At 49.4% G+C, this 56,469-nt stretch carries 59 protein-coding genes and 2 pseudogenes; 26 read left to right on the forward strand and 35 right to left on the reverse strand.

Going from position 1 to position 56,469, the window contains the following annotated elements; genetic code table 11:
* From BLQ16_RS06635 to BLQ16_RS06655, 5 genes are all read right to left on the reverse strand, one after another.
* Positions 1-1,670 (reverse strand): Cna B-type domain-containing protein (locus tag BLQ16_RS06635; protein ID WP_144019672.1); only part of this gene is annotated, 1,670 nt, incomplete at its 3' end.
* 130 nt (positions 1,671-1,800) lie between these two features.
* Positions 1,801-2,394, reverse strand: coding sequence for a sortase (locus BLQ16_RS06640; RefSeq protein WP_091791964.1), 594 nt, complete (start codon positions 2,392-2,394; stop codon positions 1,801-1,803).
* Positions 2,391-3,398 carry a Cna B-type domain-containing protein gene (locus BLQ16_RS06645; RefSeq protein WP_159428021.1) on the reverse strand — a complete coding sequence of 336 codons (1,008 nt, stop codon included), beginning with the start codon at positions 3,396-3,398 and terminating at the stop codon, positions 2,391-2,393. The genes BLQ16_RS06640 and BLQ16_RS06645 overlap by 4 nt, the downstream gene beginning before the upstream one ends.
* Positions 3,382-4,257: a class C sortase gene (locus BLQ16_RS06650; RefSeq protein ID WP_091791966.1), complete on the reverse strand. Its 876-nt coding sequence runs from the start codon at positions 4,255-4,257 to the stop codon at positions 3,382-3,384. The genes BLQ16_RS06645 and BLQ16_RS06650 overlap by 17 nt, the downstream gene beginning before the upstream one ends.
* A 55-nt stretch (positions 4,258-4,312) precedes the next feature.
* Entirely contained in the window at positions 4,313-5,761 is a 1,449-nt protein-coding gene (locus BLQ16_RS06655) for a SpaH/EbpB family LPXTG-anchored major pilin (RefSeq protein ID WP_091791967.1), read from the reverse strand.
* A gap of 403 nt (positions 5,762-6,164) precedes the next feature.
* Here BLQ16_RS06655 and BLQ16_RS06660 point away from each other — a divergent pair, with 403 nt between their 5' ends.
* From BLQ16_RS06660 to serS, 5 genes and pseudogenes are all read left to right on the forward strand, one after another.
* On the forward strand, positions 6,165-6,392 hold the full coding sequence (locus BLQ16_RS06660; RefSeq protein WP_091791968.1) for a helix-turn-helix domain-containing protein: 228 nt from the start codon (positions 6,165-6,167) through the stop codon (positions 6,390-6,392).
* Positions 6,353-6,577: pseudogene (locus BLQ16_RS09930) on the forward strand (hypothetical protein); the annotation flags it as partial. The gene BLQ16_RS06660 and the pseudogene BLQ16_RS09930, both read left to right, overlap by 40 nt.
* A 354-nt stretch (positions 6,578-6,931) precedes the next feature.
* Positions 6,932-7,735: a hypothetical protein gene (locus tag BLQ16_RS09805; protein WP_242868969.1), complete on the forward strand. Its 804-nt coding sequence runs from the start codon at positions 6,932-6,934 to the stop codon at positions 7,733-7,735.
* 173 nt (positions 7,736-7,908) lie between these two features.
* Positions 7,909-9,606: an NAD(P)-dependent oxidoreductase gene (locus BLQ16_RS06670; RefSeq protein WP_091791970.1), complete on the forward strand. Its 1,698-nt coding sequence runs from the start codon at positions 7,909-7,911 to the stop codon at positions 9,604-9,606.
* Positions 9,607-9,624: 18 nt separating this feature from the next.
* On the forward strand, positions 9,625-10,890 hold the full coding sequence (gene serS, locus BLQ16_RS06675) for a serine--tRNA ligase (protein ID WP_091791971.1): 1,266 nt from the start codon (positions 9,625-9,627) through the stop codon (positions 10,888-10,890).
* A gap of 92 nt (positions 10,891-10,982) precedes the next feature.
* On the opposite strand, the gene BLQ16_RS06680 is transcribed toward serS, so the two are convergent.
* Both BLQ16_RS06680 and BLQ16_RS06685 read right to left on the reverse strand, forming a co-directional pair.
* Complete coding sequence (locus BLQ16_RS06680) at positions 10,983-11,531, reverse strand: 2-thiouracil desulfurase family protein (protein ID WP_242868970.1); 549 nt, start codon at positions 11,529-11,531, stop codon at positions 10,983-10,985.
* The gene (locus BLQ16_RS06685) at positions 11,518-12,102 is read right to left on the reverse strand and encodes a GDSL-type esterase/lipase family protein (protein ID WP_091791972.1); all 585 of its coding nucleotides are present in this window, start codon (positions 12,100-12,102) and stop codon (positions 11,518-11,520) included. Before BLQ16_RS06685 ends, BLQ16_RS06680 begins: the two co-directional genes overlap by 14 nt.
* Before the next feature lie 301 nt (positions 12,103-12,403).
* Here BLQ16_RS06685 and BLQ16_RS06690 point away from each other — a divergent pair, with 301 nt between their 5' ends.
* From BLQ16_RS06690 to BLQ16_RS06705, 4 genes are all read left to right on the forward strand, one after another.
* Positions 12,404-13,291, forward strand: a complete 888-nt coding sequence (locus tag BLQ16_RS06690) for a patatin-like phospholipase family protein (RefSeq protein ID WP_091791973.1) — start codon at positions 12,404-12,406, stop codon at positions 13,289-13,291.
* Positions 13,279-13,893 (forward strand): hypothetical protein, encoded by a 615-nt coding sequence (locus BLQ16_RS06695; RefSeq protein ID WP_091791974.1) that lies wholly within the window; start codon positions 13,279-13,281, stop codon positions 13,891-13,893. Before BLQ16_RS06690 ends, BLQ16_RS06695 begins: the two co-directional genes overlap by 13 nt.
* 24 nt (positions 13,894-13,917) lie before the next feature.
* Positions 13,918-14,538 (forward strand): LbetaH domain-containing protein, encoded by a 621-nt coding sequence (locus BLQ16_RS06700; RefSeq protein WP_091791975.1) that lies wholly within the window; start codon positions 13,918-13,920, stop codon positions 14,536-14,538.
* An 80-nt stretch (positions 14,539-14,618) separates the two neighbouring features.
* Positions 14,619-14,972, forward strand: a complete 354-nt coding sequence (locus BLQ16_RS06705; protein ID WP_091791976.1) for a hypothetical protein — start codon at positions 14,619-14,621, stop codon at positions 14,970-14,972.
* Between the two features lie 139 nt (positions 14,973-15,111).
* On the opposite strand, the gene hcp is transcribed toward BLQ16_RS06705, so the two are convergent.
* Entirely contained in the window at positions 15,112-16,692 is a 1,581-nt protein-coding gene (gene hcp, locus BLQ16_RS06710) for a hydroxylamine reductase (RefSeq protein ID WP_091791977.1), read from the reverse strand.
* Positions 16,693-16,812: 120 nt separating this feature from the next.
* Between hcp and BLQ16_RS06715 the strand changes: the two genes are divergently transcribed.
* The 3 genes from BLQ16_RS06715 to BLQ16_RS06725 are packed head-to-tail and all read left to right on the forward strand — an operon-like array spanning position 16,813 to position 18,550.
* Entirely contained in the window at positions 16,813-17,502 is a 690-nt protein-coding gene (locus tag BLQ16_RS06715; protein WP_091791978.1) for a Crp/Fnr family transcriptional regulator, read from the forward strand.
* Positions 17,502-18,077, forward strand: a complete 576-nt coding sequence (locus BLQ16_RS06720; protein ID WP_091791979.1) for a hypothetical protein — start codon at positions 17,502-17,504, stop codon at positions 18,075-18,077. The genes BLQ16_RS06715 and BLQ16_RS06720 overlap by 1 nt, the downstream gene beginning before the upstream one ends.
* Positions 18,078-18,115: 38 nt before the next feature.
* Entirely contained in the window at positions 18,116-18,550 is a 435-nt protein-coding gene (locus BLQ16_RS06725) for a hypothetical protein (protein ID WP_091791980.1), read from the forward strand.
* 79 nt (positions 18,551-18,629) lie between these two features.
* Here the strand turns inward: BLQ16_RS06725 and BLQ16_RS06730 are convergent, their stop codons facing one another.
* The 4 genes from BLQ16_RS06730 to BLQ16_RS06745 are packed head-to-tail and all read right to left on the reverse strand — an operon-like array spanning position 18,630 to position 21,122.
* The gene (locus BLQ16_RS06730) at positions 18,630-19,226 is read right to left on the reverse strand and encodes a TIGR01440 family protein (RefSeq protein WP_091791981.1); all 597 of its coding nucleotides are present in this window, start codon (positions 19,224-19,226) and stop codon (positions 18,630-18,632) included.
* A complete protein-coding gene (gene rpiB / locus BLQ16_RS06735; RefSeq protein WP_091791982.1) occupies positions 19,226-19,672 on the reverse strand; it encodes a ribose 5-phosphate isomerase B in 447 nt (148 codons plus the stop codon). Before rpiB ends, BLQ16_RS06730 begins: the two co-directional genes overlap by 1 nt.
* A complete protein-coding gene (locus BLQ16_RS06740; RefSeq protein WP_091791983.1) occupies positions 19,669-20,118 on the reverse strand; it encodes an arsenate reductase/protein-tyrosine-phosphatase family protein in 450 nt (149 codons plus the stop codon). Before BLQ16_RS06740 ends, rpiB begins: the two co-directional genes overlap by 4 nt.
* On the reverse strand, positions 20,115-21,122 hold the full coding sequence (locus BLQ16_RS06745) for an L-threonylcarbamoyladenylate synthase (RefSeq protein ID WP_091791984.1): 1,008 nt from the start codon (positions 21,120-21,122) through the stop codon (positions 20,115-20,117). Before BLQ16_RS06745 ends, BLQ16_RS06740 begins: the two co-directional genes overlap by 4 nt.
* A 208-nt stretch (positions 21,123-21,330) precedes the next feature.
* On the opposite strand from BLQ16_RS06745, the gene BLQ16_RS06750 reads away from it, so the two are divergent.
* Positions 21,331-21,882, forward strand: coding sequence for a DUF3793 family protein (locus BLQ16_RS06750; RefSeq protein WP_091791985.1), 552 nt, complete (start codon positions 21,331-21,333; stop codon positions 21,880-21,882).
* Between the two features lie 15 nt (positions 21,883-21,897).
* Positions 21,898-22,332 (forward strand): flavodoxin, encoded by a 435-nt coding sequence (locus tag BLQ16_RS06755; protein WP_091791986.1) that lies wholly within the window; start codon positions 21,898-21,900, stop codon positions 22,330-22,332.
* Positions 22,333-22,508: 176 nt separating this feature from the next.
* On the opposite strand, the gene BLQ16_RS06760 is transcribed toward BLQ16_RS06755, so the two are convergent.
* Together BLQ16_RS06760 and BLQ16_RS06765 are read right to left on the reverse strand one after the other, a co-directional pair.
* Positions 22,509-22,832: a hypothetical protein gene (locus BLQ16_RS06760; protein ID WP_091791987.1), complete on the reverse strand. Its 324-nt coding sequence runs from the start codon at positions 22,830-22,832 to the stop codon at positions 22,509-22,511.
* Positions 22,833-22,852: 20 nt separating this feature from the next.
* The gene (locus BLQ16_RS06765) at positions 22,853-23,230 is read right to left on the reverse strand and encodes a hypothetical protein (RefSeq protein ID WP_091791988.1); all 378 of its coding nucleotides are present in this window, start codon (positions 23,228-23,230) and stop codon (positions 22,853-22,855) included.
* Between the two features lie 142 nt (positions 23,231-23,372).
* Here BLQ16_RS06765 and BLQ16_RS06770 point away from each other — a divergent pair, with 142 nt between their 5' ends.
* From BLQ16_RS06770 to BLQ16_RS06785, 4 genes are all read left to right on the forward strand, one after another.
* The gene (locus tag BLQ16_RS06770; protein ID WP_091791989.1) at positions 23,373-23,654 is read left to right on the forward strand and encodes a GNAT family N-acetyltransferase; all 282 of its coding nucleotides are present in this window, start codon (positions 23,373-23,375) and stop codon (positions 23,652-23,654) included.
* Positions 23,655-23,778: 124 nt separating this feature from the next.
* Positions 23,779-24,435 (forward strand): GTP pyrophosphokinase, encoded by a 657-nt coding sequence (locus BLQ16_RS06775; RefSeq protein WP_091791990.1) that lies wholly within the window; start codon positions 23,779-23,781, stop codon positions 24,433-24,435.
* Positions 24,413-25,081 (forward strand): response regulator transcription factor, encoded by a 669-nt coding sequence (locus tag BLQ16_RS06780; RefSeq protein ID WP_091791991.1) that lies wholly within the window; start codon positions 24,413-24,415, stop codon positions 25,079-25,081. The genes BLQ16_RS06775 and BLQ16_RS06780 overlap by 23 nt, the downstream gene beginning before the upstream one ends.
* The gene (locus BLQ16_RS06785; RefSeq protein ID WP_091791992.1) at positions 25,078-26,310 is read left to right on the forward strand and encodes a sensor histidine kinase; all 1,233 of its coding nucleotides are present in this window, start codon (positions 25,078-25,080) and stop codon (positions 26,308-26,310) included. Before BLQ16_RS06780 ends, BLQ16_RS06785 begins: the two co-directional genes overlap by 4 nt.
* 80 nt (positions 26,311-26,390) lie before the next feature.
* Here the strand turns inward: BLQ16_RS06785 and BLQ16_RS06790 are convergent, their stop codons facing one another.
* On the reverse strand, positions 26,391-27,155 hold the full coding sequence (locus tag BLQ16_RS06790) for a hypothetical protein (RefSeq protein ID WP_091791993.1): 765 nt from the start codon (positions 27,153-27,155) through the stop codon (positions 26,391-26,393).
* 160 nt (positions 27,156-27,315) lie between these two features.
* On the opposite strand from BLQ16_RS06790, the gene BLQ16_RS06795 reads away from it, so the two are divergent.
* The gene (locus BLQ16_RS06795; protein WP_091791994.1) at positions 27,316-28,773 is read left to right on the forward strand and encodes a bactofilin family protein; all 1,458 of its coding nucleotides are present in this window, start codon (positions 27,316-27,318) and stop codon (positions 28,771-28,773) included.
* 144 nt (positions 28,774-28,917) lie between these two features.
* Here BLQ16_RS06795 and BLQ16_RS09935 read toward each other — a convergent pair whose 3' ends face one another.
* The 16 genes and pseudogenes from BLQ16_RS09935 to BLQ16_RS06870 all read right to left on the reverse strand — a co-directional run bounded on the left by BLQ16_RS09935 (position 28,918) and on the right by BLQ16_RS06870 (position 43,274).
* A complete protein-coding gene (locus BLQ16_RS09935) occupies positions 28,918-29,115 on the reverse strand; it encodes an IS3 family transposase (RefSeq protein WP_091792032.1) in 198 nt (65 codons plus the stop codon).
* Between the two features lie 67 nt (positions 29,116-29,182).
* Entirely contained in the window at positions 29,183-29,509 is a 327-nt protein-coding gene (locus BLQ16_RS06805; RefSeq protein WP_091791995.1) for an IS3 family transposase, read from the reverse strand.
* A gap of 90 nt (positions 29,510-29,599) precedes the next feature.
* Positions 29,600-29,713, reverse strand: a complete 114-nt coding sequence (locus BLQ16_RS09940; RefSeq protein ID WP_091791996.1) for a hypothetical protein — start codon at positions 29,711-29,713, stop codon at positions 29,600-29,602.
* 160 nt (positions 29,714-29,873) lie between these two features.
* On the reverse strand, positions 29,874-30,932 hold the full coding sequence (locus BLQ16_RS06815; RefSeq protein WP_091791997.1) for a PDDEXK nuclease domain-containing protein: 1,059 nt from the start codon (positions 30,930-30,932) through the stop codon (positions 29,874-29,876).
* A gap of 313 nt (positions 30,933-31,245) precedes the next feature.
* Entirely contained in the window at positions 31,246-31,596 is a 351-nt protein-coding gene (locus tag BLQ16_RS06820; protein ID WP_091791998.1) for a hypothetical protein, read from the reverse strand.
* A gap of 129 nt (positions 31,597-31,725) precedes the next feature.
* Positions 31,726-32,100, reverse strand: coding sequence for a sigma-70 family RNA polymerase sigma factor (locus tag BLQ16_RS06825; protein ID WP_479724471.1), 375 nt, complete (start codon positions 32,098-32,100; stop codon positions 31,726-31,728).
* 279 nt (positions 32,101-32,379) lie between these two features.
* On the reverse strand, positions 32,380-33,741 hold the full coding sequence (locus BLQ16_RS06830) for an MATE family efflux transporter (RefSeq protein ID WP_091791999.1): 1,362 nt from the start codon (positions 33,739-33,741) through the stop codon (positions 32,380-32,382).
* A gap of 24 nt (positions 33,742-33,765) precedes the next feature.
* A complete protein-coding gene (locus tag BLQ16_RS06835) occupies positions 33,766-35,160 on the reverse strand; it encodes an ATP-binding cassette domain-containing protein (protein WP_091792000.1) in 1,395 nt (464 codons plus the stop codon).
* Complete coding sequence (locus BLQ16_RS06840) at positions 35,153-35,854, reverse strand: energy-coupling factor transporter transmembrane component T (protein WP_009525613.1); 702 nt, start codon at positions 35,852-35,854, stop codon at positions 35,153-35,155. The genes BLQ16_RS06835 and BLQ16_RS06840 overlap by 8 nt, the downstream gene beginning before the upstream one ends.
* Before the next feature lie 19 nt (positions 35,855-35,873).
* A complete protein-coding gene (locus BLQ16_RS06845) occupies positions 35,874-36,461 on the reverse strand; it encodes an MptD family putative ECF transporter S component (protein WP_091792001.1) in 588 nt (195 codons plus the stop codon).
* 19 nt (positions 36,462-36,480) lie between these two features.
* On the reverse strand, positions 36,481-37,074 hold the full coding sequence (locus tag BLQ16_RS06850; RefSeq protein ID WP_009529548.1) for a TetR/AcrR family transcriptional regulator: 594 nt from the start codon (positions 37,072-37,074) through the stop codon (positions 36,481-36,483).
* Positions 37,075-37,173: 99 nt separating this feature from the next.
* Positions 37,174-39,021 (reverse strand): annotated as a pseudogene (locus BLQ16_RS06855) (DUF4368 domain-containing protein).
* 56 nt (positions 39,022-39,077) lie between these two features.
* The gene (locus tag BLQ16_RS09555; protein ID WP_144019673.1) at positions 39,078-39,239 is read right to left on the reverse strand and encodes a transposase; all 162 of its coding nucleotides are present in this window, start codon (positions 39,237-39,239) and stop codon (positions 39,078-39,080) included.
* A 103-nt stretch (positions 39,240-39,342) separates the two neighbouring features.
* On the reverse strand, positions 39,343-40,785 hold the full coding sequence (locus tag BLQ16_RS06860) for a copper amine oxidase N-terminal domain-containing protein (protein ID WP_091792002.1): 1,443 nt from the start codon (positions 40,783-40,785) through the stop codon (positions 39,343-39,345).
* Between the two features lie 69 nt (positions 40,786-40,854).
* On the reverse strand, positions 40,855-42,051 hold the full coding sequence (locus BLQ16_RS06865) for an NADP-dependent isocitrate dehydrogenase (RefSeq protein WP_091792003.1): 1,197 nt from the start codon (positions 42,049-42,051) through the stop codon (positions 40,855-40,857).
* A 32-nt stretch (positions 42,052-42,083) separates the two neighbouring features.
* On the reverse strand, positions 42,084-43,274 hold the full coding sequence (locus tag BLQ16_RS06870) for a D-alanyl-D-alanine carboxypeptidase family protein (protein WP_091792004.1): 1,191 nt from the start codon (positions 43,272-43,274) through the stop codon (positions 42,084-42,086).
* 136 nt (positions 43,275-43,410) lie between these two features.
* Between BLQ16_RS06870 and BLQ16_RS06875 the strand changes: the two genes are divergently transcribed.
* Positions 43,411-43,608 carry a ferredoxin gene (locus BLQ16_RS06875; RefSeq protein WP_091792005.1) on the forward strand — a complete coding sequence of 66 codons (198 nt, stop codon included), beginning with the start codon at positions 43,411-43,413 and terminating at the stop codon, positions 43,606-43,608.
* A gap of 73 nt (positions 43,609-43,681) precedes the next feature.
* A complete protein-coding gene (locus BLQ16_RS06880; protein ID WP_159428023.1) occupies positions 43,682-44,971 on the forward strand; it encodes a stalk domain-containing protein in 1,290 nt (429 codons plus the stop codon).
* Between the two features lie 78 nt (positions 44,972-45,049).
* On the opposite strand, the gene BLQ16_RS06885 is transcribed toward BLQ16_RS06880, so the two are convergent.
* Together BLQ16_RS06885 and BLQ16_RS06890 are read right to left on the reverse strand one after the other, a co-directional pair.
* Positions 45,050-46,291 (reverse strand): hypothetical protein, encoded by a 1,242-nt coding sequence (locus tag BLQ16_RS06885; protein WP_144019674.1) that lies wholly within the window; start codon positions 46,289-46,291, stop codon positions 45,050-45,052.
* A gap of 108 nt (positions 46,292-46,399) precedes the next feature.
* Positions 46,400-47,284 (reverse strand): LysR family transcriptional regulator, encoded by an 885-nt coding sequence (locus BLQ16_RS06890; protein ID WP_091792008.1) that lies wholly within the window; start codon positions 47,282-47,284, stop codon positions 46,400-46,402.
* A 216-nt stretch (positions 47,285-47,500) separates the two neighbouring features.
* Between BLQ16_RS06890 and BLQ16_RS06895 the strand changes: the two genes are divergently transcribed.
* The 5 genes from BLQ16_RS06895 (at position 47,501) to BLQ16_RS06915 (ending at position 53,420) form a co-directional block, all read left to right on the forward strand.
* Positions 47,501-48,931, forward strand: coding sequence for an SLC13 family permease (locus BLQ16_RS06895; protein WP_091792009.1), 1,431 nt, complete (start codon positions 47,501-47,503; stop codon positions 48,929-48,931).
* 128 nt (positions 48,932-49,059) lie between these two features.
* The gene (locus BLQ16_RS06900; RefSeq protein ID WP_091792010.1) at positions 49,060-49,500 is read left to right on the forward strand and encodes a hypothetical protein; all 441 of its coding nucleotides are present in this window, start codon (positions 49,060-49,062) and stop codon (positions 49,498-49,500) included.
* The gene (locus BLQ16_RS06905) at positions 49,490-50,257 is read left to right on the forward strand and encodes an ABC transporter ATP-binding protein (RefSeq protein WP_159428024.1); all 768 of its coding nucleotides are present in this window, start codon (positions 49,490-49,492) and stop codon (positions 50,255-50,257) included. Before BLQ16_RS06900 ends, BLQ16_RS06905 begins: the two co-directional genes overlap by 11 nt.
* A 34-nt stretch (positions 50,258-50,291) precedes the next feature.
* Positions 50,292-51,233 carry a hypothetical protein gene (locus BLQ16_RS06910; protein ID WP_091792012.1) on the forward strand — a complete coding sequence of 314 codons (942 nt, stop codon included), beginning with the start codon at positions 50,292-50,294 and terminating at the stop codon, positions 51,231-51,233.
* Positions 51,234-51,374: 141 nt separating this feature from the next.
* Positions 51,375-53,420 carry an alkaline phosphatase family protein gene (locus BLQ16_RS06915; RefSeq protein WP_091792013.1) on the forward strand — a complete coding sequence of 682 codons (2,046 nt, stop codon included), beginning with the start codon at positions 51,375-51,377 and terminating at the stop codon, positions 53,418-53,420.
* A 96-nt stretch (positions 53,421-53,516) separates the two neighbouring features.
* Here BLQ16_RS06915 and BLQ16_RS06920 read toward each other — a convergent pair whose 3' ends face one another.
* Both BLQ16_RS06920 and BLQ16_RS06925 read right to left on the reverse strand, forming a co-directional pair.
* Entirely contained in the window at positions 53,517-54,692 is a 1,176-nt protein-coding gene (locus BLQ16_RS06920; RefSeq protein ID WP_091792014.1) for a CapA family protein, read from the reverse strand.
* Between the two features lie 365 nt (positions 54,693-55,057).
* Positions 55,058-56,437, reverse strand: coding sequence for a sodium/glutamate symporter family protein (locus BLQ16_RS06925; RefSeq protein ID WP_091792015.1), 1,380 nt, complete (start codon positions 56,435-56,437; stop codon positions 55,058-55,060).
* Positions 56,438-56,469 lie beyond the last annotated feature (32 nt).

Raw genomic sequence — 56,469 nt, forward strand, 5'->3', positions numbered from 1 at the left:
TCTCGGCCTGTAATCTTGCTGTAATAGTCTCTAGTGGTCATAGAGGCCGTGGTATCGACGGCAATGAGGAAGTCATAGCCGGGTTCTTCTTTTTGCTTGGGTTCTTGACCGGTAAACTCCAAGTACTGACGGTAATCTTCTTTACCGGCTACCTTGGTATCTGGGTTTGCTGCCCCATCTCCCAGGTAGTCAATCATTTTTTTAATATCTTTAACCTGAGTGCCTTGGGCCGGTGGGTTTGGTTCAGGCTCTGGCTGAGGCGGTGGCTCCGGTTCCGTCTTGGTGTTGGTGATGGTGAAGCCATAACGAGTTTCTGAAATAGTAGACGTATAGCCCGCCACCGGCACTTCTTCAAGACGATAGGAAAGACTGGATACTTCTTTAATTTTTTTCACATAGCCAATATAGTCTTCTACGAGCCTCACATAATTGTCTTTGATGTCTTCTTCATTAGGAAGTTCTTTTTGCCACCCGTTCCTAGACGATAAAGTAATCTGCGTTAAATACTTATCTTTAATCCTTCCAGAACCCTTTTTCCCTTTAATATAACAAGAAAAATACACCTTTACCGTTACCGATTCGCCGTAGTGTTTCTCATTCCCGTCTTTCCAAACTTTCTCTACACGCTGTCTTCGGCCATAGTCCCCGTATGAATAATCATCGTGTTCATGACTTGACCGAAAAAGGACAGAGTTTTCCCCTTCGGTGGGGGTAATGAGGTCGGAGAGGTCTTTTGCCGGATTGATTTCTTTAGCAGGCCTTTCTGCTTCAGCAGACATGGCCGGATCAGCCGGGTCTTGGTCAGCATCTGCGGCTTGGGACTGGTTTTTGTCAGCTGAAGATGCGTCTTCAAGGCTGAGGGCATAGGTCTTGCCTGCCCGGTCAATCTGTAGGTTGACCGGCGGGTTCTCCACCGGGGCCTTGGCGTAAAAAAGCAGGCGGGCGCTTTCCAAGTCTGCTTTTTCCGGGCTGAGAGCATAACTTTTTAACCCGTCTTTGCCCTCTTCGGCTGACTCTTTATCCAGTGCCAGCCCCTCTTCTTCCAGAGCGTAGTCGGGGGTTATTGCCTTGGCTTTATCCACATCTTCCTGGGCTTCTGAACTGTCGCTCAATATGTCGCTGTCCAAATGGTCCAGGAGGGCGGTCAGCTCGGCTTGTTTTTCTTTGCCGTAGTAGCTGGTCACCAGCTCAATGGACGGGTCAAGCTGCAGGCGAATCTGATCAGTTTTTTCCAGTTTCAGGTCCTTTAGGTCTAAGGCAAAGTAGCCCTTGTCCCCCTGGATGATTTTTACTTTTCCGGTCGGGCCCTTAGGGGATTTGGCCTTTAAGGAAAGACCGGAAAAGTAAGCGTCTCCGTCTCCGTCAAAGGTCCGGTCGGCTTCTTCCTTGAGGGCCTTTTGCAGCCGGAGCAGGGTGGCCCGGTCTTTTGTTCCTGCTTTTTTGTCAGAAGCGGTGGCCGGTTCTTCCGGTCTGCCCTCTTTTGCAGGTGCTTTTGCGGGTGCAGCCGCCGGATCTTTTATCTCTTGCTTGCTCAAGGCCAGAGGAATGGGATCACCTGTCACTCCTGTATCCTTGCCGAAGGTCGGCCCCTCCGGCAGGTAGGCCAGCAAGAGGCCAATGATAATCAGTAAGGAAAGGGATTTTTTAGCCCCTGCCTTTATTTTTTTCATAAAATATCACCTTCTTTTGCAGCAAAATCCGAGCTTGCCAGCTTTTCTCTTTTCTTTATCCGACGCTTCAAAAAATAAGACAGCGCCTTCCGCAAGGGGGGGGGCGCTGTCTGCCTGGCGTGATAAAACCCTAGTCCTTGCTGCGGCTGATTTCCTGACACCTAAGGACGCAGCGGGTATAGCCGCTCATGGTGCAGGTCACCAGGCTAAGTTGGTCTTCAGTATCCTTTAAAAGCCCCTGCAAATCATTACCGGCCAGCGTTTCTTTCCGGTTCACCCGGTAGTTGTACAGGCGGCCCCGGCTGTCGATAAAATCAATCCGGCTGCCCGGGCCCAAGCTGAGCAGTGGGCCGAAATGGCTGTTATAGTTATGCCCTACGATAACCATATGGTCATCCGGGCTTTTGCCGGAATACAGGCAGGGGGCCATGCGCAGCTTTTCTGAGTCATAGTCGGCCATGACCGGGAGGTGCATGCCATAGGCTTCAATGACCAGTTCGCCAATATAAGGCAGGCCGTCTACCGTGACGGTGTCTGATTTTTCTCCGCCTGCTGCCGGTTTTTCTTCTGCCTGTGTGGTTCTGATGGCTGTATGGAGTTTTTCCAGTTGCAAGGCCGCTTCTGTGCCGGCGGTCTGAGCCTGGTGGCAATTATAGGCGGTTAGGCCCAAGGCGGCCAGGAGACAGAGGGCGGCCAAGAGGGTATATCTACCGGCGCCCCTCATGAACGGTCCCGTTTGCCTTGCCGGCTAAGCCGGTAGCCTTTTAAGGAAAAGCCTACAGCCAAAATGGCCAAAAGCCCCACCGGCCACCAGAGCTGACCGGTTTGAGGAATTTTCCCACCGCTTGGAGGCAACTTGGGCAAGGGCTTTTCCGGCGGCTTATCTACCGGCGGTTTGTCATTACCCGGAGGCTTATCCCCAGGCGGTTCCTTGGGGACCGGTTTTTGGGGTGGGGCCTCTTTGCTATTGGTCAAAGTAAAGCTATTGCCCTCCCGATTGATGGATAGGGTATAGCCTTCCGGAACGGTTTTTTCTACCACATGGTAGTTATAACCACTGGCCAAACCATACCAGTCTTTTTTCCAATTGTTGTCTGCATTTAGGGTAACGGTGTCTATGACCGTCTTATCTTTAAGCAATTGTACTTGTACGCTGGCGGGCCTTTGGTCTGAATTCTGATCCTGCCAGACTTTTTTCACGTGGACGGCCAGGTTATCGCTTTTACCGGAAGACTGGGGAATCTCATATTTGGGCCTTATCGGCGATGAAGGACTTTCTTTGGCAGGCCATTCAATGATGATGGGTACGGGCTTACGCCCGGCACTGTCACTGCTGCCATCGCCGGTAATCAAGTATAGGCCGTCAGCTGTTTTTCCGAAAGAGAGGGTGCCGTTGGCATCTGAAACAAGGGTTTGCAAGGGCTTGACACCATCTCTGCGGATGTAGCCCACCAGGGCCTCGACCAGTTCCCTTTTGCCTTCATCGTCCGTTAGGGAAAAGTTAAGCTTATAGGCTTGAAAAGGCTGGCAGGCTCTCCAGTTGCCGGTATGGTCTTTTTCGGCAACCTGATAAAGCTGAAAGGTCATATTCTTAAAAGAACCGGCAATTTCAGGACCTTTATCAGGAAGTGCACCAAGGGCAGGCAGGCTAATGGTTAAGCTCAAGAGCAGGCTTAGAATTAGCAAGATGCCCAGGGAATGCGACAAAAGCTTATTCTGTTTTTTCACCGCAGCCTCCTTTCCCATGTTGCAGCCCACCTCTTTTTTGCCCATGCAAGAGGTAGACCTGCTTGATGATTAAAATAATATTGGCTGCCAAAGCCGCAAAGGCGGCACCCAACTTCAAATAGCCGGTCAGCCAGGGCGGCCACTCCAGGCCGGCCTTCTTATCCTTTACGCCAGCGGCCTGGTCGGGCAACCGTTCTCCGGTGACCAAAAGCCGATGGGTATTGATCCCGTAAGGGGTGCAGGTAAAGAGGGTACAGTAGTCTTTACCGGGCTGGCAACGCAAGCTTTCCGAATGCTTGGGGGTGACCTTTTGGATTTGAATCACCCGGTAAGTAAGTTTTTTGTCCAAGACATGAAGGCAGAAGTCATCGCCTTTTTTTAGCTTGGGCAGGTCGGTAAAGAGGCGTGCCGTTGGCAGACCGCTATGGGCGGAAATCACCGTATGGTTGCCCAGCCCCCCGGTGGGCAAAGCTGAGCCCGCCAGGTGGCCTGCCCCAATTTGCAAAACAGGCGCGCTGGTCCCATGGTAGATAGGCAGCTTGAGCCGCAACTTTGGGATGTCAACATAGCCCATAATGCCCGTTTTTTCCGGGTCCAGGCAGTCTTTATAGCCGGGAATCAGGTTTGGTTCGTCAAAGGCAGCCGGATTTTGGCGGAGGGCGGCATTGTAATTTTCCGCCGCTTGCCAAAGAGCAGCCTTTTCTGTGGCAGTCAATTCATCTACCCGGCCGCAATAGTTGACAATCGCCCGGGTCTGGGTGAAGCCATTGATAAAGGACCCGATGGTCGGATAGCACAAAATCAAGAGCCCCACCAGCATTAAAAGTAAGGACAACAGTGCCGTTCGTTCTCTTTGCATAAGCCGGACGCCGCCGAAGGTCCTTCAGCGGCGTACTTCCTTTCCTATTAACCGATTACCGGTTACCGGCATTCATTTTACGGCTGCGACGATACATACCGGCTGCCAAAAGGCCAATACCGCCACCAATAACGATGAAGAGCTTAGCCCCCATACCACCGGTACCGGGAAGTTCCTTACCGGTATTGTTCTCCACTTGAGCTTTGACAAAAGCCTCAGCGTTTTGGTTGGCATAATCAACCTCCACTTTAACTTTATCGGTTGACATATTATAGCCTTCCGGCGCCTTGGTTTCTTCCAGATAATAGGTCCCGTTTTTCAAACCTTTAAAGTCAGCACGACCCTTTTCATTTGTGGTCACCTTAGTTGCATCGCTTAAATTATCTACCCAAGTTACTTTATCATCTTTTAGACAATAGTATTTTGCCGTAGTATCTGCGCCATCTCGCAGAACAAATTCAGCGCCGGCCAACTTTTTCTTATCTTTTCCGTCATACTTATCAATGGTAATGGCTGCCGTATACACTTTCTTCTCATCAGTAGTGGTGTCGGTTTCCTTGCCGTTTTTCGGGTTATTGCTGTATTGAAGGGTTACTTTGTTGGAGTTCCCCTCTTGACCGATAACAGCATCCTTGTTGATGGCAGCGTGATAAGTAACTTTAATGGTCTTTCCTTTTAAGTCCTGCAAGTTCAACATCTTAAAATCAATTACCAGCTCGCCATTGGCTACATCCGGGCTGCAAGTAATGTTCGAATCGTTCGTCATATTTTTACCATCAATTTCCACTGTAACGCTATCCGGTTTTAAGGTTAACCCCTTACTCAAGGCATCCGTCATTTTAAAGGTATATTCAGAGTAACCGGTGGTATCAGGCACCTTACTGATTAAGGTATAAGTCGCTTCCTGACCGTAATCAAAGCTTTCCTCATCCACCTTTTTCTCAACCGTTGGGTAGGTGGATTTGACATTAACCGTGCCATCCGGCTTAGCAGAGGTAATGGAAGAGATTGACGCAACACCATCTTTTAAAAGGGACGCCCCTTGAGGATAAACCAGGTAGTAGCCCAAGCTCAAGCCCGTAAATTTATAGCTCTCTCCGCTTGCCGTTGCCGACGCGGTCGGCTCCTTGCTGCCGGCAAAAGCCAGCGCATCTTGGGCAAATCCAGCTACATTGTCATCGGTAATATTGATATACTTGACAACCCCCTTAACAATAATAGGGTTAAGGCTATTGCCGGTATTGGTGTCACTAATATACTTTGCACCGGCTCCTTTAAAGAAATCCTCCCACTCAGAGGCAATCGTATAAGACACCTTATCCCCGGAATAGGTCAAGTCAAAGACCTTATAAATATTATAGACTTTATCTTTCACCGTATTGTTTACGGTAATAGAACCTTTTTCCTGGTCTGCAGCAAAGGCACCCATGGCGGGCACGAGATTAACCGCCAAGAAGGCAGCCACCAAAAGAGCGGCGCCGATTTTTTTAAATGTTTTCTTCATCTTTTTCTCCTCATCTTTTATTTTGTCCCTAGGCAGCGGGGCAGTGAGACTGATACGGACGGGGGGCCGTATCAGCCGACCCGGCAGACTTCTGTTTTCCGACCGGATCCTCTACCCCTTGCTTTTTCCTAAGAGAGGAAGGCAATCTTCCGCGGAAAAAGCCGGCAAACATTTTAAGCTTTGTTTCTTATGTCAAACAGAACGCCCCCTCTTTCTGTTACCTATAGCTAATCATTAATTTCAAACATGAATGAAGCTTGAAATCTAATCTACCTTGTTATATATTAACCATAGCTAACTCCTACTGCAATTCTATACTTTACTTTTTTTCTTTTTAATTTAAGACTCTTTTTGAAACATATTTTATTTTTTTCTCACTTAATAACCGGGGAGGCGCTAGCTCTTGTTATTCCTCCAGCAAGAACAAAAAATGATGGATCTGATGATGATCCTGTACCGCCATGAAAATGAATGGATGACCTATGGCGAATTGGCGAAAATATTACAGTGCTCTAAAAAAACGCTTGCCTCTTACCTTGCAGCCCTTAAAAACTGTTTTCAGCGTCTGTCTCTTTTAAAAATATCGGCTCTATGGTTTGTGTTACCTTCTGTCCAAATTTCAGTGTCTTGACTTTACAACGGCAATTTTTATGCCACACCTTAGTGGCGAAAATTTTGTGGTCTTGTTTTTTGACGCCAAATAAAGATAAGCTTGATTTGACTTTAGAAATGCACTCCAGCGAATCATCTATTTACAGGAATGTCCAGTGTCTGAATAAGGCCCTCTCACCATGCTACAAGCTACATTTTTCTTATAAAGAAATGGCTTTTTCTGGTCAGGAAGAGGAAATTCGGGCATTTTACACCAATTTTTTTATTGAAATGTCACATGCGACAAGCCGTTGGCCCTTTAGCGGCTTGGTTGAGGAAGAAGATGTCCACCACCTGATATGTTGTCTGGCACAGGATATAAGGCTTGCGCCTTTCCCAAACCATTTTAATTTTTTGAAATACGTCTCGGCTGTCGCTCTAATCCGTTTCCAGCAAGGGAAAGAAATTCCAGGTCTTCACCCCCAGCCCTTCCTGCATGATCTTTTTAAAAAAATGGCCGGAAGGCCGGTCGTCCAAGAGATCCTGGAAAAATATTTGCCATTAACAGCAGGGAAGCCTGTGGATGCCTTGTATCAAATTTTTGGCAGTTTCATTGCCAACGGCTACCTGCCTTTTTTGACAGACCCAAAGGGCAGAGATTGGGCCCGGGAAAATTACAAGGTGCACTACTTGTTCTTCAAAGATCTCATCGCTGACCTGACTGAAAAATATAACCTTACCATTGATGACCCGGATGAGCTCTACTACAAGCTCTTTATTTACATGCGCTTTAAAGCGCAAAATATTGATGCTGCAAGATTTTTTATTGATTATACGATAAATATGGCCTCTCGTATTCAGCCCTATAATCCTGCCCTTTACAAGGATTTGTACACACGCCTGGATAAGCATTTGACCCGGTATGCTCCTACTTTTCATAATAAGTTGCCCTATTTGATCTACAATATTTACATGCTTTGGCCAAAGCTCTTGTCTCAATTGCTCGTGAGTAGGCCGCCTTGCCGGGCCTTGGTCATCAGCCAATATGATAAAAACTATTCGGAGAGCTTAACGGACCTGTTAAACACCCTCAACCCCAACCTGCTACAAGTGGATACCTATGACGCTTACCTGGTGGATCTGGAGGCCATAAAGGCTTCATCATATGAGCTCTTCATCACAGACTTTCCCTTAGATGATCTAGCCCCTGACAAAATGGTGCTCAGTTTTGAACAATTGCCGCTGCCCCACCAGCTCCAGCAATTACTGTTAACGGTCACCAATAGCATTTTAAAGAAGCGACAGGGAGCCGCTTTCCGGATAGACCACAAGCCGGAAGCGGTCGCGCTTTCTGCTGACAGGCCGGAAAATCCACTTCTGTGATTGACAAATTGGTCGTTTCTTTCTACAATGAACCTATTACTAGAGATTGATACGCAGTGATGAGACTATGACTTAACTTCCCTCTCAGAGAGCCGGTGGTTGGTGAAAACCGGCGTTGGAAGCGGTCTTTCCACCTCGGAGCGTGGGCTGAAAAGTCCCGGCAGGCGGCCGTTATGCGCATAAAGTGGCAGCTTGGCTGCAATTCGGGTGGTACCGCGGATGATTCCGTCCCTTTATGGGGCGGAATTTTTTTATGGAAGGCTGCTGACCCGGTGCCGGCTTGCTGGGACCTATTTCGGAAAGGAGATGCCGACTTGTACATTGCAACGAATATTCCCCTCTTGCCTTCAACGATGGAGTTGATGGCTGCGGAGCAGGTGGATGTGGGGCAAATTGACATCGACTTGCCCTGGTCTGAGGTGAGCCATACGGCGGATGGGCTTTTGTTAAGCGGTGACGGCGAATTGCCGGAGATGCTCTATGCGGCGCGGGGAAAATTGGCGGCGATTGGCCTTTTAAACCGGGACCAACGGCTCTTGGATGTCCCCCAGGCAACGGCGGCGGGCATTTTGGTTTTGGAGCCGTTGCGGGGCGAATCGGCCAGCCAGGCGGATTTTATTTTAATGAAGCTTTTAGAGGCTGCCCGCGAAAGCGATTATGAGCCGGTGGAGTTGGCAGGCAAGCGGCTGGGCATCTTAGGGGTCGGTCCGGCGGCCAAAGAGGTGGCCCGGCGGGCCCAGGCCTTTGGCTTGCAGGTGGTCTTTAGCGCTGAGGAGAGCAGCCGGGTCCAGGCGGAACTCTACCAGGCGGAAATTTTACCGACCATTGACCTCTTGGTCAGCGTGGATATTTTAGTGAATTTACAGACGCGGGCCGCTGGTGAAGGCCGGTTTGGCAAGGATGAAATTCAGCTGCTGCGGGAAAATGCCATTTTAATCCACATTGGCGATCCCCAGGTCCTGCGGATGAATGAGCTGGTCCGGGCCCTGGACTGGGGCTACTTAAAGCGGTTCATTATCGACTTGCCGCCGGGCTATGAGGCCATGCAGGAGGTCCTGGCCCACTACATTGGCGATGCTGCCAGTGTGGGGGCTGCCGGCAATACCCTGGAGGCGCGGCGGAGCATTGAACGGGAGATGGCCCGGGATTTAATCCATGCCTTGCGCGGGCAGGCGGTGGATTCAACCATCAATGTCCCCCACTTACGCTTGGCGGAACGGCGCTTGCACGCGCCCTGGCTCCGGCTGGCAACCCTTTTAGGGCAAATGCTGGGCGCCCGGCTGGGCCACCGGCCGAAGCAGGTGGACCTGACCGCTGGACGGGAGGCGCCAAGGCTCAATGAAATGGCGATCTGGTCCGCTTTTCTGGAGGGACTTGCCCACGGCTTGGGCGATGACCGGGTCAACCGGATTTCAGCCCGCATCTGGGCCCAGGAAGCAGGCATCAAACTCGTCTGGCAGGCTGAGTCAGCGCGCATTGACGGCCTTTCTGCAACGGCCGGCAGCTTACGGGGCATCTTGGAAGTGGGCGGCAGCCTGCGGCACAATGCCCTCCAGCTGACCCGGCTGGACCAATTCCGTTTTACCGCCGAACCGACGGAGCACCTGCTCCTGGTCCCCCACGCCAACCGGCCCGGGATGGTCGGCCAGGTGGGCACCCTGCTGGGCGCCAGGCAGGTGAACATCGGCGGCATGGTACTGGGCCAAAAAGAAGAGGCCCGGGACATTGCCCTTATGTGGATTATGTTGGACAAGCCGCCTAAGGCGGATTTATTGGAAAAAATCACGGCCCTGAGCGGCATGCGCCAACCTGAATACATTCATTTACCGCAAACGCTTTTAACCCCATTGACCGATCAGATGCTTGTCTGATGATGAAAGGAGACCCCTATGTTAGATCTAAAACTGATGCGCCAAAACCCTGATGCTGTCGTGGAAGGTGTCCGCCGCCGCGGCGATAGCCTGGACATGACGCCCTTTTTGGACGCAGACCGTCGCTACCGTGAACTGACCGTTGAAATTGAATCCCTCCAGCAACAGCGCAATGAAAAGAGCAAGGCCATCGGCCAGGCCAAGCGCAAGGGTGAAGATGCCGAGGCCCTGATGGCTGAGGTCAACGCGGTCAAAGAAAAAATTGACAACATTGAAGCAGACCACCGCCGGATTGCTGAGGAACTGGACGCTTTCCGTGCCGGGGTGCCGAACATTCCGGCGGCAGACATTCCCGATGGCGGCGAAGATGATTTTCGCGTAGAACGCACCGTGGGCACGCCGAGAGATTTTGCCTTCACGCCGAAGGCCCACTGGGATTTGGGCGAATCTCTGGACCTTCTGGATTTTGAGCGTGGTGCCAAGGTCACCGGCAGCCGCTTTACCTTCTATAAAAAACTGGGCGCCCGCTTGGAACGGGCGGTGATTGCCTTTTTCTTGGATTTCCACACAGAAAAACACGGCTACACCGAATTGATCCCCCCCTATATGACCAACAGCACTTCTGATTTTGGCACCGGCCAGCTGCCCAAGTTTGCCGAGGACATGTTTCACCTGGAGAATACGGACTATTACCTGATTCCCACCGCCGAAGTCCCGGTCACAAACTACCATCGCGATGAGATTTTAGCGGAGAAGGACTTACCGGTGAAATACTGCGCCTTCAGCCCCTGCTTCCGGTCTGAGGCCGGGTCGGCCGGCCGGGATACCCGGGGCATTATCCGCCAGCACCAGTTCCACAAGGTGGAAATGGTCAAGCTGGCCCATCCGGACCACAGCTGGGAAGAACTGGAAAGTTTGACCAAGGATGCGGAAGACCTCTTGCAGGCCCTGGGCCTGCCCTACCGGGTCATCACCCTGGCAGCCGGCGACATTGGTTTTTCCAGCGCTAAGACCTACGACTTGGAAGTCTGGCTGCCGTCTTATGACAATTACCGGGAGATTTCTTCCTGCTCCAACTTCCTGGATTTCCAATCCCGCCGAGCCAACCTCCGCTTCCGCGATGCCGATGGAAAGGTGCGCTTTGTCCACACCCTGAACGGGTCCGGACTGGCAGTGGGCCGGACCGTCGCTGCGATTATGGAAAATTACCAAACCGCTGACGGCAAAATTGAAATTCCGGAAGCCCTCATCCCCTATATGGGTGGCCGGACCATTATTGAGTAAGTCTTTATTGACTAAATTTTTGCAGCAAAAAATACCCTTTCGGGGCGCACCGGTTGCGTCCTGAAAGGGTATTTTTATTGGGTTAAGGGCGGCTAGTCTTTGTCGGAGGGATCCGGTCCTGCCATGGGAAGGTCCTGCTCGCTCAGCACCAAGACGCCGGCCGCTTGTAGGGCTTCAGCGGCGACCCCCTGCCCGGGGATCAAGCTGCGACTGAAGCTGCCGTCATAAATTTGACCGCTGCCGCAGGAGGGGCTTTTGGCCTTTAAAATGGCCAGGCGAATGTGGTGGGCCGCTGCCATGGCCACGGCGCAGGCGGCGCCTTGCCGGTAAGCGGCGGTTAGGTCCTGTCCGTCGGCGGTGCGGACGGCCTCGCCCTGTCGCTCTGCCGGCGGCCGTGGCGTGGAAAGGCCGCCGGCAACTTCGGGGCAAATCGGGTAGAGGACATAGCGCCGGGCCAAGGCTTGAACGCCGGGGTAGGTCTTGGCCCGGCCATCGTATCGGCAGGGCTGGCCCAACAGGCAGGCGCTGACCAAAATCGGCGCCCCCGCCGGCAGGTCTGCCAGTTGACTTGCCGCATCCGCTTGCTCGCTTCCGCCGACCACTTCTGCCGGGGTTATAGAGAAGTCTTTATCCATGGACATCCATCGCCTCCAATACCTTCCGGGCCGTTTCCCGGTGGCCGTCAAGGGACAAGTGCAGGCCGTCAAAAGGGTCTATGCCGGTATCTGAGACCTCCACCCAGCGGACCCGGGCCAGGTCTTCCCTGGCCCGCAGCTGGTCAGCCAGGGCGCGACAGGCATGGACCATCCAGGGCGGCCCGAAGGCCAGGTCACCTGCCAAGGGGTCTACCGCATGGGGCAGGAGGACGATGACCCGGGTCTGCTCTGCCAGGGGCGCCAGGAAGGCCGCCATGGCATCGGCCAAGACCGTCACCCCAACCCCATACAAGAGGTCGTTCGTGCCCAATTGCACGAGGACCGTCTCCGGCTGCAGGGCCGCATACGTTCGCCTCAAAACGCTGCTCCCGTCGGCCAGCCCTTGAAGGCCGCACAAGCGGCCGAAAAATACCCGTCCGTTTTGTCCTTCCACCCGCACCCTTTCCGCCGGTAGGGCCTGCTTGACCTGGTCGGTCCACCGGTCTCCCGGCAGGTAGCGGCCACCGCCGGGCCGGTAGCCGAAGGTATTGGAATCGCCAACAATCAATAGGGTCATAGGGGCCACCTTTCCTTGTTTTCCTCTAGCGACGGCCCCTGGGAGGCCATCATCAGTTTGAAATAATTTTCACGAAATCCCTTGACTTTATCTGCAAGAGGGTGTACTCTATACATGTTAAAGCTTATAGGTTCCAATAATTTTTCTTATGCCCTTGGTGATTCGCACCCCCTAATTTGCCCCCCTCTTCCTGACCTGCTCGCTCCCCCGCGACAGGTCTTTTTTATTTGCCCCTTTTACGCCTAAGATGTGTAAAAAACGGGGACTTTTGGTATGATTATAGCATAGAAGGAGGGCGCTTATGTTTGAATTTAATGATGTGGCTTTAATCCTGGAAGGGGGCGGCATGCGTGCGGCCTACAGTGCCGGCATGGTCAGCGCCTTAATGGAAGCAGGGCTGCGGCTCCCCTTTATTGCAGCGGTATCCGCCGGCGGCACCATTGCTTCCTGCCTCTTGTCAGACGATCGACCCCGCTTGCGGGCCTCGTTTGTGCAAATGGCCAGCGACCCGAATTTCGGCGGTCTTGACCATTTCCTCCACGGCGACGGTTATTTTAACGCCCGCTATATTTACGAAGATGCCTGCCAGGCAGGCGGCGGCATTCCCTTTGATTATGCCGCCTATGCGGCCAACCCCTGTGACTTTGCCATTGGCGCCTTTGCCCGGGACAGTGGAGAGGCCCATTGGTGGGGCCGGGCCGATGTCCATTCCACAGCGGATATGGGGCGGATTGTCCGGGCCTCCAGTTCCTTGCCCCTCTTGATGCCCCCGACCCGGGTGGGCGACAGCTACTACGTTGACGGGGGCTTGGCGGAAAGCATTCCCCTGTCACCGGCCTTGGCCCGGGGCTATCGGCGTTTTCTCATCGTCCGCACCCAGCCCAAGGATTACCGGAAAAGGGAGCACCGGCCGGCCCTGCTGAGCCGGGCCGTGGCTTTGCGGTATCCCCACATGGGGGCGGCCATGCGCACCCGGCCGGCCCGCTACAACCGGGAGTCGGCCTTTTGCCAAGCCTTGGTCCGCCACAGGATGGCCTACATGCTCAGTCCTGAAACCATGCCGGTGAGCCGGGCCGAATTGGACGAAAAGGCGGTCGGCAATGCCTTTGATGAAGGCTTAGCCCAAGGCCGGCGGGAATGGCCGCAAGTGCTGGCCTTTCTCCAGGGAGGGCCGCCATGGAAGCCTTAAGCCCGGCCTTGTATGCCATTTTAGCCTCGGAAGGTCGGTCTGATTTAACGAATCCGCAGAAGAGCATTGCCGCCAGTGTGCTTTTAGCGGCAGAGGTCTGGGACTTGCTGAATGCCGGCATCCTCTGGGGCGTTTCCAGCCGACGCTTTCACGCCGGCAGGAATCCCCTTCCTGCCGACCTGGACCACCTCACCCAGACCCACCGGGCCATTTTAGTTGATGGTGCCAGCTGTCCGTCCGAGGTCTACCGGATGCTCTCGGCGCCCGGTCCCTGCCTCGAACGGGAAGACGATTATCGCCGAATAAAAGGCCCCTGGCCCATCGAGAAACCGGTAGATTATGGCGACATGGCCCCCGCCATCCGGCAAAAGGTGCGGCAGGTCGCCCTGGGCAAGACGCCTTCGCCGGCGGACGATGCCCTCCTGGTCGCCTTATTCCGGGCCTCTTGGCTGCGTGGCTTTTACATCCGATCAAAAATGGACCAGGTTACCTTATCCAAGCGTTTAAAGGCCTTGCGCCGAAAGCCGCCCATGGCCGGCGGCTGGCCCTTGCCTGACCTGATTATGGCCTTTTTGTTATTGCGTGAATTTTCGCGAATTTAGCCGAATAAGAAAGAAGGTATTATCATGCCCCATACACACCTCACCGTTGAAAAATTAAACCAATTGAACATCCGGGGCAGAGCCATCCATCCGGACTCCCCGGAAATGCAACTCATGTTGGACACCTGTGCTGAAGCCCGGCGGTTAAATGCCCGCTACAACAACAGCGATTACAATCCGGAGCTGTTAAAGGCCTTGCTGGGCCAAATGATGAAACAGCCGGTGGCCGAAGGGGTCCGGGTCAACCCGCCTTTTTATGTGGACTACGGGCGTAACTTGCACATCAAGCACCATGTGCTGATCCACAGCGGTTGCTATTTTCAGGACCAGGGCGGCATCTTTATCGGCGAACGGGTCAGCGTGGGCCATAACGTTAAAATTCTCACCTTAAACCACGGCCTCCTGGTCAAAGATCGGGCCAACCTCTACCCGCAAAGCGTCAGCATTGAAGCAGACGTCTGGATTGGCGCCGGCGCCATCATCTTACCCGGCACCTGGATCTTCCAGGGCGCCGTCATCGCCGCCGGAGCTGTGGTCCGGGGGAAAGTCCCGCCCTTTACCCTTGTTGCCGGCAACCCGGCCAAAGTGGTCCGGGAAATTCCCGGCATCACACAGGAAATTGCCGATTACTACCGCATGATATGACCCGGGCCTCTTTGTTTGAGCCCTTGACCTTTCGGGTATATCAATAGGCACGAAGGGAAAGCCATGAAGGAGTGGATCATATGATTTTTAACGTAAACGGCGAGCAAAAAGAACTGATTGCCCACGAATTTAAACCAAACACCGCTGTCGAGGACATGCCCGAGAATACAGAAGAACTCTTGGAAGACCTGCTGAGCGGCCACAAGAAAGATTTGCTGCACCACCGCTATAAGGTCGATGCCGACGATTTTGCGGAAATGGAAGCCCTGGTAAACTTGAACAACGAAAACCAGGCTCTCCACGCCCAGCTTACCGCCGATGAACAAGCTCGCTATGACGATTGGGAAATGACCCGCTGCATGCGCGATGCCATGCACATGGCGGAAAAAGAACATGAATTTTTAAAAGGCCTCCTGGCCGAACGTCCGGAATAACCCAGAGCGACCCTTAAGCGGTCGCTTTTTTTATGCCTGTCTTTGGCGAGCCGGTGGACTTCTCCTCCGCGCCTACAAAAAACCACCTGCCGCGCAAGGCGCGGCAGGTGGTTTTGTTCTCTTATTGTCCAGTGAGGCCTTAATTGCCTAAGATGCTGGCCAGGTCTTCTTCGGCCTTGCCGATGGGGGTCAGGTTGAACATGTCCACCAGGGTGTTCAGCACCGTATCGCTAAAGAAGGCGGGCAGGCTCGGCCCGATGTAGATGTTCTTAATGCCCAGGGCCAGGAGGGTAAGCAGGATGCAGACGGCCTTCTGCTCATACCAGGATAAGACCAGGGTCAGAGGCAGGTCGTTCACCCCACATTCAAAGGCTTCCGCCAGGGCGAGGGCCACCTGAATGGCGCTGTAGGCATCGTTGCATTGGCCCATGTCCATCAGGCGCGGCAGGCCGCCCAGGCTGCCCAGGTCTAAATCGTTAAAGCGGAACTTGCCGCAGGCCAGGGTCAGGACCAGGGTATCCTCCGGCGTGGCCTTTACAAAGTCGCTGTAGTAGCTCCGCCCCGGCTTAGCGCCGTCACAGCCGCCCACCAGGAAGATATGGCGCAGGTCGCCGGATTTGACGGCGTCGATCACCGTACCGGCATGGGCTAAAACCGTATCCCGGGCAAAGCCGGTGGTCATGGTGTGGCCGCCGTTGGCGCCGGTCTTTTCCTGAAGGCTGTCATACCCGCCCAGGGCCTTGGCCTTGGCGATGACGGCAGAGAAGTCCTTATGCCCGTCGGCATCCGCTTCAATGTGGGGGACATCCGGCCAACCGACCACGCTGGTGGTAAAGAGGGCCTCTTGGTAACTGGGACGGGGCGGCATCAGGCAATTGGTGGTGTAGAGCACGGCACCGGGGATCTTGTCAAATTCCTTTTGCTGGTTGTTCCAGGCGGTGCCGAAGTGGCCCTTCAAGTGGGCGTATTTCGCCAGTTCCGGATAGCCGTGGGCCGGGAGCATTTCCCCATGGGTGTAGACGGACACCCCGGTGCCCTCGGTCTGTTCCAGCAACATTTTCAGGTCGAGCAGGTCATGCCCGGTGACGACAATAAAGGGGCCGGGCTGGATGTGGGTGGATACCGTCTTGGGGGTCGGCTTGCCGTAGGTTTCCGTATTGGCCCGGTCCAAAAGGGCCATGGTGGTCAAGTTTAATTTGCCGAAGTCCATGAGCAGGTTCAGCCATTCGGGAACGCTGTGGTCCTCCAGCAGGGCCTTTAAAAATTCGCCGCAGCCCTGGTAGATGGCCTCATCTTCATAGCCCAATACTTTCGCATGCTCTGCATAGGCGCTCATGCCCTTTAAGCCGAAAAGCAGGGTCGACCGCAGGCTGACAATATCCCCATCGCCATGGAAGAGGTCATGCGGGTCAACGGCATCTGCTCCTGTGGCGCCGAGGGCATCGGCCTGGGCCCGGTAGGCCGCATTGTACCGGCGGATGGCCGCTTCATCAAAGCTGACATTGGTAACGGTCAGGAAAAGGCCTTCAATAAATAGGCGGCCAATTTCGCGGCTGATGGGGCCCTTGCGTAAGGCGGCCCGGGCCAAGCGAATCAATTCTGCCAGGGTATCGTCCTGAGCGGCGGCGATGGCCGGTTTTTTGCCGCAAACCCCGGAAACGGTGCAGCCTTTACCGCCGGCGGTCTGCTCGCATTGGAAACAAAACATTTGGTCTGTCATAAAATGGTCCTCCTCAAAGTTGACTGTCAATCCACACCTCTTGCTTTTGACATCATTATAGCCCTTTGCTACAATTATTTATGTAACAATTGTTACGTTTTTAGGAAAGGATTGTAAAAAATGCAACTTGGTCCTTATACTTTACAGAACTATTCCCTCTTTCAAGACTGTAAGGACGATGAGGTCTTGCGGTTCCTCACCTGTGTCATGCCGCGTGAGGCGCATTGGTCAAAAGGGGCGGTCCTGCACCAGCAGGATCATCCTCTGACGGACATTCTCCTCCTCTTGGACGGGCGGTTGGCGCTGACCCGGATCGGCGCAAGCGGCCAGGAAGTCCGCGCCGGTGACCTGGAGACCGGCGCCCTCTACGGCCAGGCCACCGCCTTTTCCGACGACCAGCTGGAAGGGTTCAGCATCACCGCCCTGACAGAGGCGACCACCCTGGCCTTCCCTGCCAAGGCCTTTTACCAGCAGTGCGCCAACACCTGCAGCGCTCACCAAAAGGTCATCCGCAATATGATTCGCGACCTGGCCCGCCAGGCCAAGGTCTTGACCAATAAGGTCGGCTACTTGTCCGCCGGCAGCCTGCGCGGCAAAATCGCCCTTTTTCTGTTACAGGAAGGCATTGACACCCCTGCCGGTGACCCCTTCACCCTGCGCTACAACCGGGAAGAAATGGCGGAAGCCCTGGCGGTGGCCCGTCCCTCCCTGTCCCGCGCTTTAACCCAAATGAAAGAAGAAGGCTTGATTGACTATGACCGCAAGGTCTTTCGCATTTTGGACCCCACTGCCTTGGAGGTGATGACCTAATGGAAGCCCTGATTGTCAACCTGACCGCTTGGGAGGACCGGCACGGCGCCCCGGTGGCAGCGGCCACAGCCCCCCTTAAGCCCTACCGCTTAAAATCCTGGTCAAAGGCCCGCAACATTTGCACCCCGGTGGCCCTCTTGCGCCTTCTGGCGCCCACGGCCGATGACCGGTTGGCCCAAGACTTGATGGCGCAACTCTTGCCGCTGGCCAGGCGCCGCGGCTGGCTCCCGCCCATCGGCACATTTTTCTTCACCGTCCACCCCATGGCCCGGGCCTTCGGCCGGGCCCTAAAGGTCTCGGTCAAACCGCAAACCCGCCTGGCCGGTTTCATCTTTTTTCGGAAGGCTTGCCAGCGACTTATCCGTGGCCAGCTCAACCGGTCTCACGGCCTGGTCTTGAGCACCGTGACCGGTCCCTGGCGGCGGCACAGCCTGGTCATCTGCAGCTACCGGGCCTACGCTGACGGCGCCTTTCTCATCCAGGTCCAGGACGGCTGGCAGGCCGCTCCCCAGTGGGTTGACTTCGCCGCCCTCTGCCGCCGCACCCCCCTGAGCGTCACCGCCTTGTACGCCTAAGGTCCCATCGCCCCACACCCAACCTAGAGGAGGTTTTTATGTTACCCATCTGGCCCCTTCTTGTCATCGTCAGCGCCAATATTCTTTATAACCTGGCCACCAAGGAAATCCCGGCCCAGGCCCCGCCCTTCTTAGCCCTTTCCCTGGCCTATGCCGTGGCCTTTGCGGTCAGTCTTTCCGCCCACTTTCTCAGCCACCGGTCCGATGGGGCCTCCCTCTTGGCCGGTTGCCAGCAGTTAAACGGCGCCAGCCTTGTCCTCGGCCTGTCCATCGTGGCCTTGGAGGGGGGCTATATTATGCTCTACCGCTGCGGATGGCCCATGAGCCTCGGCTCGCTGACGGCCAATATCCTGCTCGCCCTGGCCCTCTTGGCCATCGGCGCCTTTTTTTACAAAGAAAACTTGAGCCTCCGGTCTGCCGGCGGCATCGTCCTCTGCCTGGTCGGCCTGGCCTTAATTTACAGCAAGGGTTAAAAAAATAGCAGCCGCCCGCGTCCTTGCGGGTAGCTGCTATTTTTATGCTTATTTGATCCGGCCCTTGTTTCTATAAGGGTCAGGTCTCATCGGCCTTATAGGCGTCTGCCGCCGCCTGGGTATAACGGGCCCGTTCGCCGCCGATAAGCTTGGGCCGGCTGAAGGCACAGGCGACCTGGGCATTGCCGACTTGACGGTGGGCCAGGCGCATGGGGACCGCCACCGGACGCATGTGCATACCGATCATGGTCAGGCCGATGTCAATGCCATAGCCGGCCCGGTGGGCCAGGTCTTCCACCACCAGGGGGTCCCGCATCCGGTGGTAGGCACAGGTGGCCATGGAGCCGCCGGCCCGGTAGTGGGGGACGACACTGACTTCCGTCAGGCCTTCTATGACAGCTGTTTCCCGGGAGACCACCAGGGCCCGGTTTAAATGTTCGCAACACTGGAAGGCCAGGCGCAGGTGGTATTGGTTGGCAAAGTCATCCAGGACCGGGTAGAGGACGTCTGCCACCTGGGGGCTGCCGGCCTTGCCGATGCGGCGTCCCTGGACCTCACTGGTGGAACAGCCGATGACAAAAATGTCGCCGCTGCGGGGGGCAGACCGGTCCACCATATCTCTCAATACCGCCTTTAAATCACTTGCCAGCCCTTCCGGCGTCCACACGTCCGTCATCACAATTCGCCCCTTTCAATGGCAGCGATTTCACCGACGCGCCGCTCATGCCGGCCGCCGGCAAAATTTGCCGCCAAAAACGCATCAACAATATCCAAGGCCAGCCCCGGGCCGATAATGCGTTCACCCATGGTCAGGATGTTCGCATTGTTGTGTTCCCGCGCCGCATGGGCGGAAAAAGTGTCGTGGCAGAGGGCGGCGCGGACGCCCGGCACCTTATTGGCGGCAATGCCAATGCCGATGCCGGTGCCGCAAATGAGAATCCCCAGCGCCGGATCGCCGGCAGCCACATCTTTGGCCAAGGGCAGGGCAATGAGGGGGTAATCGCAAGACTCGGACGAATCTGTCCCGTAGTCCACCACCTCATGCCCCAGGTCTTTCAAGTGGGCAACGATTGCCGTTTTCAAATGGATCCCGCCATGATCGGCGCCAATTGCAATTTTCATCCTACATCCTCCTTAGGAAGTGTCTCTAAAAGCGCCGCCACAGCAGCGTCAATTTCCCGATAAGCCCGTTCGTAGTCGGCATCGCTGCCGCCGAAGGGGTCGCTGATGTCTTGTCCGGCCAGGGGCCTGATCCGCCCTGCCGCCTGCGGAAAGGCTTGGCTGAGCGTGGCCGCCTGGGCCGCAGTCATGGTTAAAATTAAATCTGCCGCCGCAATGTGGTCCGGGGTCAATTGCCGGGCCTGGTGGGCCGCTGCCGTCAACCCGTGACGGGTCAGAGCTTTTTCCGCCCCTTCCGATGCCAGCGCGCCAACCGCGGCATAAAGGCCGCAGGAGGCCACGGCTAAACCTGCATAGCGGTCCGGCGCTTCAGCCATCCGGGCCAGGGTAATGGCCGCAGCCATGGGGCTACGGCAGGTATTGCCGGTACAAACGTATAATATATTCATAGGTCACCCTCCTCATAGGGGCGGCTTAATTTGTTAATCCGATTGGCTACCGCCAAGCCCATGCCCCTTTCATCATAAGTGGCTATCAGCATGACGGCACAACCGGCCGCCTCCAGCCGGCGCAAGCCATCAAAAAGCCGCGCCGCCGCCAATTCAGGATGGGTCTTTGGCCCCAAGTTCCAAACCAGCACAGACGGCGAAAAGGGGGCCAAGGCATTCAGGCTCTCATCGTCCAGCAAGAGGCCGACGGTCTCCCCTTCATGGGCCGCCAAAAAGGCCCGCGCCGTTTCCAGGGTCGCATTCGGCAGGCGAATGACGGGGACGTTCGGCGCATAATGCCGGTACTTCATGCCCGGCGCTTTAGGCCGCTCGCTCTGCTCCGGGTCCGCCACCGGTCCCACCACCCCTTCCAGGGCTTCGCGGGTAATGCCGCCCGGCCGCAGCAAGGTCGGCGGGGTCACCGATACATCCACAATGGTCGATTCTAGGCCGACATCCGTCGGACCGCCGTCAATCACCCCGGCAATGGCCTCCCCGAAATCCGCCTGCACATGCCAGGCCAGGGTCGGCGACGGCCGGCCACTTTTATTGGCAGAGGGCGCCGCCAAAGGCCTGCCCACCGCTTCAATCAATTTCTGCGCCACCGGATGGTCCGGCCAGCGGACCGCCACCGTATCCAGGCCGGCGGTCACCACATCGGGCACAAGGGGGCGTCGTTTTAAAATCAGGGTCATCGGTCCCGGCCAAAAAGCCTTGGCCAGACGCGCCCCCGCTTCCGGCAGCGGTTCCGCGATCTCCGCCAGCATCTCTTCATTTGCAATATGTAAAATTAAAGGATTATCCTGGGGGCGGCCCTTGGCGGCAAATATTTGCGCGCAAGCCCTGGCGTTTAAGCCATCCGCCCCCAGTCCGTAAACGGTCTCCGTGGGAAATGCGACCAATTCACCGGCCTGCAGCGCCGCTGCCGCCGCCTGAATATCCTCATCTTGGCTTCCCTGCCACATGATGCCATCTCCTTTAACACTGGTCTCTCCCTAGTATAAGCCATGCCTGAACCGCCTTCAAGCCTTTCACCCGGCTTCCCCAAAAGCAAACCGCTCGATGGACAAATCAGAGATTCTTTTCAAAAAATATCCCTTCTACAGTTGACAAGGACAGCCCGGTCTGATAAATTAGCATTGTAGTTAGCTGTACCTAACAAAAGGAGCGCCGATGTTTGAGCAGAGACTTATTTACTACTGTGCCCCTACCCTGGCCGGTCTGAAAACCGCGGGGCTTTTTAACACCCACGGGATTCCGGATGCCATTGTCAAGCAAGAAGCAAACCGGCTCACAGGGCTGCTGGCAGACTGTGGACTGGCCTTACGCCTCTTCGCAAAAAAGGATCGTGCCACGCTGGTTTATTTATATCGAGAAAGCGACTTGGCGCGTGACCTTGCCAACCCTGACGTCCGGGATTTTTTATTGACTTATGGCTACCAACTAGAAACGATTGACACGGCGCTGGACAGTTTAGCAAAGCGCATACAAACCTGTCCGGCCTTTCCGCATGAAGTGGGCGTGTTTTTATCTTATCCGCTGGAAGATGTGAAAAGTTTTATCGCATTGGGCGGCGCCCAATGTCTCTTATGCGGGCATTGGTGTGCTTATTCGGAAACGGAAAATGCACAACTTTGCTTCAATCGTTACGATCGCTGCAGTCACTGTTATCGCAATTTATACCGCCGCGGCCGCCGGCTTCCGGAATTGGCCGTAGCCCGCTAGAAAGGACAATGTCAAATGAGTAAAATCACCATCGTTTATTGGAGCGGTACCGGCAACACTGAAAATATTGCTAATCTGGTTGCCGCCGGCGCCCGGGAAGCCGGTGCAGAAGTCACCATGTTGCAACCCTGGGATACCAATGCAGAAGAATTGGCCGCTTGCGAAAAAATCGCCTTCGGTTGCCCGGCCATGGGTGACGAACAATTGGAATCGGAAGACTTCCAGCCCTTATGGGATTCTGTCAAAGACCAGCTGAAAGATAAGAAAATCGTCCTCTTCGGCTCTTACAACTGGAATAGCGGCGAATGGATGGACCTTTGGGCCCAAGAAGCAAGCCAACTCGGTGCCAATTTGGTGGCCGACGGCTTAGCCATCTTAGATTCTCCGGAGGCCGGCTCTGACGAAGAAGCTGCCGCCAAAGATTTGGGCGCCGCATTAGCAAAGGCGTAAACGAAATAAAAATTGAGGGTCTCTGGCAAAAGAAGGGTCTCCTGACAAGGTCCTTTTGCCAGAGACCCTTTATTGGCAGCGGGAAAGGCAAGCCCGCCTATAGAAAAGCCGTTGGATAAGACAGCTGTCACTGTCTATCCAACGGCTTTTTTCTAATCGCGGCAAACAAGTCGCCTTTATTTGAATAAACGGCCCAGGGGGCAGAGGCATTTTTTGCACAGGCCTTGGTCGCGGACGGATTTAACCGCTTCTTTACCGACGCTGGCGGCAGAGCCGGCGCCTTGGCTGAGTTGCGCCAAGAGGTCTTCCTTGCGCAAGTGGGTAACGGCTTGTTTGGCGGTTTGCAGGGTCCGACGGCGGTTGGGCAAAAGGCTCATAATCAACAGGGTAACAAAGGTCACCAGGGCCACACAGATGGCCAGGGCCACTTTGCCATCAATGCGTTCCTGTTCTTCTTTCATAATGGTATTACTGGACGGGTCTACGACGTATTGTTTCATAATGGTCTCCTTTTTCTCCTCTACTTGTGACGGCCACGCAGCACTACAAGAATTTTGCCCTGGTCCAAATAGGGGCGGTAGCTGTTGGCAATATCGCGCAGGTCTGCTTCTTCCGGCGGCACATCACCGACGGCCATGGTTGGCAGGTCGGTCCGCTGTTTTTTCCATAATTTCAGATTCAGGGCGTCAAAAGCCGGTGCCGGCTCAGCAGGGGCCGGGGCTTCTTCCCCTTCTTCCACCGCTACCGGGTCTGGGGCAACGGGTTTGCCGTCTAAGAGTTCAGCTTGGCGGCGCGATACCATCAGCACTGCACGTTCTAAGGCTTCTGCCGGCAGCGCATCCAGGCCGTGTTTCAAATGTTCCGGGGTATCGTATTGAGCATAAACAGTTGTATACATCCCTTCCACTCCTCTTCAATGATAACTCTATTTTAATATTGTGACGATTATATGTCAATCTTTACCCGTTTTTTCGGGGATCGGCTAAGTTTTTCGGGTATAGGAAAGGTAAGACACAGGCAGGTTAATAAGGAGGACCCCTATGACTGACCCCATTCATTTTAACAACAATCGTTTTTACCTGGGCGATGACCCGGACACGGCGCCGGCCTACTTGGACATTGTCCCGGCGGGAAATCGCGCGGTGCGGGCAACCCACACCTTTGTCAGCGACAGCTTGCGCGGGCAAGGCGTGGCCAAGCGCTTGCTGACGGCCTTGGTTGAGGAGGCCCGGCGGTCTGATTGGCGCATTATTGCAGACTGCAGCTACGTGGCGGATGCTTTTGCAAAAGCCCCGGACCTTTACGAGGATGTCCGGCTGTAAGCGGGCTTTGCCCTAAACCGACCCCTTGCGGTCGGTTTTTTGTCAGCTGTCAACCGCTTGAAAGCGCCCGGAAAACGTGCGACAATATGACAAAAAGAAGCGCAAAGCAGAGAGGGGGAGCGCTATGGCGTCAACGGAATTTAACATTAAAACAGCGTCCCGCCTGTATTACGGCGGCTATTACGACCGGCTGGTGGAAGCCCGGGAAGCACTGGAACTTTTATTCGGCGAAATGGAATACGAATTGCTGAATAAAAACGGGCGCAACCCGATTGAGTACATTAAGGCCCGCATAAAAACGCCGGCGTCTATGGAAGAAAAGTTGGCCCGGTTGAACAAGGACGGGCTGCGCCTGGGGGCCCAAGACCTTTTTGACGGTTGCGGCACCCGGCTGGTTTGCACCTTTATTGACGATTGCTACACCATTAAAAGTTGGCTGGCAGCCCGGCCGGACCTTATTTTGGTGGCTGAGAAAGATTACATCCGCCACCCAAAGCCTTCCGGCTACCGGTCCTACCACTTGCAGGTGCGGGTGCGCACGGACATCGGCCAATGGATCAATGCGGAAATTCAAATCCGTACCATTTCAATGGACTGCTGGGCCACCTTGGAACATCATTTGCGCTACAAAAAGCACCTCTTAAACGAATCCATGATGGCTTCCGAACTGAAGCGGTGCGCCGATGAACTGGCCTCAACGGACATTAACCTGATGATCATACGCGACCGCATTGTTTACGATAAGGAGGACGATTCGGATGAGACTCTTACTGGCCGATGATGAACGGGAGTTGACCCGGGCTTTAGAGGTAATCCTGTCCCATGAAGGCTATGAGGTCCAGGTGGCCGATGACGGCCGAGAGGCCCTGGCTTATGCACAAGCCGAGGCCTATGACGGCTATATTTTTGACATTATGATGCCGGTGATGGATGGCATCACCCTCCTGGAAACCCTCCGCGCCGCCGGAGACCAGACACCGGCTATCTTTTTAACGGCCAAAAGCGCCACGGACGATACCATTCGCGGCCTGGACGCCGGCGCCAACGACTACCTCACCAAGCCCTTCGCCATGGGCGAGCTCCTGGCCCGGGTCCGGGCCTTGCTGCGGCGCGCGGAAAACGCCGCCCCCAAGGAGCAGGAGGTCCACTGGGCCAATGTCCTCCTGGACTGTCGAAGCAACATGCTCCAAGGCAGCACCATGCGCCTGGCCCTGGCGCCGGACGAGGCCAAGCTCCTGCGGTCCTTGATCGAACACGCCGGCCAGCCCATCGCCCACAGCGAACTCCACCGGATGAGCCTGCCCAATGCCAGCGCCGATACGCTGAGCCTCTACCTGGACTACATCCAGCAAAAACTGGACTTCGTCGGCGCCGCCGGGCACTTGGTCCGGGATAACGGCACCGTCTACCTAAAGGCGGACCTATGATTCGCCGGTTGCGCTGGCGCTTTATTTTTTCCGCCATGAGCGCCCTCCTCTTGGTCATGATGGTCCTCTTGGGCGCGATCAACGGCCTGGCCTACTGGCAGAACATCGATAAAATTGACGGCCTTATCGATTTAATCGCCACCCATGAAGGCCGCTTGCCGCAAAATATTCATGCCGCTGACGGCAAGCTGCGGAAAGAGTTGAAACTGAGCGCCGAAACCCCTTATGAAACCCGCTACTTTACCGTCCGCTTAAATGGTGAAGACCGCCCTTACGCGGTCAACTTGAGCAATATTGCCGGCACCGGCAGTGACCGGGCAAAAATATTGGCCCGCATGGCCCTCAACAGCGATAAGCCGCGCGGGTCTTTAGATCATTTCCGTTACCGGGTCATCCAGGAGGGCAAGGGCAAGCTCTTGATTTTTTTGGACACCCAGAATGAGGCCAACTTGCGCCGGGAATTTATCCGCAACAGCCTGTCCGTCTCCATTGTCGCCTTTTTTGCCACCTTTATCTTGGTGGTCCTTTTTTCCAAACGCGCCGTTCAGCCGATCATTGATAATCATAATTTACAGCGCCGCTTTATCAGTGATGCCGGCCATGAACTGAAAACGCCCTTGTCGATTATTTCTGCTAATGTGGACATCCTGGAACTGACCGGTGGCCAAAGCGAATGGACGGAAAGCATCCATCGCCAGGTGGACCGGATGAACAGCCTGATTGGTGAATTGTTAAAGCTCTCCACCATGGAGGACCGGGCCATGAGGCCACGAGACTATGAACTCCAAGATCTTTCTCAAATCACAGAGGAAATCGCCGAATCCTTTCAGCCGGTGGCCCAGCACGATAAAAAAGCGCTGGCCATCGCCATTGAGCCAAATGTTCGTATCTTAGCCGACGGCCAGAGCCTGGCCAACCTCGTTTCCGTCCTGGTGGACAACGCCTTAAAATATTCTCCTCAAGACAGCACGGTGGAGATTGCCCTCCACAGCCACAACCGCCAGGGGGCCCGCCTGTCTGTGAGCAATACCTGCCTGAACCCGCCCAATGTGGCCGAATTAAACCGCCTCTTTGAGCGTTTTTACCGCGCCGACCCTTCCCGCGCCAGACAAAGCGGCGGCTTTGGCATTGGCCTGTCCATGGCAAAGGCCATTGTCCAAGCCCATAAAGGCCAGGTGACCGCCGACTTGCAAGATGACCGGATCACCTTTACCGTCCTCTTGCCTTAACCGGCAAGTAACCCCCATCACTGCAAAGAACCTCCGCAAGCGACAAGGGGACGCCTGCGGAGGTTCTTCTTATGCGATTCTTAGCGAGACGAGGACGGGCGATCGGTCCGGCTGTGAGGGTCATCGTTTTTCCGCTGCTTGTTCAAGCTGCGGAAGCTGTCTGCGCGGGGTAGGGTATCGACAAAAGACTGCGGTCGGTCTATGCCGGCATAGCGGTCGCGGCCGGCTGACGAGGACATCCTCGCCCCATCAGACGAAGACGACCGCCGGTCTGTCGGGGGAATCTTCCGGCCGGAAGGCCCCATGCCCGGTTGCCGAGAAGCAGCCGCATGGCTGACCGGACGCCGCGCCGCTTGTTCCTGCCGCTGGCGGTCTGTCGCCGGTCGCTGGGTCCCTGTGGACGGCCGGTCTGCCGGAGGCCGCCGGTTTGCCCGCTGCCCCCCTGTCCCGGCGGCGCCTGAAGCGGCCGCTTCAGGGCGATGGGGTTCAAAGCGTTCCCGGGTCACATCGCGCCGCACCTGACGGCGGCTGTCTGTCCGGGACCGGTTCTTGCGGGTCCGCTCGCTGCGGATGTCCACCAATAAAAGCCAGGTGATCAATGCCGGCAAGGCATAAAGGACAAAGAGCGCCACCGAGGCTGCGAAGGACACCACGCTGAAACTCACCGTAGCGGTGGTTTTAAAGTTGGGCACAGAGGCCGCCACCGCCAGCACCGAATATACAAGAGGAATAATGAGTCCGAGGAAAAGCCGACGCTGACGGGCCAGGATATTTTGACCAGAGACCCCAACCACAACCAAGACCACAATAATGGCAAACGTTACGAGCGATTTCAACCAAAACACATAAAAGCCCCCTTTCTGAATAGCTTTTTTTGTAGTATATCATACTTTATGGGCGCATTAAAGTTTTGTAAAAGGGCCTGAGCCTATTGCGCCAAATGGCCGTTGACGGTAAACTAAGGGTACGATAACAAGATGATTTGACCTGCAAAGGAGTTGACTTATGAAACACAAGAGCTTATACCTACCGTTTAAATGTTTGCTCAGTTTGATGGTTTGTTTGGCGTTGGTCCTTTTGCCGGTGGCCGCTTTGGCGACAGACCTGCCGACCAGCGCTGCGGTCCCGGAAGGGTCCTCTTCCGCCGCGGGCAGTGTCCCAACCACCACCACAGAAACTGAAGGGGGCACCGTTTTTCGCAGCGGTTCTACGGTAACCATCTCTGAAGACATCAACGGCAACGCTTTTGCCACCGGCGAGACCGTCACCGTATCCGGCACGGTCAAGGGGGATGTCTTTGCCGCCGGGAACCGGGTCATTATTGACGGGGTCGTCACCGGCAATGTTTTTGCCGCCGGCCGCAGCGTTCACCTGGGCCCGCAGGCGGATATTCGCGGCGATGTTTACCTGACCGGCCAATCCCTCTCTGCCTCTTCTACGGCAAAAATTGCCCAGGAAGCCTATCTGGCCGGGCAAGATTTAACCCTGGCCGGGACGATTGGTCGCCAGCTCTGGGCCTCCGGCGAAAAAATAAGGATTGACGCCCTGATTAAAGGTGATGCCAAAGCTGAAGGCGATAAGGTCAGCTTACACAAGGGCAGCGTCATCGGGGGGAATTTTACCTACAGCGGTAAATTGACCCAAGAGCCGGGCGCTAAAATCAAGGGTGACACCATCCAGTTGCGGACATCCACCGGTGATAAAAACACCCCTCTGGATATGTTCTTTGCCTTTTTGGAAACATTCCTGGCCGCCTTCGGCTTCTGGCTGATCATCCGCCTGGGTGCCCGCAGCGCCTGGCCAAAGATGACCCGTCCCTTCTTCCGACGCCCGGTGAAAAGCCTGGTCATTGGGCTCTTGCTCACCATCGGCGTCCCCCTCTTTGCCATCCTTTTCTTCTTTACGATTAAAGGCATTCCGCTGGCGCTCACTTTTATGGCGGTTTACATCAGCTCCGCCAGCTTGCCAGCCTTTGTCCTGGCCCTCTTCTTGGCCGCCCTTTTCAGTGCCAAAAAAGATTGCCGCGGCACCGCCAGTCCCCTTTTGATGATCCTTATGATTCTCATCCTGGCAGGGGTTCAGACGGGCGCAGGCTACCTATCCGGCGTCGGCCAGATGGTCAATATGGTCCTCGGCCTGCTTAGCCTCTGGCTCTTCTGGTCAATGGTTGCCGCTTGCTTTATTGCGGCAAACGATGCCGACGATCTGGCAGATGACTTGGCCGCGCTCCAGGCGGAAGAAGCCCAGCCGGCAGAAGAAACGGCCAGCCCGAAAGAAAACCCGGTCCCGGCGGCTGAGGTCACCCGCCGGGAAAAACCGCTTGCGCCGACGGTCGATGACCACGATAACGATGCCACCCGCATCAATATCCCGATCGACGAAAGGGCTCATGGCCGCCGGTCAGACAACCCCGTCGAACCGATGGACCCTAAAAATCCTTTAAGCGGCAGCCACGACGCCTAAGCCCATGCTTGGACCAAGCGGTCCTTACGCAACCACCCCAATAAAAAAACGATGCAGTCTTCAAGGCTTAGAGTGACCCCATAAAGTTGGACTTAATCGAGCAAGCATTTCGCTTGCTCGATTTTATTTTACATAACATTCCTTCTATGCAGATGTCATTCGTTCACGGTATTGCTTCGGACTCAGGCCTCCTAACTTTTCCTTGATTCGATCGTTGTTGTAGTAACGGATGAAGCCTTCGATAGGCCGGACAAGCTCTTCCCGGCTTCGGTAAACGTAGCCATCGTAGATTCCTCTTTTCAGTAGACTGAAAAATTCTCCATGGGTGCGTTGTCGTAGCAGTTGCCTTTTCTCGACATGCTCTGAAAGATGTGATGTTTTTCAGCCTGGCTTGATAGGCCGTTATTTGCTAGCCCCAGCCGCGATCGGAGTGGAAGGTGCGCCGGTAAGGGACAGAGGCGTTAAAGCGTCGATGGATGCGATATTTCTTGATTTTGCCAACGACGCCTTTGTAGGCGCTGTATTTCTTGTATTTCCTGCCATAGGAAGGGACTTGAAGGCCCATGACCTGGACCAGTCGTTGAACTTTCTTTTTGTTTGCCACCCAACCACGGTTCTTCAGTTCCAGGTGGATCCTTCGATAGCCATAGTCTTTGTGGTCCTGCCGAATGGCCAGGATGTCGTCTTTTAAAGCTTGGTCTTTATCTTCTCTGCTCCACTTTTTCTGCCAGTACATAAAGGTGGATTTTGGAAATTTTATGGCGGCAAGAATCTCTGTTAGTTGGATTTGTAATTGTTGACCCTGTTGCTACTTGTCAAGGACTTTTTAATCAAAATCATCTTTTTTTTCGTCCGATTTTCTCCGAAATTCCCTCAACATTATCCTTTTTAGTTTATCTTGCATAGTTTCACTGCTTTTATCATTAAAATGGACAATCACCTCCTAAGTGGTCTTTCCAATCTTCTTTATCGTCTTTGTTCCTGTAGTTTGTTCATTTCTTTTTTCTTGCATATTTTCTCCTTTCTTTGCAATAAAAAATGACGATTAGTGATTTTTTCCAATCGTCATTAGCTAATATCCATTCATTTCTTTTCTATTTTTAATTATCCGTATCTATTTCCTTAATCTTTTTCTCTATTTCTTCGATACTCGGCAAACTGCTCTTATATTCTGATTCAAGCAATTTAGTAATCTCATATTTGCTGATACCTATAGGTTGTGATATTTGTTCTAATGAATATTCACAAACAACATCGTTTTTATCTTTACAAATAAGAAGTCCAATCGTAGCATTATCTCTATCGGTTTTTAGCTCTCTATTCACTGCTGTTACATAGAAATTAAGCTGTCCTAAATGTTCCGGCTTAAACTTCTCCGCTTTCAATTCTATAACAATGTAAGAATGGAGTTTCAAATTGTAAAACAGCAAATCAATATAAAAATCATCGCCATTTATATTTAAGTGGTATTCTTTGCCGATATAAGCAAACCCCTCGCCAAGTTCAAGCAAAAAATCAGAAATCTTGTCAACCAGTTCTTTTTGAAGTTCTCTCTCATCGTATCCTTCACGAATGGTAAGAAAGTCAAAATGATATGGATCTTTTAATGTCTGTCTTGCAAGATCTGATTGCAAAGCGGGTAACCTTTTTTCAAAGTTTGTTATAGATTTTCCTTCTCTGCCATATAATCCGCTTTCTATTTGATGTTCAAGTACATTCCTGCTCCACCCGTTCTCAATGGTTTTATTAACATAATAGATGGCTTCATCAATGGTCTTGCACTTATTTATTATTCTTTGATTATGTCCCCATGGTATCTGTTTAATATGGTTAATCACTCTTTCATCAAATTGGGCTACAGCCTGCAGCCCTTTTGATTTGCTGTCGTTATTTTCTATTTCGGCTACACCTTGTAGCCCTTTCATATAAAATGAATACCATCTTCTGATATACTTAATATTTGTTTCAGAAAAACCTTTCATATCAGGAAATTCTTTTTGTAAATCTTTAGCTAACGATTTTATAAAGGCATCTCCCCATGAATGTTGTTCTTGATTTTTTACAATGTATTCTCCCAAAGTCCAATATAAATCTAGCAACTCATAATTTACCTTTATTGCAGCTTTAAGTTGGCTACTTCTTACTTTCTCTATGAGTATGCAAACTTTTGGTTTCCACTGTCTTTTTCTCCTTTATCTGTTTTTAGTTTTGGAATTTTACTATCCTAATGTTCAGGGGGTATCTTCGCTCCCTTTTTCAAAGGGCGCAAAGATACACCGACTATACTCGGTGCTTTGCGTTCCTGCGGAAAGCTATTCGCTCCGCTAAGGAAATAAAAACGCTAAAGCATTTTTATTTATTCAAAGGGGCTACTCCCCCTTAGACCCCTGTGAACTTTGCTTTTTGTAGATTTTTCAAATCCACAAAAAAGCAAAGTGTTAAAATGTTTCTCACTTTGCTCCATCTCAGTTTCTAATACATTTTTGTGTTTTCTTCTTCAAGATTTGGTTTTTCTTCTAATGAGATTTCTTTTTCTCTTAAATGAATTTCTGTAAGTTCTTTTAACTTTTCTCTATTTCGATTATCGGAAAGTACATAATCTAAAAAGGCATAGATTAAATCATTATCTGTATTTTCTTCTACTCCGGTTATCTGTTTTTCAAATTTCTCAAACACGCCACCTTTTTCTACTTTTCTTTTCGTATCGGCACTTCTTTTCAGTTTACTTTTTTTCTGTTTTAATAGCTTAATCTTGTTTTCCGCCTGTTCTTTTTTCTTGGTTTCTTTTTCTAACTGGCTCATTACATTTTCTAACTCTTTCATTTTTCATTCCTCCGTTTCAATATTGTTACGTTCCAAATAAAGAAAGGCTAAGTACCTTTCTTTGATACTTAACCTTTCCCATCTCTTTAGAATTTATCTTCTAAAAGTTTTCTTAGTTTTTCTAAAATCTTATCCCTCCTTTTCCCAATTGCTTGATAGCTTACTTTTTTCTTTTTTGCCAATCGACCTTAGACTTTCTTCTTTGTAGAAAATGGCTTCTATCAACTCTCTTTCTTTTTTTGTGAGTGTAGCTAATGCCTTGTTTAATTCTTCAATTTGCATTTTGACTTCTACAATTTTTTCTAAGTCTATTCTTTCATCTATGATGTTGTCTACAAAGTGTCCGTCATAATCCAGTGCTGAAAACGGTATTACATTGTTTTTCCAATCTTTCTTGATAAGGTATTTTTCATGCTCGGTTATCTTCCAATAGGCTTTATATACTTCTTCACTGACCTTAATCGCTTTTCCTTTGACATAAAGGTAGTAATCCTTTTTATCCATTGTGTATTCCTCCTTTTCTGTTCTCTGATTTTGCTTTTTGAGAATAAAAAAAGAGGACTTCTACACTTTGGCGTAAAATGTCCTCCGAATTGAAAAGAGTTTACCTTTTCTTTAGATGTATTTAATTGTTTGAGAGAATAGACAACTATAAGGCAAATAGAAATTTTTGTTATCTATTTCTTTTGTATATAAAGATTTTTCCATTTTAATCACCCATCCCTTATAGTTAAACAATATTCATACATCAAACCTTTCTAATTTTTTATTTTGTCTTTTAAGCTACCTAAAACTGTTTGTAATTTGTTGTTTTCCCATCTTCTTAAGTCCATTAAGCATTAAAAACAGTCCTAACATAATCATACTAAAGTCTACGATAGGTTCTGTCCACCAAACTGCTGACGCTCCAAACACCTTTGGAAATAGTAATATTGCAGGAATAAATAAAACTAACTGTCTAAGCATTACAATCATGCCTGCTTTTTTTCCATCTCCTATGGATTGGAAAAATGTAAGTGTCATAATCATAATTCCATATAAGATGAATGTAGAATAAAACATCTTAAAATTTACAACACCAACTTCAATAATCTCCCTTCTCACACTGAATAATGATAGTAATTTTTCTGAACAAAACATTGATGGTATCCATGAAGCTGCTGCAAGAATTGTTGCACCATACATAAAAATCTTCATCGTATCTTTTACTCTTCCGTATTGTTTTGCTCCGAAATTAGCTCCAATAACAGGTTGTAAGCCTTGACTCATACCCCACAGTGGAATAAAGGAAAACATATATAATCGCATTGTAGCAGACATCAAAATTCCCCAATCATCTCCTCCATACGCAAAGGCTTGCTTAAACAAAAATGTTTGCTGTACTGCAAATAAAATTTGCATCATCATTGCTGAACTTCCTATACTGAACATTTCGCTATAAATTGCCTTGTATTTTTGAATTTTATGGATACCCACAAAAGCACTTTTCTTTGAAAAATAGTGGAATGTCAATATTGCTTGTACAATTTGAGATATTACAGTTGCAATAGCTGCACCTTCAATCGCATATTCACCCATCAACTTCATAAAAATAGGATCTAAAATAATGTTTAATATAGCTCCCGCTCCCATAATCATCATTGATTGCTTTAATGCACCTTCGCCACGCATTGTCATATTTCCCGCTTGAGCAAAATTCACAAATATAGAGCCAAAGAAAACTATTCTTAAATATCTCACACCAAGTTCTTTAATATTTCCTTTAGCTCCTACCAAATCTAAAAAATGAGGTGCAAAAACCAAACCCAATATCGTGATAATTACAGAAAAAAATATTACCCAGTAACAAAAATTCCCGAATATTTTATCTGTCGTTTCTTTATCGCCCTTTCCGATTGCTCTTGATAGTATTGAGGCACTTCCAACGCCAATCAATGCCGATATTCCTCCATTTATAATCGTTAAGGACATAGATACACTAATGGCTGACATAGCATAATCACCAATGAGCCATCCTGCAAACACACCATCCATAAATGGATACAATCCTATGACAATCATCCCGATTATTCCGGGAATTGCCAACTTAAATAACAGTTCTTTAGGACTTTTGGTTAAAAGTTGTGTTTTCATATCTTCTTTCATCGTATCATTCTCCTTTACCTATATTTATTTCACAAACTCATATACTTTTCCGTTACATCTATCTATAAATTCATAATCGTGTGTGATTATGATAATTATCTTTCCTTGTTCGGTCATTTTATTAAGAAATCCAATCAAAATATCCATCTGCCTTTTACATAATCCGCTTGTCGGTTCATCGAAAATTATGATGGGCTTCCTGCTCAGCATTGACATAGCAAGTAATAATCGTTGCTTTTCACCTCCCGATAATGAGTTTGGGTGCATTTCTTTTTTATCAAATAAGTCTACCCTCCTCAAAATTTCATTTTTTAATTCATCCTCTTTAGTAATAGTTGAAATTTCTTGCCATACAGATTCTGTAAAAAGTTGATAATTAACATCTTGCATAATCGCAAAAATATTTTCACATCGTTTTTTTACTTTTACTCCGTTATAAAACACCTCTCCTGTTCCTCTTGTCAGCCCCATCAGCAAATTGATAAAAGTGCTTTTCCCAACACCATTTTGACCAATGATGAAATTGATACCGGATTCAAAGGCAATACTGAAGTCAAAGATTTCCTTTCTTTCATATTTTTTTTTGAAATTCAAACAAGACAATGCTTTACAATCAAGATCTGAAGAATTTTTCTTTAACACTTCTACTTGCTTATATTTCCTGCTTAAAAAATTGTTTTTAGAAATCGCATTAAAACTCCTTAGATTGTGTTTTTCAGAAACCTGTTCAAAGAAATCATCACAAAACTGCTCTTTTGTGTATTCTTTATAAGTTCCATTTTCTATCACACACAATTTATCAAGCATATCTTTCAGATAAAACAATCTATGCTCCACAATGATGATAATTTTCTTTCTTTTTTTCAGTTCCATAATGGCATTCTGTAAATGCTCTATTGCAACCTGATCTAAGGAAGATGAGGGTTCATCCAACAAGATAATTTCATTTTCAGAAATCCCACAAGCTGTTACTGCAATCAACTGCTTTTCGCCTCCAGATAGTTCAAAGATATTCCTATCTAATAATTCCTTTGTACCTAAAACCGCTGAATAATACTGAATTTTATCTAAAATCAAATCTTTGTCTATGTTTCTATTTTCCAACTGAAAAGCCAGTTCATCGGTTGAATTGATACAATAAAATTGTGTTTTAGGATTTTGAAACACTGTAGATATAAATTTAGATCGTTCCAATATTGTCAAGCCAAACAATGATTTTCCGTTAAATACAATATCTCCTTCTAATTCTGCATTATTGTATTCCGGAATGATTCCATTGATAACTTTTAGCAAGCTACTTTTTCCTGTTCCTGAATGTCCTGTAATGACGGTTACTTCACCGGGTTTGAAAATCATATTTATATTTTTCAATATGCTTTCACCGTCAAAACCCACTGTTAAATTTTGTAATTCAAGCATATTTTCCCCTTATATATAGATAGATTATCCATGCCATTATTAAGAAAAACATAAAGTCAACAAGTCCCATATATGTTTCACTAATACTTGTTCTCTTTTGATTTACAGCCAACCCTTTCGTCATAGCTGATACCGTCAAATCATCTGCTGCCTTTGATAAGCACATCAATAATGGCACTAATCTATATTCAAATAATAAAATTGGACTCTTTATTAACTTTTTAAGCGTCAATCCTCTCAAACGCATAGCTTTTTTTATATTACTATAATCAATCCTTGCAGCATAAAAGAAACGTACCATTACCGTCAAGGGAATGGCTATTTCATCTGGACATTTCATTTTTTTTAATGAGTAAATGCTTTCTCCAACATTTGATGTAAGTATGGTATATCTCCCCATCAAAAATGCGGGGAGAATTTTTTTAATAACCATCACTATTATCAATAAAATTGCAACCACAGGATTGTAATTAAGCCCTATCAGAAATTTATCAGCAGCATAAACAAACAAAAGAGTAGCCACTCCAATAATAGCTACTCTTATATATTTTGCGTTAATTAAAAGTATTATCGGAATTGTGGATATTAAAATGGCTTGCACGAAATACTTTGTTTGAATATTGCCTAATACCATCACATATGAAAGAACTATCGTCATAAAAAGCTTTGTACGAAAATCAAGTTTGATTATCATCCTAACTCTCCATGAAATCTTATTTTTCCATACCGGTTTTTTTGAAGTGTTTTTTTAGAAATGCCATTCCAATGCTACAACCTATATATGCACCGATAATTCCTACTATTGCCATTACAACAATAATCCAATTTGGCATAACACTAAGCATCTTATCAATGAACTCTTGATCGTATCCTTGTTCTAACATTTGCTTAATATATTCATTTCTTGATATAAAAATTGGGAGCCAATTTCCTAACGTGCAAAGAGGAGCAATTGAAAATGCCAATCTTGCTTTCTTTACATTGGTATATTCTCCTGATTTCAAAATTATTTCAGCAATAATACCAGCGATAACAGCCGTTAATAATGCCCAAGGTCCATGTCCCATAGCAACATATATCAATGCAATCAATAATGATTGAATAAAAATCATTCCTCTTTTTTTAATTTTGGTAGAATATAGCATATTTACAGGTCCTACCAAAACTCCCTGTGCAAATGGGACAACCGGCATTAAAACCGGAATCATTGCTAAAAATGATCCAATCATCATAAATATGAATCCTAATACGGAAAATAATCCTATATTGATTAAATCCTTTACCTCTAATCGTTTGCTCATTTGAAACCTCCTAATTGTTTTAATTTTTCTTTTCTACATCAACAATATAATTTATCATTGTTTCTTTTATATATCGTTTATGCTCGCTATAAGACTTTCTCGCACCTAAAATTTCTGAACTTAATATCAATCCATTGATATAATTCACTAAAAAACCGTCACCAAATATATCTGCTTTAATTCCAAGCTGCTTGGCGATTAAACTTAGTTCATTAGTCGTATTAAGTTTCAATTCTTGATACAACTTTTCCAAATCCTCATTATATTTTTTTGCCTGTAAAAGGAGCGTATATAATCTCATCAAATCTGTATCAGCCAGTGACTTATCAACCAAAATATCACCCATTTGCTGATATTTATCTTTGCCTCGATTATTTTCCAAATACTCATTTATCAAGCTGTTTCTGTAATCATTACCATCAAGCATTAAGTCTTTAAGCATTTCATTTGTACTTGCATAATGATGATAAACACCCCCTCTACTCATACCTATCTCTGTAATGACATCTTCCATCGTTGTGCTTTGAAAGCCTTTTGTTAAAAAACATTTTTTTGCAGCTTCTCTAATTTTCTTTTTTTTGATTTGTCCTACTTTTTGTTTTTCTTCTTTCAAAATGAAGACCTCTTTTCTACTCAACAAACAAAAAACCGACAATGTCGTCGGTTTTTATTATATACTATATGATAGTTAATGTCAACTAACTATTGTATATCATTTTTGTTTTTTAAATATTTTTCTATACTCACTTACCGGTATCCCTGTTCTTTTCAAAACCTTTAGTTTCTCCTGTTTTTTCTCCTCTCTCCTTGCCTTATATCTATCCTCATATTCTTTTTGCTTGCCGTTTGCTTTACGTTTCAAGTAGTTTTGATGAAGCCTGTCTTTTCTTGCCCGTTCTTTTTCTTCCTCCTCCCTTAATTTCTGCATTTCTTCTTCGGATAATTCTTCTTTCGGCGGTTCATAGTTGTCGATAAAGTTGAAGTAGATTTCGACTTTCTGATTGGTGGTTTGACTGCCTTTTCGATCTCGTTCGTGGACTAAGATTTTTTCTACAAACTCGTTAATGATGGTCGGTGTCAGTTCGTCAAAGTTATCATAGCGTTCAATCAACCGGATAAACTTTTTGGCTCTGTCGGTTTCTTTTTCGTATCGCTTGATGGCTTTTTCCAACTCATCGATTTCTTTACTAAGTTCCCTTTGCTCGGTTTCATACTGATTATTTAAGATTTCATATCGGGTATTCGGTATCTTCTCCAGTATCATATCTTCATATATCCAACCCATTAAGCGTTCCAGTTCCTGAAGTCTGTTTTTACTATCTGTGAGCCTTGTCTTTTTCTTTTCCATTTCCATTTTTTCGCTTTCTTCCATTTCGTTTTGAATGGAATGGAGAAAGGCTTCGTTATCTTCATCAAGGCTTTTCTTAATGTCTTGTAGGGTGCTTTGAATGAGCTTTAAGACTACTTCTGCTTTTATCCTGTGAGCGGAGGGACAAAGTGTTCCACAAGGTACTTTTGTGTAGGCACTGCAAGTATAATAGGGGATATTCTTGTAGTTGCTCGTTCTGTGAACATACATTTTACTGCCACAATCGGCACAATACATCAGTCCTGTAAGGGGGTGGTATTCGCCCCAACCGTCAGGATACCGTTTGACATTTCCTCGTATTCTCTGCACATTATCAAAGGTTTCTTGGTCGATAATCGGCTCGTGCGTGTTCTCAAAGATGAGCCAGTTATCTTCAGATACATATTTACTTTTCTTGTCTTTGAAATGCTTCCTTGTTTTGAAGTTGACTGTATGCCCTAAATATTCTTGTTTTTTTAAGATACTTGCAATCGTGGAACTGCACCAACGATACGGATATTCAAACACTTTGCTTTGATGTAGTCCTTATCCCAATTTCTGCTGATGATAGGCGGGTATATCTATCTTGTCGGCTTCCAATATCCTTGCAATGGCATAGGGTCCTTTTCCGTCCATTGTCAGATGAAATATTCTTCGGACAATCTCTGCTGCTTTTTCGTCGATAATCCACTGATTTTTATCGTCCTTGTCTTTGATATAGCCATAGGGTGGACTGCTTCCTGTATGCTTTCCGCTTTCGCCTTTAGCTTTGAATGTGGACTTGATTTTCCTTGATGTATCTCTCGCATACCACTCGTTCATAATGTTTCGAAATGGAGTAAAATCATCGTCTTTGTAAAAGCTGTCCACATTGTCGTTTATGGCAATGAGTCTTACTCCCTTTTGTCTTAATATCTCCATACATTGACCGACTTTGAGATAATCTCTGCCGAGTCTACTCATATCCTTTACGATGATACAACCGATATTTCCAGTATTTACTCCATTCATCATTTCCATAAATCCCGGACGATCGAACTGCGTCCCGCTGATTCCGTCATCGGTAAAATGAACGATGTTCTCCAAATGATTTTTCTTTGCGTATTCTTCCAAGATTTTCTTCTGATTCATGATAGAATTACTCTCACCTTGTAGTTCGTCATCTCGACTTAACCTTTCATACAAGGCGGTTATTTTCTCATAATTTCTCACGATTACCTCCTTTCGCTCAAATTCTTCAATAAAAAAAGAATTAAGCAAAACATTTTTCACTCAAATAGTGATGAAGTGTTCTTCTTAATTCTATAACTCCAGCGTCTGATCTGTGATTTGCCAATTTGGTATTTCTTAGCCAGGATTTTATGACCTGCGTTTCCATTCAAGTATTCCTCAACAATTTTCTTCTTCAATTCATAACTGTATTTTGCCATTAAAAGACCCCCAAAGGTTAGATTTCTTGGTCCAACTTTTGGGGGTCAGTGCAGTTACATCGCTTTTTATCTTGTCCTGCCGAGGCCGGCACTTGTCCGCTGACTAGCGGCTAAAGGAAACCCCCTGGGTGGTGCCATTGCCGCGATAGCGCGGGGTGACCTGGAAGCCTAGGGCTTCTGCCACAAAGCGCACCGGCACCATGGTCCGGCCGGCTTGGTTGACGTAAGGCGCCACGTCCATGTGCTTGTTGGCCCCATTCAACTGGTAGGTCTTTTGATCAAGGGTCATGACAATCTTTTGCTCGCCCAAAGTGGTGGTCACCGTCCGTGCCGCATGGTTGTAAGTCACTTTGGCCCCAAAGGCCTGGGCCACGGCGCGATAGGGGACATAGGTCCGGCTGTTCACCACCACCGGTGCTGAATCCATGGCGACCACCATATCCCCGTCAACGACCAAATTCGTCGAGCCGATGTCCAAGGCTACTGTCCGCTTTTGCACCGGCGGCTGACCGGCGGCAAAGGTATAATCGACCGGTTCAGTGCTTAACCGGTGGCCCTCGTTATCTGATAAAACCAGCCGCCATTGAACAGTGGCGGCGGTCTGAGACTTCAAGACCAGCTTTCCTTCCCCACCGCTGCTAATCTTGTTCAAATCGACCGCATAACCGATGGCCTGAGCACCGTTCAAAAATTCTACCCGGACGACCGTCGGCTTCCATTCTAAGATCACCGGTTGGCCGTCTTTTTGTAAACTAAAGGTCACGTCATTTTCCGCTTCAACGACCCCCTTGCTGGAGGATGTTTTTAAAACGATGCCTTCCGTCTTACTGGCCCGGGTAACGGTAAAGGTTGCCGTCGCTTTTAAACCGTCTGCGGTGGCTGTGACGATAATCGATGAACCGATGGGGGCATTGCCTGCCACCACAAAGCTCCCGTCTTTATTGATGCTTCCATCCACGGTAGCGCCGGTGACGCTGAAGGTCACCGCTTGGGCAGACCGGCGGTTGCCGGCTTGGTCCACCAGGGCCAGAGTCGGCGCCGCAACGGTTTCACCGGGGGCCACCCGCAAATTGGCATAGGTCAGTTCCGGCTTGAGGTCTGCTAAGCCGCCGGTCACCTTAAGGGTACGGCTCAACTTGGCTGTATTCCCGGGGGCCCCCTTATAGGTCACAAGGTACTTGCTCACCTGGGCAGACGGCGTTACCGATACGGCAACTGCGCCGACTGTGGCGGTCTGGTCCAGGGCAATCTCCTGGCTCTCCTTGTCCAGTTTCTTCCCTTGCCCATCCAGAGCGGCCACTTCGAGCCGGTCACCGGCTGCCGGGGAATAGTTCCGGTCAAAGTTAACCTGGATGACCCCGGCTTCACCGGCCTTCAATTGGTCCGGGCTGACCGTCATCTCTTCCGGCGCCCAGGGCCCATAGGCAAAGGACGGGGAAACGGACGAAGGCGCGGCGGCAAGAGGGGCCGTCGTCAGGGGCAGGCTCGTCACCAGCAAACCTGCACACAGCAGGCCGGCGAGCCATTTACGTGATTGGTTGAACATAAGCTCACTCCTTCATAAATTGATTTGCTTGCTCTTCTTACGCAAAAAGTTTGCAGGCAAACAAGGGCCTTATAACCGCCCGGCAATTGCGTCTAAAAAGGCTTCGCTGGACAGTTTTTGCTTCTTGGCCAAGGTGGACAGGAGGACCAGGTCGCCGGTCATTTCACCGGCTTCAATGGTGGACAGGGTGGCCTGCTCCAGTCGGTTGGCAAAGGCCTGCAAGTCTGAATTGCCGTCCAGTTCGCCCCGTTTGCGCAGGGCGCCTGACCAGGCAAAGATGGTGGCCACGCTGTTGGTGGAGGTTTCTTCACCCTGCAAGTGTTTGTAGTAATGGCGCTGGACCGTTCCGTGCGCCGCTTCATACTCGTAATAGCCCTGCGGGGATACCAGGACAGAGGTCATCATGGCCAAGCTGCCAAAGGCTGTTGCCACCAAATCGCTCATCACGTCACCGTCATAATTTTTGCAGGCCCAGATAAAGCCGCCGCGAGACCGGACCACCCGCGCCACCGCATCGTCAATCAGGGTGTAAAAATATTCCAGCCCGGCTTGGTCAAAGGCAGCCTTATAGTCTTTCTCATAGACTTCGGCAAAAATATCCTTAAACCGGTGGTCGTAGACCTTTGAAATGGTGTCTTTGGTCGAAAACCAGAGGTCCTGCTTGGTGTCCAGGGCATAGGTCATGCAGGCGCGGGCAAAACTTTCAATGGACGCGTCCAGGTTGTGCATGCCCTGAACGATACCCGGCCCTTCAAAGCGGAAAATGTCTTTTTCCTCTGTCCGCCCGTCATCATACTGGACGACCATTTTCGCCGTAGCCGGGCCGCTGACCGCCAGTTCTACATTCCGGTAGAGGTCACCATAGGCGTGACGGGCCACGGTAATGGGGGCTTCCCAATTGGCCACATAGGGGGCAATGCCCTTGACCAGGATTGGCGCCCGGAAAACGGTCCCGTCCAAGGCGGCCCGGATGGTGCCGTTGGGGCTTTTCCACATTTCTTTTAAATCATATTCGTCCATCCGGGCGGCATTTGGGGTGATGGTGGCGCACTTCACCCCAACGCCGTATTTTTTAATGGCCTCGGCTGCCTCATGGGTCACCTGGTCATCGGTGGCATTGCGGTGGTCCAGGCCCAAATCATAGTAGTCCGTCTTCAGGTCCACATGGGGCAGGATGAGCTTGTCCTTAATCCATCCCCAGAGGATCCGGGTCATTTCATCCCCGTCCATTTCCACCAGGGGGGTTGTCATTTTTATTTTTGCCATAGGGTCTTCCTCACTTTCTTCTTATCAAAAAATCAACCGACGGTTCTTCCGGCAGATGGTGCCGGGTCGGATGTGGCAGGGGCCTCTACTGGGGCAGCGCTCTCTGACGGCCCCTGCTCCCCTTGCCCGGCGAACTGCTTATCAGGCTCGGCAAGGGGCTTCTCCGGCGTGGTCAAAAGCACCGTCGGCGGCGCTTCCTGCCAGTCGACCTTAAAGCCCAGGGGCCCTGCCAGGTCGCGCAGCTTGATGTAGCTGAAACCGTCAATCACCGCCCGGCTCAAGGAAAAGGCACCGCCATCCACCCGCACGCGAATGTCGTCCATCAGGGCACTGCGGCAGGGCATGCCTGTCTCTCCGGCAATTGTCTCCTCACTGCTGGCAAAAGGGGTTCGCTGCAAAATAATTTCACGGCTGTCCGCGTCATAGTCTACGGAAAAGGCCGCTGCCGTGCCGCTTAAGGCCTGGGCCAAGTCCCTCAGCTTGTAGTAGTGATAGCCATTAATCAGGTAGCCGCCCAAGGGGGCCGGCAACCGGTTCACAAGAACATTGCCGATCTTATGATAACCCACGGCACGGCCGGCGGACGGATCGATCCCCAACCAGGCTTCCAGGGTGGGCACGCCGGCAGCGGTCATGCGCTGGGCTGTTTCCCGGCCGACGTAGCGGAAATGCCAAGGCTCATACTGGTAGCCGGTCACCCCTTCCTGCCCTTTGGGAAAGCGCAGGATAAAACCAAACCGGGGCGCATTGGCCGCCAACCACTGGCCGGCATCTGTGTTTTCAAAGGTCACTTCCAGGGTGGCCCCAGGATAGCGCAAGTCGCCAATATCCGCCGCCAAGCCGCTCTGGTGCTCACTCATGCCCGGCTTGGCACTGAAGGTATCGGCATAGTCACCGACATTGGCCCGGTAACTGTTGTAAAGCCACTGCTGGTAGGCATAGTTGCGGTAGCCCGACAGGACAAAGAGATTAAGGCCGGCTTCCCTTTGTGCCGCGCTGCGCATCTCGTTGAAAGCCTTTTGGGCTTCCGGCAGAAGCTGCTTGTTGTCAGGGGCATTGGGAATGGGGTCGTAGTCCGGGCCAATCGGGTAGGTCTTGTTGATGAGCAGGATCCCGTCCACAACCAGCGCCTTATCCGGTAGGGGGGCTGCTGTCGCCATGACCGGCGTGCTGAAAACCAGGGCCAGCACAAGTCCGAGCGCCGTTAGCGCATGATGTTTCATAACTGCCTCCTTTTATGCCATCAGAAGATTGCTAAGTTACCGTTATTATACCCTGTTCCACCGCCCTGTCCAAGAGGCGATGCATAGCATTGGCCTCTCCTGGGTAAAAAAACAGTAGACCAAAGGAGGAGTTCTCATGTACATCAGCATTTCAGGCGGCTGCATCGGCTGCGGCGCTTGCGTGGCCTTGGCGCCGGAAGTCTTTGAGCTGAATGCCGCCAACCAGGCCCGGGTCCACAGCCAATCGCCCCAGGATCCTGACGTCCAGGCCGCGGTAAGAAAGGCCGAGCAGTATTGCCCCAAGCAAATTATTTTTGCCGACGCAGACGATTGACCGGGATTTGTAACCAACTTGTTATAAAGCCCTTGACCGCTTTTGGTACAATATGGTTAAGGAGGATGATTTTATGCGTTTTCGCTTACCACTGGCAGCGGTCTTGCTGCTGGGCTTCTTAATCATACCGCAACCGGTTCAGGCGGAAGATGTTTCCAATTCCGCTTCTTTTATTTATACGGATTCTGCCAGCCGCTCTCTGGCCCCTTACGAGCCGGCTGAAATCACCATCGGCTTGCTGGGTGACAACGGCCGGCCTCTGTCGGACCCGCCGGCGGGCAAGCTCTATTTTTGGGTAACCGATCCGGACGGCACCGTCCCCCTGCAAAGCATGGAATTGGTGCCGCGCTCCATTGAAGAGGGGCTTTACGTTCACAGCGGCAGCGGCGCGCCCGGCGTCTTTATTGCCGACGGTCCGGGATTTCAACGCCAGCGCACCTTTAAGGTGCGGTTTACCCAAGCCGGCAGCTATTTGTTAAAGGGTGTTTTCATCCCGGCCGGCGCACGCTTTAATCCGGCGGAAATGGCCCTGTATGACGCGCAAAGCTTTAATGCCACCGGCCCTAAAGCCCGCACCCTGACGGTGGGAACGGCCATCGTCAGTGATGTGGCCTTTATGCGCATCAGCCCCTCCATCAAGGGGGTTGAGCTCAAGGGGCTGACCGTCCAGCCGCCACGCGCCCACACTGAAAAAGACGTCCACATCCCTGTCCATCAAGATGGGCAGACGCCGACCATCCTGACCCTGCACCTCTACCGGTCAAACGGGGCCGGCATCGGCGCCGGGGTCCCGGTTTACATTACCAGCAATGCCCCCGGCATTCGCCTGGCCAGCGACAGCGTCATGACCGATGACAATGGCATGGCCACCGTCCGCCTGTCCGGCAAAGCCGACGGCAAGGGCCTTCTCGGCATTCGCCTCAATCGCAAGGATGAGCCGGTTCTCATCCCGCTCAGCGCCTACAGCTATTCTCCGCAAACCGTCCGCCTGAGCATCGGCAACCTGGTCATGGACGTGGACGGGCGCAGCGTTTACATGGACGAACCGCCCCTCGTTAAAGACGGGCGCACCTACGTCCCCTACCGGGCCATCGGCGAAATCCTGGGTGCGGAAATCAACTACAACCACAACATCCGTACCATCACCACCAAGTTTAACAATAAAATCATCACCATGACCCTGGGCTATGACCACTACGCCATAGACAACAAGGTCATCCAAATGGATGCCCGTCCCTTCATCAGCAAGAACGGCCGCACCATGGTGCCCATCCGTTTTATGGCAGACGCCACCGGCTACGCCGTCCGCCCCGTTTATGGCGACCGCGGCCGGACCACCGGCGTCATCTTTACAAAAAAATAAAGGCCCCCGCAAAATAGAAAAGGGCAGGTTGAGCACTCCGCTCAGCCTGCCCTTTTCTTGTCCAAAAAATCCGGTCTGCTACTGCCGTTCAATAAAAATCCGCGTTTTGGCCCGGTCCAAGTGGTCGCCGTAGCCACTCACCTTGTAGGCGGCGCCGTTCACCGTAACCGTCGCCGCAAAATAGCCATCTTCCATCCCGTAGAAATGGTAGCCGGAGATGGCGCCGGCCCGGCCCGTTTCAAAGTCGACATTCAGAAGCTTGCCCAGGTCATCCAGGGACAGGGTCGGCGGACAGCCGTCTACAAAAAAGCCCAAATCCGCCCATACCGCCCCGGTTGCCACCGCATTGGTCGCCGGGAAGGTCGCCGGGTCGGGAATTTTCACCTTCCGGTCCTTTTGCGAGGGAGTCTCTGCTTCCTTTGACTCCTTGGCCGGCGGTTGCGGGTCTGCCGTTTCAAGCCCTCCTGCCCCGTCAGCGCCCTCGTCCTTGACATCCGACAGGGGCACCAAGTGCCAGGGGTGGCCGGCCTCACTTGCCAGCGGAACCGTGTCCCCTGAAAATTGCAAGGCCACATTCCCGCCGTCACCGCGGAAGACGATGTACTGGTCGCCGTTGATCACCGTCAACGCCCCGGGCCCGTAAGTACCGGCGATCTCACCATAGGTTTGCCCCAAGAGGGCAAAGGCATCCCGGTTAATCCGCATGGCCCGGGTCAATCGGCCGTCCGGTCCCACCCGGAAAACGCTGAAGCCTTCCGAGAAGTCCGGCTCCTTGACCGCCTTGCCGCGTTTGGTATAGGCCTTGAGAAAGCCCCATTCATCCTCCGCCTTAAAGGCGAAATCATAGTAGCGCTCTTCATCTGCCGTCACCTGATAGTGGTCCTTGTTAAAGCGGACCGCAAAGACCCGGTCCCCTAAGAACCAGCGGTAGTAATCCTCGTCCATCTTATCAATGCTGCCACTCAAATGGTAACGCTGCCAATAGCCCACCACACTGTCCTGGGGCAAGTTCGGATCCGGGTCAATCGGCTTCGCCGTCCGCAGTTTTTTAACCGCTTCACTCTCCGCATAGGGGTTATTCGACACCTGGACCGTCTGCAAATTTTGCGGCAGGGACCGGTCCTGGGCAATTGAAATGCCCAGAAGAACCGCCAGGGCAAAGGCCAAGCCCGCCAAAAAGACAATCCAGGTCCGACCCGTTCCCGGCCCGAAAAACCGCCGCCAGCCGCGCCGACGCTCACCATCCAGCCGCGCCCCGCAAGACCCGCAATACAAGCCCTCCTGGTCCGACGCCCCACACTTGGGACAAACCATAGCCATCCCTCCTTAAGTACAGGTATTATCTCAAAATTTAGGGGTACAACACGACGCCCTAAACCGTTTAACAAGAAAACCCTTTCGATAGATATATTCAATTACGAACTCTACTTAATTTCGCACATAATCACCTTTAAAAATACCTCTTAAAATATCTTCCAAGATTTTTATTAAAAGGCGCTCATCCGCAGATTCTTCTTTATAAATAAATTGTAAATCAAGAAAGGGGTCATCATCGTTATATATTAGTTGTATGTCATTCATCTCATTTATTTTGGACCGCTCAGCAATATTACGCGGCAAAGATACTGACATATTGGGGTCTGAATTTAACTTTTTTAAAATCAAATCTAAATTAGATGAAAATAAAGATGCGGGAATGGCCTCTTCATTGAAATAGCTATCAAAATATTCCTGGCTACTGATAATATACCGTGTCTTATTTTTGTCACTAAAAATATTTCTATGCGCACAAGTGACAATCAAACTCTTTTCGATAACGGAATACTGTACATTATCACCATCGACGGCTCTATCTTCCGGGCAATAAGCTAATCCATATGTTTGGCTTTTTTCACTTACCAATGTTTGTATTTCCGGAAGGTAGGCCTCCATAAATTTAAAATTAAAGTCACCCAATTCAATCTTTAACGTGGATTCCAAGTCTTCATAATAGGATTGCAATAATAGCGGCGTCACAACGAAGGTAATATCTTTATCCAAGGTATTTAACACAAAATCCGCCGAAGATTTTTCTGAAATATATTTGTCATAGGCTTCCAGCATTTTCTCTGCGTAAAGTTTAAAATGAGCACCTTCTCGCGTTAAACGAACGCCCGACGCCGTTCTTTTAAACAATTCTACCTCCAGAAAGCCTTCTAATTTTTTGATTTGTTTGCTTACCGTGGGCTGAGTCATAAATAATTCCTCTGCAGCACGATTAACCGATCCGTATCGTGCTGCCCAAATAAAGCATTTAACCCACTCCAACCTCATAATCAACACCCCTTTATTTCAGCATCTGTAAACCCAAAAGCTATTCCACTATGGCATGCCAATCAGCAAAACCTCTTTTTTTATTATTGGACACAAACATCACAATGCTATACGCTGATGACAAATAAAGCGCTTTAATAGCTGTGATTAGCCAGTGAATACAAGGCTAAAGCAGCCACCAAATATCTTGTTGTCTTACAAAGAGGAGGTATTCTAATGTCCACCATCCCAACTATGGGTCGAAAGGATTATATCCACCATTTTATTACGACGCTATTGGTCTTCGGGTTTGGTTTTTTACCCCCATTCTCATCAATGACGCCATATGGAATGGGCGTTTTGGGAACATTTATCGGCGCCGTTTACGGCTGGACAACGATAGGCATGGTCTATCCCAGCTTCGTTGCTATTATTAGCCTAGGGCTCTATGCAGGCGTCCCCGAAGTCCTAGCCAAAGGGTTCGGCTCGCCGATAATCGTAGCACTTTTTGCCTTACTGCCGTTAATCTCTGTTTTGGATGAAATGAAATTAACTCAATATTGTGTTAATGCTATATTTTTTAACCGATTTTCGCGCGGAAAGCCCTGGCTGACTTTATTTTTCTTCTTTTTAAGCGCTTTCCTCACAGCATTTATCAACCCTATTGTTTCAGCCATCATTTATTGTACCTTTATTGCAGCGATTTGTAAAAATGCAAATATTACCCCCTACACAAAATTACCAACAGCGCTTTTACTCGGTACCGCTTATTCCATCATGAACGGCCAGATCATGTTCCCTTTCTTGGGAACGGGACTCACATTCACTGCAGCCTATACAGCCATGTTTAAACATGAAATCCCTGTAGCCCAGTACCTGGCCTTTGTCTTGCCAATTGGTATCATCATGATTGGTATTTTCCTACTGACGATGAAATTTGTCCTCCGCATTGATGTATCTGTCTTAAATGACTATAAAATAGATCCGGATACCGGCACTAAGCTAACGCGCGACCAAAAATATGCTGTGATTTTCTTTGCTTTGTTCTGCTTAGCTATGTTCTTATCCTCAGCTCTCCCAAAAGAAATGTTGCTCGCCCAATGGCTAAATAAATTAACCATCTTCGGGATTGCAACTTCTATTATTTGTATTATGATGCTCTTTCGCCGAGAAGATGGTAGGCCATTTATACACTATCAGACCATCGGACAAAAATTTCCTTGGGATGTCTTTCTGCTCACAACATTTATTATCATTATCTCCTCATTCTTAACAGAACCAGAAACAGGCGTCGCTAAAACTTTAGCTGCCATGCTCATCCCCTTAACCAAATTACCGCCACTCGTGTTTATTGTTGCAACTATGCTTTTAGCAACTATTATAACAAATTTCGCCAACAATATGATTCTTACTATAATCATTATGCCTGTTCTCGTACAATTCAGCAGCACAGTTGGTTTAAGTGAAATTGGCATGATTCTGCTTCTTTTCCTAACCACACAAATGGCGCTTGCTACAGCCGGTGGCTCCCCGATTACCGGCATTGCCTACTCAATGAATCAATTGATTAACTCCAAGGATATGATGGTTATGGCCCTAAAGGTTATTCCCATTCTATTCATTTCATTAATACTGATAGGCCTTCTCTTCCTGCAAGTTATTTTCTAAAGTACTAGGCTGTTTTCCCATTTCTGGTGATAAACAGCCTATCCTTGTATTTGGCGCTTCATCTATGAAGCGCAGGCAAGCATTGATCTGTTGCGAACCAGTTCATTTCCAAGGAAAGGACCCTTATTATGAAACAAAATTCTGATCGAATTCAATCTCTAAAAGGACGATGCCGTCATTGTGTTTGCAAATATTGCGGAAGTCCTTTAATTTTAAAAAAAATTAGCTTTGCGAGTAGTCCGGATACCAGGGTTGAAATATTTTGCAGCAGTTGCGATAAAATCGAATATGGTGTTGAAAAAGAGATTTATAAAATCGCAAAATTTTATGTTGAAGAAACAGGCTTTAATCACTACAAAGAATTTGACATTAGCCTGCAATCTGTCCGTATGAATATTGCAAAGGTCGCTCAAATCATCACCTGGGCCTCAAAATCTTTAGGGATCTTATCTGATACAGGGTTTAGCGTCTCAGTAAAAAATGCCGATGATTTAGTCGGCTCCTGCAAAAAATTCAAAGATCAGGACTTATTGCCCACTGTAAAAAAGGATGAAAAAAATGAGCAGTAACCCATACGCCCTTGAACTAAAAAATATGAATAAATCTTTTTGTGGGAAAAATATCCTCACTAATTTAAATTGGTGCGTTCACCCAAAAGAGAAATGGATTGTGTTCGGTTTAAATGGAAGCGGAAAGACAACTTTATTAACACTAATTGGTGGTTTCCAAAATGCCTCAAGTGGACAACTTAAGGTATTGGGAAAGACCTATACGGCTTCTAACAGTACCCTTTTAAGGCAAAAAGTTGGATTGGTTAGCCACAGTTTCTTTGGGAAAGTCTTCTCGAATGAATCTATTTTGGATATTTTACTCTCCGGATTCGGAAATGGATTTCAGCTTGGTGCAAACACTTCTTTAACCTATGAAGGCCTGGCCTTAAAACAACTACAACAATTCGGCTTAGCAGAGCATTTGGATTATCCATTTAATTCTCTTTCCAAAGGCGAACAACAAAAAGTTTTATTTGCAAGAGCATTATTGCTCGCACCAGAAATGCTTCTGCTGGATGAGTTAACCTCGGGAATGGATATATTAATGCACAGAGAAGCGATGAAGATCTTGACGAAATATTCAAACACGGTTATATATGTAACGCATCATCCCGAAGAAATAACGCCTTTTTTTACCCACCTCTTGCTCTTAAAAAAGGGAAAAATTTACCAACAAGGCCCTATCGAGAAGATATTGACCGAAGAAACGCTAAGCAAATTTTTAAAATATCCTGTGTCATTAAGGCAAGATGAATATGGCTGCCATATTGTATAAACATACTACACATATTAATTAAAGAGGTGTAACGATGACTGATTCTGAGTCCACGAGATCGGGTTTAAAAGATGTGGCCATCACAAACGATATTATGCAGATGTCCGAAATGGGCTTCTTTGATTTACTGTTAACCGCTTACGGGACAGCTTATGTAGAAAATGATGGCATTTCTTATCTAGTCAGCGCTAACAACGATATCCTTTGTGAATATATGATGGCTTTGCGGGAAAAAGGTTTTACGCCAACGTCTGTTATCTCCCGTCAAAGATTCATACCAAATCTCACCGGCACTGAAGAAAACGAGCAGGCCCAATTAGAATATGATATTGGGTGCGAAATGGCACAACTAATTGTCCCCGAGGATTTAAAACATATTGCCACACTAGCCCAAACTGAAAATAATCAGCAAGGAGAATCTTTATTTTCTGAGTGGCAAGAACAACTGGAAGGCTATTTTTACTATCCTGACCTCCAGCTGTTTTCTATAACATTAACGGATACCTATATTGCAAAGAAAATCTCTACCGAATTCTATCAACAAATTAAAGAATGGACCAAGCAGCAAATTAACCAAATTTCTGACGAAGTTTTATTGCCCGGAAAAGGGAAAAAAACCTTTTGGGGATTTGCCCATTGGAAACCCGGTAAGCAAGCGGTTAAATTTATGATTGACGGAAACCGCGCTGCGATTATTAATCAATGGGAAAAAATCCGCTCAAGCGGCAGCATAACCTCTCCGCTATACCAAGAGACGCTCTCTCTAAAACATGGTCATACACCTTTAGAGCTGCGAACCCCCTTCTTAGAAAGCCTCAAAAAACAATTAAATGCTGATTACATTGCCAGGTTGAATCATATTAGAAGTTTACCCCCTTCTGTAGACGTGCTTCATTATAAAACGATTGAAAGTCAACTGAAGAGCGACTACGCCCTACAAACATTAAGCCTCTATAAAAACTGGTGGGGTCTGTAAAACATCAAGCAATATTCCATTTCGGAATTCAATTTTATCTAAATCGTCAAAATATTTATTGGCATATTCAAAAATTCCCTTATATAATACGCATAAGATAAGTTGTTGTAAACCGTCGGAAAGCGAAAGGAGTTACTAGAGATGTTGAGAACAAAGGGATTATCTAAAAAAGTTTTTGTTATCGGCCTTGATGCAATGGATCCAAAATTGACAAGAAAATATGTTGACATGGGGTTAATGCCTAACGTCAAAAAAATTATTGACCATGGCTCAGCCCGCGAAGATTTGGTTTTATTAGGCAGTATGCCCACCGTTACACCGCCCCAGTGGACTACATTGGCAACAGGTGTTCCGCCGGAAGTTCATGAAATTACCGCGTTCTTTAGCCAAGGTAAAGACCTGGATTTGGTTAATTTAAATTTCGACTCTGGCCTTTGTAAAGCCGAGCAGCTATGGAATGTTACTGCAGAAGCCGGCTTTAAAACTTTGGTTTGGCACTGGCCCGGCAGCGCCTGGCCCCCGTCTTCAGATAGTCCGAATTTACACGTTGTCGATGGTACCTCCCCGGGTTCTGTCAATATGAGTACTGCCCAATTTGAAGAAGAAATGCTCGTCATTGCTGACCCTAAAAACCAACACACCGGCTTCAAACCACATGCCACCTCAACAGCAGAGGTCCCCTGCGTGGTTACCGGTCTGGATGAAGAACCTCAAGACAGTGGCGAAAGCGGCCATATTAGCGATCTATACGGCAACAGTGCTGACGGCTTTCCTACCTATATTGTAGACCCTTTAGTAGACGGTCAAGGCGGCTATATTGATATTCCTGTCAACGCGTCCTTATCCACCCTAAAAGATGTAGATCAGAGTAAATGGACCAATGCTCCTGAAACAGCCAAAGAATTTACTATTTTATTATCAGGTGGTTTAATTCGCCGCCCAGCACTTGTTCTTCAAAATGATGACGGAAAGTATGATAAGATAGCCATCTATAAAAATAAAAAATCCGATGAACCTCTAATTGAAGCTGCACTGGGCGAATATGTTCGCGATTATGTTGATGAAGGCATAAAAAATGATAAGCGCATCTTATGCAATAGAGATTTCCGTGTCCTGGAGATTAAAGAAAACGGTTCTTATGTCAAAATTTGGATGTCTGCAGGCATGCAAATTGATATGGATATGATGTGGTCCCCACAAAGCTTGCATAAAGAAATCCTTGATAATATCGGCTTCCCGCCGCCAACCTCAACCCTTGGGGGCAGCGCAGAACTGATTTCAAAATGCATGCACGCCTGTTGGGAACATACCTTAGATTGGCAAAGCGGTGCACTCAATTATCTGATTGAAAACCATGATTATGATGTTATTTTCTCCCACTTCCATTCTCCTGACTTACAAAAGCATATGTTTATACGGGACATGGTCCACGGACGTCCTGATAAAAACATGTCCCCTGAGGTATATCCCGGATTTATGGAAGACGTCTACACTCAGATTGACCGTTATGTCGCTAAATTTGTGCACCTGCTAGATGAAGGCTGGACATTGATCATTACCTCAGATCACGCACAAGTATGCCCAACACATGGCATTCGCGGCTTAGGTGATAGTGGGGCCAATATCCAATTGATGGAAGAGCTCGGCTATACCACCCTTAAAAAGGACAGCAATGGCAATAAATTGCGCGAAATGGACTGGGATAAAACCCTTGCCGTCGCCAACCGTGAAATGCATATCTACCTTAACTTGAAAGGTCGAACCGATCACGGCATCGTTGACCCCGAAGATCAATATGAACTTGAAGAAAAAATTATTTCTGACCTATACAGCCACAGAGATCCAGTTACCGGAAAAAGAATTATTGCATTTGCCTTCAGAAGAAAGGATGCCCATATGTTGGGATTAGGCATCCCCTATCCCCAAGGCGGAGATATTATCTACTGTATGGCTGAAGGCTATGAGCACGATCACTGCGATAGCATGGCCACCTCAACCGGTGAATGTGATACTTCGGCAGGCCCCATATTTATTGCAGCCGGCGCTGGTATTAAAGAAGGCTTTGTAACAAGCCGTACCATTCATCAAGTTGATGTCGCTCCTACAATCGCTACTTTACTGGGCGTGCGAATGCCCAGAGAATGTGAAGGAGCGCCGGTATATCAAATTCTCACAGAAGAATTTTAAGTAATAACTACCTTCTTTAATCCTCTAGGTATTTATAAAAGGACCTAAATTTGATTTAGGTCCTTTTATTATTTCAAATAGCGCCTTATAAAATTTTTATTCCCCTACCGGCTGGGCCAAGATGGCTTCTGCGCGTTCTTGCAGGCGCTGCATGTGCGCACGTTCGTCAGGGGTCAGTTCATTGGAAGCCAGGAAGTCTTTGATGAGGCCGGCTTCGTATTTCTTTCCGCCGTCTTTGCTGTTGACATAGACGGTGCTTGGCAGGAGGCTGGCTTCGGTGATTTGGGTACCGGTTGCGGTTTTCTTGACTTTAACCCGGAGGAAACAGCCGATTTCTGTGTCAATGGTGCCTAAAAATTCGGCCCGTTGATTGGACATGGCATTGCCCAGGGAGTAGGCAATGAAGCTTTTCCGCCCCTGGTTGTCAACCCATTCTGCCGGGTTGATGACGTGGGGGTGGGAACCGATGACCAGGTCTGCCCCGGCGGCAGCGATCTCGTGGGCGAGGGCAATTTGGGCCTCGGAGGGACGGGTTTGATATTCTATGCCCCAGTGGGGAAAGACGGCGATTAGGTCGGCGCCGGATTTTTTGGCCTTGGCGATGTCCCGACGCACGGCGGCCAGTTCCAAATGGGAGAGGCGGTCCAAGTCTGCATCGGACAGGGCGGCCTCATTGCCGTTGTACATTTCGGCGTAATTCAGGCAGGCAATTTTGATCCCCTTGACCTCTTTTATATAGGGGCTGGGCGGTGCATCCGGCAGGCGCGTCCCGAAATGGTCCATATGATGGCGGTCCATGGCCCGCAAGGTTTTATCGTGAGAACTGATGCCGGCCCCGTCCAAGCAATGGTTGCTGGCGGTGGCGAAGGCATCAAAGCCGGCCTTTTTAAGGGTCGGAATGGCGATTTCAGGGGTATTGAAAACAGGGTAGCCGGCATAGGGCATATCCGGATCGCAAACGGTTTCAAAGGTGATGCTGGCAAAATCGGCGGCCTTCAAATGATCGGCCATACGGGCAAACATGGGTGAAAAATCATAGGGCTGCACGACCGTTTCATACTGGGGTGAATAGGTGATGGGGTGAAATACAATATCACCAGCAAATAAAAGTTCCGCCTGGGCAGGGGCCTGCTTCGTCGCCGGCAGGACGGCTTTGTGCCCATCACCGGCCGGCAGGACAAGGTTTGCCGCAACGACGACGAGCGTTGCCACAATACAAACAAGGACCACCCCCATCAGCATGACCAGCCCTCTCTGTCCGAATGTTTTCATAAGCCCTCCTTGATTTTACCGGTGTCCGCTCTTTTGAAAATCCTTTGTTGATGCTACCTCTTTATATATTCGCTTGTTTATATTTATAGAGTCTATCATAAAATAAGGCGCTCTGCACGTTTTTTACCGCCACGCCTAAAGCCCCACAAAAAAACCGCTCCTTTCGTTAACAAATTTGGTTAACGGAAGGGGCGGTTCATTGATAGGCTTTTATTCAGCCAGGGTTCTTTCCTTGGGGTATCTTGCCTACCTCTAGACACGCCAAGCGCAAATAACAAATTACGAGCACCATAAGTATTATGCCCCGTCATAAGGAAAAAATAATACTACCGCACCCCGATGGTATTTGGGATGCGGCAGCATACTTATTGAGCAATATGTTTTTCTCCACTTATTAAACTATACGTCGTTTTCCGTTTAACATTACCTGTTAATAAAGAGCCTACTAGGGATACCACAAAAATCAGTAAGAACCACAGCGCAATGGTTCTTAATTGAATACCACCATTACAGAAACTGATAATTAGTGGTACCAAAAAAGCATCTACAATCATCACCGCATTCATCGAGCCCATTTCTGATGATACGGTTGTTCGCAGTTGAGGGTCAACAATACGTATAAGAGCAATACCACTAGGGCAAGTCCCCGTTGCACAGCCCCAAATACCCAGCAAGCGCTCAAAATCAAAATGCCCACCGATACGCGCTGAAAAGAACCAGCAAATAGCAAAAGTTACTGCACCAACAACTACGGCTGTGACTATAATTGGAACAAACCATTTCCCTACAACACTAAGTTGCACGGCCATAAAAGCGGAAGTAATCATAAAATCGGTCGTAAAGCCAGTTACTCGCGTCTGAAGACCATCATCAAAATATTGCTTTAAATCAAATTTATTTAGTATATATCTGATGGCATAAGCCACAAGCATCCCAATGAAAAAAGTCATAGAGCCAAAGATTTGAACAAACTGATTAGGAACAGAAACCAATAAATCCCCAATAGGTACAGCAATAATATAACATAGCCCCATCAGCGCAATACAAAAAGCCAAAGAATCAATATTGCCATTATAAGTTGTTATCATGCCAGCTGTTTCAGTTTGTTCTTCGCGTTTAAAAAGGCCTTTTGTGATACTCTGATCTATCTTACTAGGATAGCTAGCCAAGCCTTTTTTTATCCCATAATGTGCCAAGGGAACACCAACACCAAAAGCCATTAGGAATCCCAGGACTGCATAGGTAATGGCTACTTGCTGGGCACCTTCCAACCCATTTTCCTGTACCATTGCTCCAAAGGTCGCCGCCTGCCCTGGGCCATGATCAAACCCGAAGGGAATAAGCATCCCGTATTCTGGCGACATCGCAAAAAAACCGCCCACTAAAAGCAACACTCCATAACCGATAAAAGGTTGTATGGCATATAGCATATTCCAAATGCATCCCATGCCAATAGAGCCTTTAACAGCTTCTTTATTGGCATTAACCCCATCTGCTTTAGGTACATTTGTCAGTCCCATAGAAATAAATGTAAAAATAAAGAAGATCCCAACAATATTATTTAAGGCATCAGAAGAAACTCCCGCTTTGGATAAAATCCCCATATTCATTAAAATGAAGCCAACAATGCCGCCAATAACACTAGCGGGCATTAGGATACTTCCTAAGGGCTTTACCAGCGCCCTTAACAGGACCCCGACTAAAAGCATAATTCCAACCCACGAAAAAGTTGTTACCACATCCATAATAGATTCCCCTTTTTATTCATATATTTAAT

It is taken from the genome of Peptococcus niger (genome assembly GCF_900101835.1).
Lineage (GTDB): Bacteria > Bacillota > Peptococcia > Peptococcales > Peptococcaceae > Peptococcus > Peptococcus niger.

Bases quoted from the DNA above. Each gene is read 5' to 3' on its own strand.
- BLQ16_RS06640 (WP_091791964.1), bottom strand. From the start codon at position 2,394: ATGAGGGGCGCCGGTAGATATACCCTCTTGGCCGCCCTCTGTCTCCTG.
- BLQ16_RS06650 (WP_091791966.1), bottom strand. From the start codon at position 4,257: ATGCAAAGAGAACGAACGGCACTGTTGTCCTTACTTTTAATGCTGGTG.
- BLQ16_RS06655 (WP_091791967.1), bottom strand. From the start codon at position 5,761: ATGAAGAAAACATTTAAAAAAATCGGCGCCGCTCTTTTGGTGGCTGCC.
- BLQ16_RS06670 (WP_091791970.1), top strand. From the start codon at position 7,909: ATGCGCATAAAGTGGCAGCTTGGCTGCAATTCGGGTGGTACCGCGGAT.
- serS (WP_091791971.1), top strand. From the start codon at position 9,625: ATGTTAGATCTAAAACTGATGCGCCAAAACCCTGATGCTGTCGTGGAA.
- BLQ16_RS06680 (WP_242868970.1), bottom strand. From the start codon at position 11,531: ATGTCCATGGATAAAGACTTCTCTATAACCCCGGCAGAAGTGGTCGGC.
- BLQ16_RS06685 (WP_091791972.1), bottom strand. From the start codon at position 12,102: ATGACCCTATTGATTGTTGGCGATTCCAATACCTTCGGCTACCGGCCC.
- BLQ16_RS06690 (WP_091791973.1), top strand. From the start codon at position 12,404: ATGTTTGAATTTAATGATGTGGCTTTAATCCTGGAAGGGGGCGGCATG.
- BLQ16_RS06695 (WP_091791974.1), top strand. From the start codon at position 13,279: ATGGAAGCCTTAAGCCCGGCCTTGTATGCCATTTTAGCCTCGGAAGGT.
- BLQ16_RS06700 (WP_091791975.1), top strand. From the start codon at position 13,918: ATGCCCCATACACACCTCACCGTTGAAAAATTAAACCAATTGAACATC.
- BLQ16_RS06705 (WP_091791976.1), top strand. From the start codon at position 14,619: ATGATTTTTAACGTAAACGGCGAGCAAAAAGAACTGATTGCCCACGAA.
- hcp (WP_091791977.1), bottom strand. From the start codon at position 16,692: ATGACAGACCAAATGTTTTGTTTCCAATGCGAGCAGACCGCCGGCGGT.
- BLQ16_RS06715 (WP_091791978.1), top strand. From the start codon at position 16,813: ATGCAACTTGGTCCTTATACTTTACAGAACTATTCCCTCTTTCAAGAC.
- BLQ16_RS06720 (WP_091791979.1), top strand. From the start codon at position 17,502: ATGGAAGCCCTGATTGTCAACCTGACCGCTTGGGAGGACCGGCACGGC.
- BLQ16_RS06725 (WP_091791980.1), top strand. From the start codon at position 18,116: ATGTTACCCATCTGGCCCCTTCTTGTCATCGTCAGCGCCAATATTCTT.
- BLQ16_RS06730 (WP_091791981.1), bottom strand. From the start codon at position 19,226: ATGACGGACGTGTGGACGCCGGAAGGGCTGGCAAGTGATTTAAAGGCG.
- rpiB (WP_091791982.1), bottom strand. From the start codon at position 19,672: ATGAAAATTGCAATTGGCGCCGATCATGGCGGGATCCATTTGAAAACG.
- BLQ16_RS06740 (WP_091791983.1), bottom strand. From the start codon at position 20,118: ATGAATATATTATACGTTTGTACCGGCAATACCTGCCGTAGCCCCATG.
- BLQ16_RS06745 (WP_091791984.1), bottom strand. From the start codon at position 21,122: ATGTGGCAGGGAAGCCAAGATGAGGATATTCAGGCGGCGGCAGCGGCG.
- BLQ16_RS06750 (WP_091791985.1), top strand. From the start codon at position 21,331: ATGTTTGAGCAGAGACTTATTTACTACTGTGCCCCTACCCTGGCCGGT.
- BLQ16_RS06755 (WP_091791986.1), top strand. From the start codon at position 21,898: ATGAGTAAAATCACCATCGTTTATTGGAGCGGTACCGGCAACACTGAA.
- BLQ16_RS06760 (WP_091791987.1), bottom strand. From the start codon at position 22,832: ATGAAACAATACGTCGTAGACCCGTCCAGTAATACCATTATGAAAGAA.
- BLQ16_RS06765 (WP_091791988.1), bottom strand. From the start codon at position 23,230: ATGTATACAACTGTTTATGCTCAATACGATACCCCGGAACATTTGAAA.
- BLQ16_RS06770 (WP_091791989.1), top strand. From the start codon at position 23,373: ATGACTGACCCCATTCATTTTAACAACAATCGTTTTTACCTGGGCGAT.
- BLQ16_RS06775 (WP_091791990.1), top strand. From the start codon at position 23,779: ATGGCGTCAACGGAATTTAACATTAAAACAGCGTCCCGCCTGTATTAC.
- BLQ16_RS06780 (WP_091791991.1), top strand. From the start codon at position 24,413: ATGAGACTCTTACTGGCCGATGATGAACGGGAGTTGACCCGGGCTTTA.
- BLQ16_RS06785 (WP_091791992.1), top strand. From the start codon at position 25,078: ATGATTCGCCGGTTGCGCTGGCGCTTTATTTTTTCCGCCATGAGCGCC.
- BLQ16_RS06795 (WP_091791994.1), top strand. From the start codon at position 27,316: ATGAAACACAAGAGCTTATACCTACCGTTTAAATGTTTGCTCAGTTTG.
- BLQ16_RS06805 (WP_091791995.1), bottom strand. From the start codon at position 29,509: ATGTACTGGCAGAAAAAGTGGAGCAGAGAAGATAAAGACCAAGCTTTA.
- BLQ16_RS06820 (WP_091791998.1), bottom strand. From the start codon at position 31,596: ATGAAAGAGTTAGAAAATGTAATGAGCCAGTTAGAAAAAGAAACCAAG.
- BLQ16_RS06825 (WP_479724471.1), bottom strand. From the start codon at position 32,100: ATGGATAAAAAGGATTACTACCTTTATGTCAAAGGAAAAGCGATTAAG.
- BLQ16_RS06830 (WP_091791999.1), bottom strand. From the start codon at position 33,741: ATGAAAGAAGATATGAAAACACAACTTTTAACCAAAAGTCCTAAAGAA.
- BLQ16_RS06835 (WP_091792000.1), bottom strand. From the start codon at position 35,160: ATGCTTGAATTACAAAATTTAACAGTGGGTTTTGACGGTGAAAGCATA.
- BLQ16_RS06840 (WP_009525613.1), bottom strand. From the start codon at position 35,854: ATGATAATCAAACTTGATTTTCGTACAAAGCTTTTTATGACGATAGTT.
- BLQ16_RS06845 (WP_091792001.1), bottom strand. From the start codon at position 36,461: ATGAGCAAACGATTAGAGGTAAAGGATTTAATCAATATAGGATTATTT.
- BLQ16_RS09555 (WP_144019673.1), bottom strand. From the start codon at position 39,239: ATGGCAAAATACAGTTATGAATTGAAGAAGAAAATTGTTGAGGAATAC.
- BLQ16_RS06860 (WP_091792002.1), bottom strand. From the start codon at position 40,785: ATGTTCAACCAATCACGTAAATGGCTCGCCGGCCTGCTGTGTGCAGGT.
- BLQ16_RS06865 (WP_091792003.1), bottom strand. From the start codon at position 42,051: ATGGCAAAAATAAAAATGACAACCCCCCTGGTGGAAATGGACGGGGAT.
- BLQ16_RS06870 (WP_091792004.1), bottom strand. From the start codon at position 43,274: ATGAAACATCATGCGCTAACGGCGCTCGGACTTGTGCTGGCCCTGGTT.
- BLQ16_RS06875 (WP_091792005.1), top strand. From the start codon at position 43,411: ATGTACATCAGCATTTCAGGCGGCTGCATCGGCTGCGGCGCTTGCGTG.
- BLQ16_RS06880 (WP_159428023.1), top strand. From the start codon at position 43,682: ATGCGTTTTCGCTTACCACTGGCAGCGGTCTTGCTGCTGGGCTTCTTA.
- BLQ16_RS06885 (WP_144019674.1), bottom strand. From the start codon at position 46,291: ATGGCTATGGTTTGTCCCAAGTGTGGGGCGTCGGACCAGGAGGGCTTG.
- BLQ16_RS06890 (WP_091792008.1), bottom strand. From the start codon at position 47,284: ATGAGGTTGGAGTGGGTTAAATGCTTTATTTGGGCAGCACGATACGGA.
- BLQ16_RS06895 (WP_091792009.1), top strand. From the start codon at position 47,501: ATGTCCACCATCCCAACTATGGGTCGAAAGGATTATATCCACCATTTT.
- BLQ16_RS06900 (WP_091792010.1), top strand. From the start codon at position 49,060: ATGAAACAAAATTCTGATCGAATTCAATCTCTAAAAGGACGATGCCGT.
- BLQ16_RS06905 (WP_159428024.1), top strand. From the start codon at position 49,490: ATGAGCAGTAACCCATACGCCCTTGAACTAAAAAATATGAATAAATCT.
- BLQ16_RS06910 (WP_091792012.1), top strand. From the start codon at position 50,292: ATGACTGATTCTGAGTCCACGAGATCGGGTTTAAAAGATGTGGCCATC.
- BLQ16_RS06915 (WP_091792013.1), top strand. From the start codon at position 51,375: ATGTTGAGAACAAAGGGATTATCTAAAAAAGTTTTTGTTATCGGCCTT.
- BLQ16_RS06920 (WP_091792014.1), bottom strand. From the start codon at position 54,692: ATGAAAACATTCGGACAGAGAGGGCTGGTCATGCTGATGGGGGTGGTC.
- BLQ16_RS06925 (WP_091792015.1), bottom strand. From the start codon at position 56,437: ATGGATGTGGTAACAACTTTTTCGTGGGTTGGAATTATGCTTTTAGTC.